We start from the raw sequence: 56238 nt of genomic DNA, 5'->3' as shown, positions 1-56238 counted from the left end.
CCACCTGGGCGCTGATCAGCGTAGGCCAGGCGCCAATGGCCTGAATCAGAGGGGTGCGCAGGAAAAGCAGCGTGAGCGCGAAGGTCGCCGCCGTGGCCTGGCCCGCCCACCCCAGCACGTTGGCCATGAAAAACACCACGCCGATCGCGCCGAGCATCATGATGTTCGACCAGTTATTGGCGCTTAAATGGTAGGTATCCGCGCGAATGATATGGTGGCGGTAGGTCTTGGCGTTCGCCGTGTAGGTATCGTCGAAAAAGCGCTGCGCCCGCGCGCGGTTGAGCGCTAGTTCCTTGCGCCCTTCAATAGCGGTCTGGTAGTCCCGGTATAAAAGATCTTCGCTTTCGCGCACCAGATGAAAGTGGCGGTACACCTTGGACACCAGTAACCAGCCAATCCCCATGGTAGCCGCCATCCAGGCCACCGTTACCAGCACCATCTCCGGCGAAAGCCACGCAAGATACGCAACGCACGCCACGCTCATCACGATGCCCTGCACGAGTTCCGGCAAGCGTACGAAGCCAATGGTGATGTTGCGCACGTCGCTTGAAAGGCTCGCCAAAAGCGTGGCGCTACCGGCCCGCTCGAGGCGCTCGATATCGGTATCCAGCATGCGTTTCAAAAGCCGGGAGCGCAGGTTATAAACGAAGTAGTGACCCAATAGCGTGAGCGCGAGCTGGGTGGCCAGGGTAACCGCCAAAAGCAGCGTCAAAAGTCCCATGAAGGGCAGCAGTACGGAGAAGGTACTCTCGGCGGTGATCAAACGCTGGTTGATGAAGGCGATGACCCCCACCCCTAACCCGGCGCTTAGAAGGCTCAACCCCATGGCGCCAAGAAAGGCCCAGCGGTAGTGCGTAAAGACGACCCGCAACAACTCCATTAGAGACTCCCCCGTGGTGTAAGCCGCGAATTGTGACGCACTCACCCGCCAAGTCAATCAGCAAGTGATTGTCATTTGCGCTTACGATGTCCGTTCAAGTCCTCAGGAAAAGATCAGCAGCGCAGCGCACCCGGCCGCCCCCAGCGCAAAGGGCCAAAAGCGGCTGTGCCGGTCCTCCGGTAGTTCCTCCTTGAGCACGTTCAGCACGATGCCCCCAGCGACGAACGCATACAACACGCCCACGAACGCCTCGGTCACCTCCACGGCGCTGCCGATCAGCCAACCCACCAGCACCGAGGCGGCCAGCACCCAGCGCCCGCCGGCGCGGTAAGTGTGGCGGTGGTGCTGCACCAGAGCGTGGTCGTTGACGAGAAAGTGAAACGACATTGCCAGAAAGAAGAACACTACATCCGGAAACTGGTTGTCGCGATACACCAGCAGGTAGCCGATCAGGGCGTTGTAGAGAGAGAACGAGGCGGCGTGGATCCAAAACACACCGCGGGATTCGTGCAGCGAAGCGCGTTGAGAGCCGCCACGGTGGGAAGAAAAGCGTTTGGCGCCCTGCTCCAGTCCGTAAAAAGCGCAAAGCCCCGCCAAAGCAACGATATAGGCGTTATGCTCCAGCACGAAAAGGGGGCCGTGCTCTTCGATGGTATCGTGGGCGTCGCTTAGCGCCGGGAAGATATGAATGAATACATAGCCCACCGACACCCCGCCTGCAAACGAGAGCCAGGCGCTTCGGGGGATGGCGTTAAGGCGCTGCAAGCGTCCGGCGAATAGATGGACACTGGCAAGCCCTAGCGCAAAGACGATTTGCAGCGCCATACCCTCACTCCCTTGAAGCCGCCCTGGATCAGTCGAACAGGCTCATACGCTTGGTGACGTTGTCGCGCTTGATACGCCAGTGGAGCATCGCACCGCCTACGTGAAGCACCACCAACACCAAAATGGCCCAGCCAAGCAGTTCGTGCCAGCCGAAAAGCGTTTGGGAGAGCGCGGCGTTCTCACTGAAAAACCCGGGCAAGTGCCAGCTAAAAAACTCGACGGGGTAGCCGCCGGTGGCCGTTGCCGCCCAACCGATCAGCGGCATCAGCACCAGCGCGATGTACAAAAGGTGATGTACGCTTTTGCTGACGATGCGCTCGAACGCATTCAGGGGCGGGTCATGGTCTGGCACCACGAAGGCGATGCGCGTGATGATACGCAGGGTCATCAGTAGCAAAATCGTCACGCCCAAGGTTTTATGCCCGGTATACAGAAGGTTGGTGAGGGTCGTTCCCAAAAAATTGGCCGTACGCTCGAAGCCCCAAGTGCCAAGCGTTAGTCCCGTCGCCAATGACACCAGTACCGCCGCTGCCACCAGCCAGTGCAGCACCCGATGAGGGTAAATATAGTGATCCAGCTCGTGCATCGCTTGCTCCTGACGCCTAAATCTTTATGAGGAAAACGCTGCCCTAACCTTATAACGCTTCGCCAATGGCCGCTAGCTGTTCGCGAATTAACTCTCCCAACCGCCGAGCGGGCTCGGTGGGCCGATGAGGCGCGCGGTGCAGGGCAAGCTCGATGGAAGGAAGCCTGGGCAGCCCACTCGACTCGTCCAGCGGGCGAAGCGAAGGTGTGAGCATACTGCGGGTCACCACCACCACCGCAAGGCCTGCGGTCACGATTGGCGCAAGCCCGGCCATCGACTGGCTGGTGTAGGCCACGCGCCAATCGCGCCCCGCCGCCTGCAGGGCCTGCTCGGCTACTTCGCGAAACACATCCGCGCCGGGGGAATAAAGCGCCAAAGGGATCGGGTCGCTCAAAAGTGGCTGCTGGTTCATGCCCACCGCCCATAAAAGCGGCTCACGCCGGATCACCTCGCCGCCCGGCGAGTTACGTTGGCGCGTGACCAGCGCAAGGTCGATGTCGGCATTTTTGACCTGCTCCACCAGGTGCGCGCTGGTTCCACAAATCACCGTCAGCCCCACCGCCGGGTAAAGCTGGTGAAAGTAGGCGAACACCGACGGTAAAAGCGAGGCGTAATCCTCGGGAATGCCCAGGGTCAGATCACCGGTTACCTGGCGGGCTTGCATATCGCTAAAGGCCTCGTCGTTCAACGCCAGCAGGCGCCTGGCGTGGGCTAAAAGCCGCTCCCCTTCCTGGGTAAAGCGTAGCCGCCGGCCCTCCCGCTCATGCAGCGTCAATTCCAGCTGCGTTTCCAGGCGTTGCAGCTGCATGCTGACCGTGGACTGGGTATAGGCCAAGCGTTTGGCCGCCGCGGTGACGCTGCCGGTGTCGGCAATGGCCACCACCGTGCGAAGCAGTGACAAGTCAAAAATGGGTGCACGCATATATCACCACTATTGATAGGTATCATCACTAAAGATCGATATTGTGATGTTTAACCAAGGATTATGCTTATCACCACTGACAGAAGGCAAGGTTTGTTTATATAGAAGGAGCTGCTTCATGCAACGCGTTCACACCCCTGTTCTCCCCTCTCGCGGATACAGTATCGGCGCCGCCCTTATCGCGGTCGCGCTTTGGAGCGTGGCGCCGCTGCTGGCGGAGATGGCGCATACGTCGACACCGCTGCAGTTGACCGCGCTGACACTTTTGGCCGGGGCGCTTGCCACACTGCCGCTGAGCCGCAAGACCGGGGTGAGCACGTTGAGCATGGGGTGGCGCATTAGCGTTTGGGTGGGCGTACCGCTGCTCATTCTAGGCGCGGTGAGCAGCTACTTCATCGGCATGCGGCTGGCCCCGGCAGCGGAAGCCGCGCTGATCACCTACACCTGGCCGGTGCTTTTCGTACTGCTTAGCCAGTACAGCCGCTTTAAAAAGCTGCGCATCGAAGGGGTGATCGGCGCGCTGATCGCGTTCTCCGGCGCCTCGCTCCTGCTGCTACCCCAGGCGATTAGCGGCGGGCTGGGAGGTGAAGTCATCGGCTACGCGATCGCGCTGTTATCGGCGTGCTGCTGGGCGCTCTACTCCTGGTTCGGGCAAACCGCCCCGGTCGCGCTGACCCCGCTTCTACCGCGCCTTTTATTGATTGCCTGCGCTATCGCTACCAGCGCAAGCCTGGTGCTTGAAAACAACCTGACCCTGCCAAGCGGCGAAGCGCTGCTGGCCGGTATCGCACTGGGCCTTGGGCCTTACGGCATCGCCATGGTCGCCTGGGACAAGGCGCTGCGCTGGGGGCATTCGAGCCTGGTCGGCAGCCTGGCCTACGGCGTGCCGATTCTCTCCGGGTTGCTTTTGGTGTTGGCCGGCATGAGCGTACTCGACTGGCGCCTGCCCACCGCCGCCGTATTGGTCGTGGTCGGCTGTCTAAAAGCGGGCCGCTAACCCGGACTCCCTCTCTTACTCGGCGAGCCCGAAACACGCTTTTCTATCAACAAAAAAAACCGCCACGACAACGTGGCGGTTTTTCGTTCTGCCCTTGAAGGGTTTTGTCAAACGCTACGGGCGCTATCCCGGCTTATTGATCCAGATAGCGCGGCTTGGCAATCCCCTCGAGCGCGTCGAGCGGGATTTCCAGTTCGGGCTGGCCCACCGCGTAAGGAGCGATCTCATAGACGTCGAACTTCACCACCCAGTGATCCTCCATGGGCGCGACGTTGCGATGATCACTCAGCGGCCAGTTCGCGGCGAAGGTATCGTCCTGGTCGATGTCGCTCAACCAGCGCCGATGCGCCTCGCCTACCAACTGCTCGAAGGCGGCCTCGCGACCATCGATCAGCATGTCGTCCAGGCCGACCGTGCGCGCCTGGCGCTCATCGATCACCATGAACTCGGTGGCGGGCAGACCATGTGCCTGGCCGTTGAAGTAGGTGTCGCTATTGAGTTCGATGATCAGCACGTCGTTGTAACGACCCACGACATCGGCTTCCAGCAAAACCGCGCTGGCACCGCCATCGGGCATGGGCATACCGTGGCGGTTTGCCTGCTCGAAAAAGTCGTTGGCGTAGCTTGCCCAGCTGGGTGAGGACGCGCTGCCCTCACCCGGTGTATTCGCGCGCTCGCTCGGGGCCAGCGCGATCAAGCGGCTGCGAAGCTCGCGAGTAAGCCCGGGGGACTTGGGGAACTCGAGCGCGGAGACGCGCACCTGGGCGCAGTTATCGCCTTGACACTCGGGCGCGACGAACTGCTTCTCTTGGGCCAGCGTTACGATGGCGTAAGGCTCGACCGGCGCGTTTGGATGACTTTGGCAGCCGGTAAGTACCAGCGCGGCCGTGGCCAGCACGCCCCCTGTAATACGTTGCATAGTAGATCCCTTTTGAGTTCTATCCTTGTAGCGCCGCTTTAACCGTCCAATAACGCCAAGCGGCCCTATAAATGTAAACGCCCTTGCCGCACAAAGCGAACAAGGGCGTTGCGGAGAGCCGATAAAGGCTATCGACGCTTAGGCTCTGTCTGAAAAGTGTCTGCGCTCGACAATACAGCGTTAAAAATGGGCTCAGAATGCTCATTTACTCGGTGTAAACTCCGCTTCTTCGCCAATTTTTGCCTTGTCTTGCCTTCGCTCGCCGGCTTTTCAGACAGACCCTAGGCGTCTGGCTGCATCTCGGTGGGCTCGGCCTCGAAGGAGAGCTCGAACAGACCGCTGTCATAGGAGCTAAACCCACGGGCGTGCACCGTGTAGCGTCCCGGCAAAAGCGATACCTCGAGCAGCGCGTCGGTTCCACCACCGCTGTCGTCATCGGTGTAGGAAACTCCATCGCCGGTGAGCTCCAGGTAGGCGTCGAAATCCGTGGAGTCCATGGCAATCGTCACCGCCGAGCTCTCTTCCAGCTCGATCTGATAGAGCACGTCTTCGCCGCTGTACCAGCCGTTGAGCGTTTCACCAATGCCAAGGTCGCCACCATTTTGAAGCTCGACGCCATCGGGTAGTTCGCTGCTTTCTACAGAAAGCGCGAAAAGCCCGCCACTCCCGCTTTCATAAGGCGTGCGCGCGGTAATCTGATAGGTGCCCGGTGCCAAAAAGTCGCTCAACCGAGCGTCCAAACCGTCGCCGCCGTCGTCGTTTTCACGGTAGTAGCCGCTTTCATCGCTAAGCTCCAAAAACGCGTCGATAGCGTCAGAGGTCATATCGATCTGATAGATACCCGCTTCTTCGATGGTGAGCGTATACGCCAACGGCTGGTCGCTGTACCACCCGTTGAGCGCCTCACCCGGTGCGATCGGGCCATCGTTTCGAAGCTCCCCGGCTTGAAGGTCGCTGACCTCGGCGGTCAGCGTGTACATGCCGCTGCCCGAGCCGTAAGTCTGTGCCCTGACGGTATAGTCGCCGGGCGCTAGAAAGTCAGCGATCTGCGCATCGAGGTTGCCGCCGCTGTCGTCGTCTTCACGCTGGTAGCCGTCCGGGCCTTCGATGGTCAGATACGCGTCGAAATCCTCTGAGCGCATATCGATCTGGTAAAGGCCGGCTTCCTCGATGGTGAGGGTAATGGCCTCCTCCCGGGCCTGCAGCCAACGATCCGACGGCTCACCCACCGTGAGCGTATCGCTATCGCTTAGCTCGACGGTGCGCGGGTAGAGCGTGAACGGGCCGTAGCTGCTGGCGTCCTGTCCACTCACGACCACGATGTAATCGCCGGTTTCTTCAACGCGGTAGCGAAGCGTCTCGGCGCTATCCAGCAGTTGCAGCTGGTCGTCATAAAGCGAGGTCACCCCTAAAAGCGCTCCGCTCAGGCTCAGCTCGACAAGGGTGTCTTCATCGAGCGACAGCGCATAGCGCATCGAGCGGCTACCGTCCTTGCCATTGAGCTCGGCGCTTGATGTGAGCTCGCCGCGAAGGCGCTCATCGAGGGTCAAATAATCAAGCCCGCGAAGCGCCTCGGGTCCCTGCTCGGTCTCGGATGCATCGGGGTCGGGGTCGGATACAAGATCCAGCCCTGGCACGACCTGGGCGATCAAAAAGCCGGTCAGGGCGCCGCCTAAAACACCCACTGCGAGCGTTAACGAAGAACTGTTAGCCATGGGATCCCCTTTTAAGACCACTATTCGAGTGCGAAATATAGTCGCATAGCTTTGCTTACATGGCACCTTACTTATAAAGCGCGCAGCCCGTTTTTTAAGAGTGGGCAACGCCTACTCCCTTGATGAATGGGGCGCTTTAACTGACTGATCTCACTTAAAGAGCGGCCAATTGAACTAAAATCGTAACTTGGGGTACATCTTCGCCGAATATCGCAAAGCTTGCTGAATGTAAACCAGGGCGGTAACATCTCCGGGCCTATCAGGCAACTTTCCAAAAGAATGCCGGATCGACATCAATAGCTGAGGTACTCCAATGGGAGCCCATGCAAGAACCCTAAAGAAAAGCCTATTCGCGGTTTTATTAAGCATCGCTTCAAGTAGCGCCTTGGCCCAGGGCGTCGATCTGCAGGGAGGCGAGGCCTCGTTTTATAGCGACCGTTTCCAAGGGGCGACCACCGCCAGTGGCGACTCCTTCGACCAGCAGGCGCTGACCGCCGCCCACCCAAGCCTCCCCTTTGGCAGCAAGGTACTGGTGACCCGCCCGGATACCGGCCAAGAGGTCGAGGTACTGATCAACGACCGGGGGCCTTTCGTTCAAGGCCGGATCATCGATCTTTCCAAACGTGCCGCCCGCGAACTTGGCATTGTGCGCCGCGGCACGGCCCCGGTCATGCTTACGCTGATCAACTAGCCACTTGCAGAACTCAACGGCTAACGCACCCTCTCTCGTGCGCTACCCCTTGGGTTAACCCGTTATTTTATAAAACCTTCTCGCTACAAAGCGGCCCGCGAACGGGCCGCTTTTTTTATTCATAAGCGATTGGCGAACTAGCGGCGGTACTTATAGTCTTTATGTTACCTGGCTAAACGTCAGCTTTTTAAATCGCCCCATCCAGCAGGAGGCTACGATGCAGTCACGCTACTTTACATTGACCGATTACCCGCAAGGGCTACCCAGCCGCGAGCTTTTCAAGCTGGAAACCGAAGAGCTTCAACCCCTCGGCCCGGGTGAAGTGCGCATCCAAAACCACTGGCTGTCCGTCGACCCCTACATGCGCGGGCGCATGAGTGGCGTGCGCACCTACGTTGCGCCCTTCGAGCTTGGCAAGCCCATGGAAGGGGGCGCTATCGGCGAGGTCATCGAATCCAACGATGAGAAACTGAAAGCCGGCGATAAAGTCAGCCACATGGGCGGCTGGCGCGATGTGGCCCAGGTGCCCGGCGAAGGCGTTACCAAGCTGCCCGACCACGACGTTCCCGACCAGGCCTACCTGGGTGTTCTGGGCATGCCGGGCATGACCGCCTGGACCGGCCTTAACCTGATTGCCGAGTGCAAACCCGGCGACAACGTGCTGGTGAGTGCGGCCAGCGGCGCAGTGGGTTCGCTTGTCGTACAGCTCGCCAAGGCCAAGGGCTGCCACGTAGTGGGCATTGCCGGTGCGGCGCACAAGCTCGCTTGGCTCGAATCGGTGGGTGTCGAGCCGGTCAGCTACAAGGAGCGCACTGCCCAGGAACTCAGTGACGCCATTAAGCTTGCAAGCCCCGAAGGCATCGACGTCTACTTTGAAAACGTCGGCAGCACCTGCCTCGAGGCCGCGCTCGACCAGCTCAACGAAGGCGCGCGGATTGCCGTGTGCGGTATGATCGATAGCTACAACGAGCGCAAACCCGGCCACGGCCCGGGCAACCTGTTTCAGATCGTGGCGCGCAGGGCGAAAATGCAAGGCTTTATCGTGGCCGACCACTGGTCCAACTACGGCTACTTCCTCAACGAGGTGGCGCCGCACGTTGCCGAGGGCAAATTCGACTACCAGGAAACCGTGGAAGAAGGCCTCGAGCGCACACCGGACGCTTTTTTGGCACTTTTCGAAGGCGGCAATACCGGCAAAATGCTGGTCAAGCTGACCGACTAACGCCCTCTTTTTAACCACTTTTTCTTCCCGCCTGCCAAGGCCGCCGCCCTCGAGCGGCGGCCTTTTCTTGTTAAAAGAGTATTAAACTCGTTCGACCAATAGCGAATTGACGCTTAAAATACGCCCTCCTCCAACGCGCGCTAACCCATTGAGCCTATCGATGAGTGATCCTATCGATAATTGACCCTATCGATGGGTTAGCGCACGTCAAGACGGCTAGCTGGCCTTAGTGTCCGCTAGCCCCTAAAGCGTTATCACAAGGGAATTTCATGAACGAAAAAAGACGCGCCCGCAGCCCCTGGCCTGGCCTATTGCTGGGTGTTGTACTGGGCATCGCGGGTATGGCGCTGGCCATTGGCGGCGTAAAGCTGCTCGGCCTGGGCGGTAGCGCCTACTACTTGATCGCCGGTATTAGCGTACTGGCAACCGGCTTACTGCTGGCACTGCGCAAAGGCGCCGCGCTTTGGCTTTTTGCCGCTACTTTGCTGGCCACGCTGGTCTGGGCGCTTTGGGAAGTGGGCCTTGACTGGTGGCAGCTGGTACCCCGCGTGGCGATTCCCTGTTTGATCGCGATCATTATGCTGCTGCCTTGGTGGCGCAAGCCGCTCGATTCTCGCGGCGGTGGCCTGGCGCTGACGCTTGGCGTCGTTGCCTGCATCGGCGTGGCCATTGCCAGCCAGTTCACCGCGCCCGGCGTTGTGGAAGGCAACCTGGCCGAGAACCGCTCGAATGGCGACATCAACCCCGCCCAAGCGGCCGGCGATGACTGGCCTGCTTATGGCGGCACCAATGCCGGCACCCATTATTCCTCGCTCGATCAGATCACGCTCGACAATATTGGCGAGCTCGAAGAGGTATGGCGCATTCAAACCGGCGACGAGCCCGGCCCCAACGCGCCCCCGGAAATCACCAACCAGAACACGCCGCTGAAGGTCAACGACGCGCTGTATATCTGCACCTCGCACAGCCGCGCCGTGGCACTCTCGCCGGAAACCGGCGAAACCCTGTGGCAGTTCGACCCCGAGATCAGCACCATGGGCGCCGAGAACTTCTCCGGCTGGGCACACATGACCTGTCGTGGACTTGCCTATTATGACGCCGCCAACTACGCCGGCGGCGAGTCTGACGAAAGCGCGACCGAGATCAGCGCAGAAGCAGCCGGCTCTTCGGAGCTTTACGCCGATGCCAGCGCCTTCGCCGTCGACGTGGCGCTGATCGAAGAACTGGCGGGCTCTACCGGCAGCGAGTCTTCCATGCTGCTTAGCCAGACCGATGTCATGTGCCCGCGCCGACTCTACTTGCCCACCGCGGATGCCCGCCTGATCGCGCTAAACGCCGACACCGGCGAGCGCTGCGCCGGGTTTGGCGACAACGGCGAGGTCGATCTGACCCGCAATATCGGCGGCTTCGATCCGGGCGGCTACTACTCCACCTCCCCGGCTACCGTGACCGAAAACCTGGTGATTCTGGGCGGCCACGTGACCGACAATAGCTCCACCGACGAGCCTTCCGGTGTGATCCGCGCCTTTGACGTGCGCACCGGCGAGCTGGTCTGGAACTGGGACAGCGGCAATCCGGAAGAGACTCAGCCGATCGCCGAGGACGAGACCTACACACGCAACTCGCCCAACGTCTGGCCGCCGATCAGCGTCGATGAAGAACTAGGACTTGTGTACCTGCCCATGGGCAATGCGACGCCGGACCAGTTCGGCGCCAACCGCACCGAGAACGACGAAACCTACAGCGCCGGTCTCGTGGCGCTGGAGCTCGATACCGGCCAGGTGGCCTGGGTCTATCAGTTCGTTCACCATGACCTTTGGGACATGGACATGCCCGCCCAGCCCGTGCTGATCGACCTGGCCACCGCGGACGGCACCCAGCCCGCGGTGATTCAGCCGACCAAGCAGGGCAGCCTTTACGTGCTCAACCGGGAGACCGGCGAGGCGATCGTGCCGATCGAGGAAATTCCCGTCCCGCAAGGCGCGGTAGAAGGCGACTGGACCGCCGAAACCCAGCCCCGCTCGGCACTGAATCTCTTGCCGCCGCCGCTCACCGAGCGCGACATGTGGGGCGCAACGCCGTTCGATCAGATGATGTGTCGTATCCGCTTCAACTCGCTACGCTACGAAGGCCAGTACACGCCGCCGTCGCTCGAGGGCAGCATCGTCTACCCGGGTAACGTGGGCGTGATGAACTGGGGCGGCGTAGCCATCGACCCGCAGCGTCAGGCACTGTTCACCGGCGCCAAGTATCTGGCCTTCGTCTCCACTTTGGTACCGCGGGACGAAATCGAAGGTCAACAGGGTTCGGCCAGCGAACAGGGCCTTCAGCCTAACGCCGGTGCACCCTACGCCGTCGAGCTCGGCCCGCTGCTGTCGATCTTCAACCTGCCCTGCCAGGCGCCCTCCTGGGGCGACGTTGCCGGTATCGACCTGCAAAGCGCCGAGGTCGTCTGGAAGCATCCCAACGGCACCACCCGGGACAGCATGCCTTTCGGCCTACCCATTGGTCTGCCGGTCGGCGTGCCGGCACTTGGCGGCCCGCTGACCACCGCCGGCGGCGTGACCTTCATGAGCGGCACGCTGGATCAGTACCTGCGCGGCTACAACCTGGAAACCGGTGAGGAGGTCTTCAAGGCCCGCCTGCCCGCCGGCGGTCAGGCCACCCCGATGACCTACACCGGCGCCGACGGCCGCCAGTACGTGGTGGTCAGCGCCGGCGGTCACGGCACCTTCGGCACCAAAATGGGGGATTACGTGATCGGCTACGCGCTGCCCGAGTAACCCCCGCCTGACCGAATGCTGCATCCGGTCGTCCTCCACCAAAACGGGCAGCCCAAGGGCTGCCCGTTTTGGTTGGCTGAACCAGTAGATGGCCAGCTTGGTGCGGTCTCGCGCTACCCTACGCGGGGGCGCTGTGAATACGTCCTTGTACGCTACTTTCGCCATCCCTGGCGAAAGACCCCCGCTACGGGCAGCCCGAGACGCGGGTGAATAGCAAGCGCTCTATACTAAAAACGGGCAGCCCCAAGGCTGCCCGTTTTCACTTTAACGACCGGCCTGGCTGACTAGAACGCAAGCTCCACGCCACCGTAAACGCTGCGCCCGGGGGCCGGCTCATAGTAGCGCCCATAGGTGCCGTTCAGGCGTACGTTGGAAAAATGCTCCCGATCGAAAATGTTTCTGAGCCCGACGAAGGCGTTGAGCCGCGAGCGCTCGTCGAGCTGCCAGCCGTCACCCACCCGCAGGTTCACCAGCCAGTAGCTGTCCGCCTCGACCTCGTTGGCGTTATCCGCTTTTAAGTCGCCGATGTACTCGGTCTCGAGGGTGGCAAACCGCTCGTTCGCGCCCTCCCAGGTCAACTGGCTGATCCAGGTCTGCTCCGGCAGGCCCGGGATACGGTTACCGTCGAAGCGCTCGGAAGGCGTGGCAAACTCATCGAAGGTGTAGCGGGCAAGCGTGAGCGCGCTGTCCACGCGCCACTGGTCAAAAAACTGCCAGCCAAGCGAGAGCTCCATGCCGTCGCGGTCGGTATTACCGGCGTTTTGGTAGAACGTGCGCCCGCCCTCGTCATAAGGCACTAGCTCATCACGCACGCGCACCGAAAACAGCGCCAAGTCGTAATCCAGCGCCAGCGGGGCTACGTAGCCGCGCAGGCCCACTTCGCGATTCCAGGATTTTTGCGGCTCTACGCTTGGGTTGAAGCCGCCGCCGCCGGCGGGGTTAGCGAACTCGGCAAAGGTGGGCGTCTCGAACGCCGTGCCGGTATTGATGTACGCCTGATGCTGCGGGCGGTAGCGGTAGCTAAGCCCGGCGGAGCCGCTCCACTCGTTGAAGGTCTGGTCGCCGCTTTGGTCGCCATCGGCGAGAAAACGATCATCCACCTCGAGCTTGACCCGATCGAAGCGCGCGCCCAGCGAAAGCGTCAGCGCCTCCGAAAGGCCCAGATCGCCCTGGGCGAACACGCCGGTCGAGGTCGCGGTCTGCTTTTCATCATTGACCTGCTCGCCGACCGCACCACTTGAACCGACGTCGTTACGAAAGCGGTCGTCCTTTTGGCGGGCAGCGTCCACGCCGACGATGTAATCCAGCGGCAACGCGCCAAGCCCCACGGAGTGGTGGTACTCGGTGCTTACCCCCATGTAGTCGCGCTCGTAGCCCAGGCGGCTGTCACCCACGTAGGGAAGCTGCTGCTCGAAATCGCGCTGGGCGTAAAAGCCCTTGATGTATAGCTCGCCCGGGCCTGCGCTCAGGTCTTCGTACTGCAAACCGACCATCTGCTGGTCCACGTTCTGGTGGGCGTCCAGCGCATTCGAATTCGGCGCGGCCTGGTCGCGGCCACGGGCCACCTCAGAGGCGTTGAGCGCCCCCGGGTCTTCCGAGCGCGGGTTTTCCAGCAGGTTGACAATGGCAGTCAGCGCGCGGTCGCTGCCCAGTTCCCGGCGCAGCTTGGCGTTGAGCAGGTACTTTTCGGTGGAGCTCTGCTCGCGGTAGCCGTCCACATTCAGCCCGGAAAGACTCACGTGGTGCGACCAGTCGCCGTTTTGGCCACCGTTTTGCAGCGAAAGCTTCTGGTAGCCGTCGCTACCCGCCTCGACGCGCACGCTCGAACCCGGGTTGGTCCGGCCATCGGCGGTGGTGATATCGATCACCCCGCCGGCGGCGTTGCCGTAAAGCACGGATGAGGGCCCGCGAATGACTTCGATACGCTCGGCACTGTCCAGGTCGATGGCATCGAGCTGGGCCTGGCCGTCGGGCAGCGTGTAGGGAATGCCGTCGACTCGTACGGTAATACCCCGCACGCCAAACGGAGCGCGCGCACCAAAGCCGCGAATGGCGATGCGCTGGCCCTGGGCGAAGTTATCGCGGTTTTGCACGAACACCCCGGGCACGCGAACGAGGGACTCGTCCAGGCGTACGCGCTGCTGCCCGCGGCTGATCTCGTCACCCTCCAGCGTTGAAACCGCAGCGGGGGTGGCGTAAAGCTCCCGCGAAAGGCGCGGGGCACTCACTTCAAGCGTAGGGAGCGCGGTGACCTCCGATGCGGGGGCCTGGGCCAGGGAGGGGCTCGTGGCCACGGCGCTTGCAAGCATAACGGAGGAGGACAACAGCTTATTCATGGCATCTCATCGTGGTCGTACGGTAAAAAGGCAAACCCTTACGAAAAGGTAGCGCTTATTGTAAACCGAGACTGCGCTTTGAAAGAAACCGGCAAGATCACATAAAAATTAACGCAAAATATTCGCTGGGCCGAGCAGCGGTCACTACACTTGTGCAGGTAGCCAGGTAACAAGCCGCTATTTTTTTACAAGCACAGGTTGATAAGCACAGGAGGCTTACCATGGCATTGACCGCCACAGACCCCATCAAGATGCTGTTCGCTATACTACTGCCCCCGCTGGGCGTGTTTCTCGAAGTCGGATTCAAAGGTCACTTCTGGCTGAACATTCTGCTCACCCTGTTCGGCTTCATTCCAGGCATCATCCACGCCTTTTACGTGATATTGAAGTACTGACCCGCCCCGTTTAAACGTATCAAACGACAAGGGCGCCTTTCGGCGCCCTTGTCGTTTTCAAGCCTATGAGCTTGTCACGTCCGTTCCGGCGCAGGCACCTCCAAGGCCTGAGGTTCCTCGTGAAGCGTCTGGCCTTCGCTGCGCGCTATCAGCGTCGTACCCGCTAAATCGCCGGTGACGTTCAGCGCGGTCGCGCCCATGCCCACCAGCGCATCGATGGCAGTCAAAAGCCCCACCACCTCGATCGGAAGCCCCACCTGGGTGAACACCGTCGAGATCATGATGATGCCCGCGCCGGGCACCCCGGCGGTGCCGATCGACACCAGCGTACCGATCAGAACGATCTGCACCATGCTGGCGAAGTCGAGCGGCGCACCGATTACGTTGGCGGCAAACACCGCGGAAATCGCGATGCGAATGGCCGCGCCATCCATGTTCATGGTGGCGCCCAGCGGCAAGCTAAAGCCGTAAATGCTTTTCGAAACGCCCAGCCGATGCGCCGCGTTCACGGTCAGCGGCAGCGTGCCGGAACTGCTTTGGGTGGCAAACGCCGTGGCCATGGGGGTTCGCGCCTCGCGGAAAAACGTGCCAAGACGCACACCGAAAAGGCGCATCGCCACGCAGTAAAGGGCGAGCTGCACGGCAAGCGCAATGTAGAGCACCACGACCATATCGCCTAGCGCCAGTAGCGTATCGAGCCCCTGCTGGCTCACGGTGCCCGCCACGATGGCAAAGACGCCAATCGGCACGTAGTGTAAAAATCCTGCCATCACCTTGAGGGTGACCTCGTTCAGCGCCTCGATCACCCCGTAAAGACGCTCACCCATCGCTTGCTGGCTCGATGACTGACGCATTTTCAAAAGCGCGATGCCAAACACCAGCGCGGTAAAAATAATGCCCAGCATGTTCAATTCGGTGAAGGCGCCAAACATGTTGTTGGGCACGATATTCAGCAGGGCATCCACCACCCCGGGGTTATCCGGCACGGAGAAACTCATGTTCTCCTCGGGCGTGGTATTACTGCCGGGGCTGAAAAGCGACGCAACGGTCAAACCCACGATGATCGCCAGCGCCGACGAGGCCAGATAATAGAGCAGCACCTTGCCGCCGATTCGCCCAACGCTACCCTCCTGGGACTGATTGATCCCGACCATCAGGGTGAACAGCACGATCGGTACGATCAGAAAGGTCAGAAGGCGCAGCAGCAGATCGCCCAGCGGTGCCAGCCACCCCGCCAGCGTCTCGCCGCCGAAAAGGCCCACCGCAACCCCTAGCACCAGCGCAATGCTGACGCGCAAAATCAGCGAGGTGCGCATATAGCCGTGTAACAACGCTTTCATAATCCCTGCCTCGGTAAAAAGAGTGTTTGGGTGGGTGTCCAGCCAAATGCCGCCTTATATGGCGTTCGCCTACGCCCAACACAACCCTGCCCACCCCTTTAGCGGCCCACGGCCTGGCAGCGAGTATAGACACTATCGACTAACGCGCCGTTAGCCAATCACCCAGGGCGGTGTCTTGCGCCGCGTAGTACACCAGGCGCAGGTGGCGGTCTTCGTCGATCGTGAGCGAAATATGGTCAACGTCCACCGCCCCAAGTGGCGCTACCTGCAGATGGCGCACGCCCAGGCAGGGCCCCTGGATATCCTGACCTGGCCACAAGGCCCTGAAATCCGCATCCACCTGCTCGAGCGTTTCGACCAGCGCGTTGATCGCCGGGTCGCGAGGAGCACGGGCCATATCACGCTTGAAGCTGGCGAGCATTTGGCGCGCCTGATCCTGCCAGGGGCAGAAAAGTGCGCGTACCGCGACATCGGTAAACAACAGCCAGAGAAGATTACGCGCCGGCCCCTCGTGGCGCGAAAACCCAAACAGCGCATCGGCGGCCGGGTTATAGGCCCGCACGTCCCAGCGCAGGTTGAGCACGTAGGCCGGACGAGTGGGTAAATCCTCCAGCAAGCGATGTACCAAAGGCGGCACCTGACACCAGGTTTTGCCGGGCTCAGAGGGCAGGCGCTGGTGGGCCAGTAAAAAAAGGTGGCGCCGCTCGGTCGCATCGAGCTTGAAAATACGCGCCAGCCGCTCGAGAAAATCGCTCGAGGCGCGGATATCGCGCCCCTGCTCCAGCCAGGTGTACCAGGTCAGCCCCACGCCAGCAAGGGCTGCGACTTCCTCCCGGCGAAGCCCGGGCGTGCGCCGCCGTGGCCCACTTGGCAGGCCCACGTCCTGTGGCGTTATCTGCTCGCGGCGGCTCTTGAGGAACTCGCCAAGTTCCGGGTGACGGCGTTGTAGCGAACGGGTCTCGGCCACGCTGTTGCCTTTAGTAATAGCATAAAGAGTTAAATTGTACCCCTTTAAAGAGCTCGCCAAAATAGCGCCGTTCACGACCACCGCGCTATATGGAGAGCTCAATGACCCCCTCTTATCGACTATCCCTTTACCTGATCGCCCTGGGCGCGTTTGCCCTGGGCATGGCCTCCTACGTGACGGCGGGGCTGATACCACTGATCACTCAGGCGTTTGACGTCTCCGATGCGGCAGCCGCGCAGCTGGTGACCGCCTTTACCCTGGCCTACGGGCTGGGCTCTCCGCTGGTGGTGGCGCTGCTACCCGGGCGCTGGCAGCGCGAAGGGCTCGTTAGCGCACTGGCCGTTTTTACGCTAGCCAATGCACTAAGCGCGCTGGCCGAAAGTTTTACCGCGCTACTGGTATGGCGGGGCGTTGCCGGCGCGGCGGCCGGGGTTTATCTGGCGATGGGGATCGCGGCGGTGGCAGCGCTTGCACCCGACACGCAGCGCGGCAAGGCGATTGCCGTCATCATGGGCGGCATGGCAAGCGGCACGGTGCTGGGCGTGCCGCTAAGTCTTGTACTGGCAAGCCAATTGGGGTGGCAATTCGCGCTCTGGCTCATCACCGCACTCGGCGCCATTGCCTGGGCCGGGCTCTATTTCAAGCTACCCACACTTGCGACCCCGAACGTCGTCTCGCTCGTGCGCAAACTCGCCCTTTTGAAACACCCCACCACCCTGGCCATCCTGGCCGTTTCGCTGATGGCGGCGACGGCGAGCCTTGGCATGTATACCTTTATCGCGCCCTTTTTGGCCGCCCCCACCTTTGGCGAGGTCTCCTCCATCACGCTCTATCTTTGGGTATGGGGCCTGGGGGGCATCGCCGGCAGCTTTCTGGTGGGGCCGCTGGCCGACAAGTACCGCGAGGCCAACGTCACACTGGTGATCATGCTGCTATTAACCATCGCGCTTTTGGCGTTTCCCCTTGCGGCCTCGCAGCACCCCTGGCTTGCCCTGGCCCCCATTGCGTTATGGGGCGCGGTGGGCTGGGCGCTACAGGTACCGCAGAACAATCAGCTCATGACGGTAAGAGAGCCCACCGGTGATGCCAACCTCGCGGTGGCGCTCAACGAATCCGCCTTGTATCTGGGAAGTGCTATCGGGGCGGCGCTTGGCGGGCTGCTACTCTCCCATGCGCTACCGCTTTGGCTACTGGCGGTAAGCGCCGCCGCTTTCGCCGGGGCGGGCGCGCTATTGCAGCTGTTCGTTCGCCGCCGCACGGCTTGAATCGCGCGGTTTGAAAGGGCCGAACAGGCATAAACCGAGCGGCGCGAGGCGAAGATTCACAGCGGGGATTATAAAATATTTGCAGAAAGGCTTTGACGCATCGATCGAATCATGACACTGTGTCGTCAGTTGGTTAGCAAGCAGCATGGTTTCAGAAGCGTACGATCTTTTCGGCAGCCTGATAGTGTATTCCTTGTTTCACCCGCTACTTCCTCTGGGTAATACCAGGAACTTTACGACAGCGCATTTGCGCGAAAGGATTTAAAAATGGCAACTGGCACAGTTAAATGGTTTAACGACACTAAAGGTTTCGGTTTCATCGCTCCTTCTGACGGTGGCGACGACCTTTTTGCACACTTCTCCGAAATTCAAGCCGACGGCTTCAAAACCCTGCAAGAAGGCGCTAGCGTCTCTTTCGACGTTACCCAGGGTAAGAAAGGCCTTCAGGCTTCTAACATCAAGCAGACTTCTTAATCGTTTAGATTAACTGCTTGAGCGGATTTCGATCCGCCCCCTCAAGGCCCGCTTATGCGGGCCTTGCTGCGTTTGGGGTTACCCAAATGCTGTCTAAAAAGCCGTAAGCGCGTACTTTTCAGACAGCATCGATTCTCAGCCTTCCTTTACCCACTTGATCACACGCACATCGACCGTGACGGTAAGCGTCTCTAACGCCTGTGCCCGCGTACGCCCTTCCACGCTTGCGCGGTAGAGATGCGGAGTCATGGTCAGCAAGTCGCCGATCGCGCCTTGATCTTCAAGCGTCACCGAGTAGCGAATCGTCTCGACGCCGCGGGCGCTGAACCCGGCCGGCGTTTCAGGATCGCCTTCGCGCTCGGGCTTGAGACGCGGGTAGATAATATCGCGTAGCTCGCGAAGATGATCCGGCCCCGCTTCCACCTGCAGCCATACCCCCCCGGGTACCAGCACGCGGGAAAACTCCGGGACCACGGGAAAACCGAACATGCACAACAGCCGGTCGATGGTGCCGTCCTGCAGCGGCAGGTTCGCGTTACTCCCCACCAGCCAGCCGCTTTTATCATCGCCCCGGCTCTGTTTGGCCGCTTGAAGCACCGCCCACTTGGAAATATCGAGGCCGACCCGCTCGAGCGCTACCTTGCCGGCCGAGTCCGCCAGCGCACGCAGGTAGTAGCCTTCGCCGCAGCCGGCGTCCAGGCAGCGCAGCGACTCGTTGGGCACGCACTCGAACACCGCCGCGCTCACCGCATCGGCAATTCCCTGATAATACCCCGCACTTAGAAAACGCTGGCGCGCCGCCACCATGGCCTTGCTGTCGCCGGGGTCGGTGGAGCGCTTTTGCTGCACCGGCAGCAGGTTCACGTGGCCCTGTTTGGCGATATCGAAACTGTGCCCCGCCGGGCAGCGCAGAGCGCCCTCATGACGGGTGAGCGGGTGGCCATCGAGCGGGCAGGCCAGCGATTCGAACGGGGTGGTTAACATGAAGGCTCTTGAAGGCAGAACGTCGAGGGCGGCACCATCAGCCAGGCGAGCGCATGACGAGCACGATGCCCAGCAAAATGACGCCGCCCCCCAACAGGAAATGGATACTCAGCGTTTCATCGAGCAGTAGCGTACCAAAAATCACCCCAAAAAGCGGCGCCAGAAACGAGAAGATACCCAACTGCGATGCCCGGTAGCGGCGCAGCAGCGAAAACCACGTGCTGGCAGGCTATCCGCTCACCTCGCGCCTCTCCTACTCCCTGATACGGCCAACGAGTGGCGAGCCCCCACCCGCGGTGGCCCAATTTTGCGAGTGGCTCTTTGCCCAGGCCGCCCTGCTTGAGCCACCGCCACCTTAACCCTGGCCCATCGCGGCCTAGCGGGCGTAGTGCTGAAACAAGCCGTGCTGCCACTGGCGCACCGCCAGCACCGAGGTCGTGCCAAAGCGCTGGGTGATGGGCAGCGCCTGCTCGCGCTCGCACAGCGCGTGAAACTCCTTGGCCAAACGCTGCATGATTTGCTGCCATTCGCTGTTGCCCGCCCGGGAAAGCAGCCCGTTGAGCACCAAAAGCTTTTCGCTTTCGCTGTTAAAGCGCGAGCGAAAGAACTCGTTGGCGATATGCTGCTGAAAAAACTGCTGGATCGGCCCGTTCGGGCGCCAGTGAAAGTGCGGCGCGACCCGGCGTTTGATGCGATTGCCCGGCAGCAGCTCGATCACCCCCAACCGCTCCAGACTCAAAAGATGGCGCGTACACTGCGCTTCGCTTAGCTGGTACTGGCGGTGTATATCGGTAAAGCTATAACCGTTGAGCACGCATACCGCGACCAAAAAGAGCTCCTGATCGTCGGCGATACACTGCTCCTGGGCGTGACTTAGCGCCTGCAAGCGGTGGGTATCCGCCTGCATGGTCTGGACCAGCTCGCTCAATTCGAGCGTCAGGTGCTCACAGATACACTCGAGCCGCGCCAGGGTGATATGGCGCTCGGCGAAAAGCCGTTTGACCGACGCCTCGCTAAGCGAAAGCCACCCGGCAACATCGGCATAGGTTTTCCCCTGGGCGCGCAATTCACGCTTCAAGGCATCGATCAGCGAGGCGGTTTGTGACATGACAGGCTCTCCTTGAGTATCTTATAACGATACTTAAGCGCGCACATAACGCAACCTGGGGTTAAAAGGTTGCGCAATACGCACCCATAAAGGACAGTTCGATGACTTCGAGACGACAAGGCTGATTTTCCAATGCAACGTGTACTGCAAACAAAAAATGCCTGGCCCTACCTGGTCGCGATTTTTCTCAACGCTTTTGTCGACCTCGGTCACAAGATCGTCATCCAGAATACGCTGTTCAAAAGCTTTGAGGGCACCACCCAAATTGCCCTGACCGCGCTGGTGAATGGCTTGATTCTATTGCCGTTCATCCTGCTCTTCACCCCGGCCGGTCACGCGGCGAACGCCTTTCCCAAAGTGCGGGTGCTGCGCCTCTCGGCCTGGGGGGCGGTGGCCGTATCATTAGGGATTACCGCCGCCTACTACGCTGGGCTTTTCTGGCTGGCGTTTGCCATGACGCTCTTACTGGCCATTCAGTCCGCGTTTTACTCGCCGGCCAAGTATGGCCTGATCAAAGGGCTCTTCGGCAAGCAGCGCCTGGCCGAAGCCAACGGCGTGGTCCAGGCGATCACCATCACGGCCATTCTAACCGGTACCGTGGCGTTTACGGCGCTGTTCGAGCGGTGGGCCAGCGCCAGCGCCAGCCCGGGGCAGATGCTCACCAGCGTTGCCCCGCTTGGCTGGCTTTTAGTGGTCAATAGCGTAATACAGGCGCTGCTGCTCTACCGCCTGCCGCTGGACTCACCGGTCAAGCCAGCCAACGAAGACGAGGCCCAGCGCCCCATGGGCGGGCGCTCCCGCTGGCGCAACCTGGAGGCCGTGGCCCGCCAGCCGGTACTTCGACTCTCGATCATTGGCCTCGCCACGTTCTGGTCGGTCGGCCAGGTACTGCTTGCCGCGTTTCCCGCCTACGCCAAGGGCGCGCTGAATATCGACAACACTCTGGTACTGCAAGGCATATTGGCCGCCAGCGGCGTGGGGATCGCGCTGGGCTCGATGCTGGCCAGCCGTTTTTCGCGCAACCGTATCGAAACCGGGCTGATTCCGGTGGGCGCGCTTGGCGTGGCGCTGGGCCTTGGCTGCCTGCCGCTACTGTCTACGCCGCTGAGCCAGGCGCTCAACTTCGTATTTATCGGCACCATGGGCGGGCTTTTTATCGTGCCGCTGAACGCGCTGATTCAGTTTCACGCCGACGAGCGCGAGCTTGGCACCGTGCTGGCCGCCAACAACTGGTTTCAAAACCTGGCCATGCTGGGCTTTTTGATCATCACCGCGCTAATGGCACTGGCCGGATTCGACAGCCGCTACCTGCTGCTACTGATTGCCGCCGTAGCGCTTTTGGGCGGCGCCTATACCGTAGTGAAACTGCCCCAGAGCCTGGTGCGCTTCGTGCTGAGTTTTCTGCTCACTCGCCACTACCGCGTGCGGGTTCAGGGGCTGGAGAACATGCCCTCCCAGGGCGGCGTACTGCTGCTGGGTAACCATATCAGTTGGGTGGACTGGGCGATCGTTCAGATCGCCTCCCCCCGCCCGGTGCGCTTTGTGATGCTTAAAAGCGTTTACGAGCTCTGGTACCTGCGCGGCTTTTTGAAAGCGCTGGGCTGCATTCCGATCGAGCGCGGCGAAAACGCCAGCAAGTCGCTGGAGCGCGTTGCCGAGCAGCTCAATGCCGGCGAGGTCGTCTGTCTTTTCCCGGAAGGCGCCATTAGCCGCACCGGCCAGCTGGGCGAGTTTCGTCGCGGCTATCAGCGCGCCTGCGAAATGGCCAATCCGGACGTCAAAATCGTGCCGTTTTACCTGCGCGGGCTATGGGGCAGCCAATTCTCACGCTCATCAAAAAAGCTGAAAACCTTACGAAGCGCCCCCCTCCACCGCTCGGTGATCGTCGCCTTCGGCGAGGGGCTTTCAAAGGATACCCCCGCAGACGTGCTCAAACGGCGTATTTTCGATCAGGCGACCCGCTCCTGGCAGCACGCCGTGGAGGAGTTCGCTACCCTGCCCGATGCCTGGATTCAAAGCGTCAAGCGCCGCCCGGGCGAACTTGCCCTGACCGACACCTCGCGCCGCACACTGACCGCCGCCCAGGCGCTTGGCGAAAGCGCGATGCTCGCCAGGCGGTTAAAAAAGCGGGCTTTGGCAACACCGTTAGGGCTTTTACTACCCAGCAGCAATGAGGGCGTGCTGACCACCATGGCTGCGCTGATGGCGAATAAAACTGCGGTCCACCTCGACGCCACGGCCGGTCAACAGGCACTCGCCCACCAGCTTGGCCAAGCGGGTATCACCACGGTCGTCACCTCCCGCGCGTTTGCCGGGGAACTTGCCCAGCGCGGGCACCCGATAACGACACTATTGGCCGGCACCGACATCGTCTATTTGGAGGATCTAAAAGCCGGCCGGGGCGAGCGCGCGCTCACCTGGCTTGGCGTACGCCTGCTTCCCACCGGCGCGCTGCGCCGTTTACTCAGCCGCGCACACCGCCCGGACGCCACGGCGGTCATTGTCTTCAAGTTAGAGCGCACCGGCACGTTCAAGGGCATCCAACTGAGCCACCGTAACCTGATGGCCAACGTCGGCCAGATCTCCGATGCACTCAATACCGAGCACAACGATGTCATGATGGCGCCTTTGCCACCGCATCAGGCCTACGGCTTGACCGCGACGCAGTTACTCGCGCTGGTGGAAGGATTGCCGCTGGTGTGCCACCCGGACCCGGAAGACGCCGTCGGCATCGCCAAAGCCGTAGCCAAACACCAGGCGACGATTCTTTGCACCAACGCCGCCTTTTTGCAAAGGCTTACCCAAAGCGACGATGTGCATCCGCTCATGCTGGACAGCCTGCGCCTGGTGGTGGCGGGCGGCGACACCGTTACCCCGGAGCTGCGCGACGCTTTCGAGCGTAAATTTCGCAAGCTGATTCTGGAGGGCTACGGCGTAACGGAAACGGCGCCGGTGGCCACGGCCAACCTGCCTGACACGCTGGATACCAACTACCTGCAGGTACAGCGCGGCGCCAAGGTAGGCAGCGTCGGCATGCCGCTACCCGGCACCAGCATCAAGATCGTCGACGCCGAAAGCCTCGAAGAGAAGGCCACCGGTGAAACCGGCACCATACTCATCAGCGGCCCCCAAGTCATGCAGGGCTACCTGAACGACGAAGCCGGCACCGCCCGGGCGTTTCACGAACAAGGCGGCCACACCTGGCTTGTCACCGGGGACAGCGGCTACCTGGACGAAGACGGTTTCTTGACGCTTGCAGAGTCGAACGACTCTTCGCCTTCAGAATGAGCCACGTGTGTATAAATACTTTTCTTCACCGGTGGGAAGGACATTTCCCCATGGAATGCCCAGCAGCACTGAACTAGATTAATGTATTCTAATTTGGGCGCCGCCCAACGATCATCGGCAACACAAGGAGAGGTTGAATGGCCAACTCTGCTATTAGCGTTTTTGAAAACCGCCGCAGCCAGTACGTTATTGGCAAGGATATTCCGCTCGGCCAAAAGGAGACGGCCGCGCTGATCCAGCAAGCGGTGAAGCTGGCGCCGTCGTCGTTCAACTCGCAAAGCTCGCGGGCGGTGATTCTGTTCAATGAGCAGCACGACCGGTTCTGGGAAATCGTGATGGACACGCTGCGCGAGATGGTGCCGCCGGAGTCCTTTGCATCGACCGAGGAGAAAGTCAACCGTTTTGCCGCGGGCGCCGGTACGGTGCTGTTTTTCGAAGAGCAGGACGTGATCAAAAACCTGCAGGAGAAGTTTCCGCTTTACGCCGACAACTTCCCGGTCTGGTCGGAGCACTCGACCGGTATCGCCCAGTTCGCGGTCTGGACGGCGCTGGCCGAGGCCAACATAGGCGCGAGCCTGCAGCATTACAACCCGATCATCGACGACGCGGTCGCCAAGGAGTGGGACCTGCCCACCACCTGGAAGCTTCGCGCGCAGATGCCGTTTGGCTCTCACGAAGCGCCCTTCGGTGAGAAAGAGTTCATGGATGACAGCGAGCGTTTCCGCGTTTTCTCCTAACAGAGGCTGCAACACATAGCGTGTGTAAGCGCTTACTTTTGAAGACGAGCAGCGTGAATCGAAAAGCCCCCGCAAGCAGTGCTTGCGGGGGCTTTTGCGTTGGCGGCTAGCGAGATTAGCCGTTCTCCCCCTCTTTGGGGCTGGAGGTGGCCATAATGGTTTTCTGCATTTTGGCGCCTTCGCCTTTGGCGATGTCTTCGTGACTGAGCACCATGATATCCCGCGGCCACCACTCGGGATGTTCATCGCGAATGAAGGTCAGCATTTTTTCACGAAGGTTCACCTCCGCATACCAGCCAGCCAACGGCTCGGAGGTCACGAAATAGCACGTCAATGTTAATTGCGGGCCGTTCTGGGCCGTCACCGCGCACAGGAGGCGGTGATGCTCGACGATATTCTCTTCTTGCTCCGCATACGCCATGAATTTCTTGCGCAGGGTGTCGATATTGGCGCTGATATGCAGCGTCAACTCCAAATAGCGGTAAAGCTTGGAGCTTTTCACCGACAGGTTCTCGAACGGCTTGGAAACGAAGTAGGTGACCGGTACGACCAGGCGCCGCTCGTCCCACACCCGTAGGCGAATGTGGGTGTAGAAGATGCCTTCGACGTAGCTCCACTGCCCTTCGAACATGACCAGGTCGCCGATGCGAATGGGCTTGGCCAGCGACAGCTGAAAAGAGGAAAGAATATTGCCCAGGACCGCTTGGCCGGCGATACCCACCAGCACGGCGAGTACACTGGCAGAGGCGAGAATCGATAGCCCCAGGGTTTCGAAGAGCTGGATCTGGCTGATCACATAAAGCGACGTCCCAACCACGGTAAACAAAATGATCGCCCGGCGTATGGCGTAAAGCGAGGTCAGAAAACGGCGCTCGTCCCGGGACTTGGTATCGTCTATTTCGCCCACCAGCTTTTTGGCCATGTTCAAAAGGATCGTATCCACCAAGCGTAGCGCGATGGAGCCAATCCCCCAGGCGATGACCATCACCAGCATCACCCGGAAACTGGTCGTTGCCATGGCCGAAAACGACACTACGTAGTCCAGCAGTACCTGGATAATGAAGGCCATGGCCAACAGAGCGATCGGTAGTTTGATGCGCAGGGCAAAAATGGTGACACTGCCCGACGGCAGTAGCGTTGACGTCAGCTCGACGAGCTTATACAACCCCCACCCGAGTACACCGATCAGTACCAAAAAGAGCGGGATGGCAATCCATTCCCAGAGCATCAACGGGCCCAGAGAAACCTTTAAGCGCTCGGGCAGTTGCCCTTCGAGCCAGGAAGGGCCGTAGGCGTCGTAAAGTATCGAAATAGAGGCAACGCTTTCGGGCATGACCAGCCAGGCGGGCTCCTGGTCCTCGATGTAATAGCGGCCCATGCGGATATCGTAGATCTCGCCGCCGGTCTCCAGGGCGGTGAGCTCGATATCCCGGCGCGGCTCGCCCGCCAGCGGGTTCTCGCCGGTGGTGCTTTCGATCACCGCATCCTGGCGGGCAGGCAGGTTGGAAGCGGTCAGCCAGTCGCCGCGCTTCAATACCTGGGAAAGCTGCATGGCAAGCTCTGCGCCGCGTTCTTGCTGCTCACCGGGGTCGATATTCGAAAGATTGAGAATGTGCGCCGCCGCCGCGTAGTCCTCGTCATCGGTGAGCTTTAAAAAACTTCTGATCGCCTCGCGCGGGGTAACGCGGGATACGTTCTCGGGCAGCTCGCCAAGGCCTGGGTTAAGCTCTTCTGCGCTAAACCAAAGCCCCTCTTCGCTATTCTCCTGTTGGGCCTGTGCCGCGCTCGAGCCAATCAATAAAAAGGCCAACAGCCCCAACACCCAGAGCGGCCAAGAGATACTTCGTTTCATGCAGTTGTCCATTGATAACGTTGGTCGAGCGAGAATGCGGCCACTAATGGCAGCGTTTAAAACGGTGGCGAACGACGGCGGGCCGCCTGCTATCCTTGCATGAGCGCGCGCCGGGTTCGAGGCGGCGCAGAGCTTAACGTACCCGCAGGTTAGCGCGACAACATGAGTTAACCGCTACACTGCATCGTTTAAAGCGGGGTCATACCAACACCAGGCGCCCCATGGCGGCCCCCACTAAAACAGGTCGATACTAAAAAGGACACTATGGGTCTTCAAGAATTCGCCCTTGGCGGGATTTATATTAGCCCACTGCTTGTGTATGCGCTGCTGGGTTTTATCCTGACGCTACTTTTACGGACGCTTTTGCACGTCACGCTCTCCGCCCGCGCGCTCTGGTTCGAAGCGTGGTTCGACGTATCGCTGTTCGTTATTCTCACGGCGCTTATCGCGTTCACATTCACCGTTTTGCTCGAGACTGCCTGATGCGCTCTTCGCTTCGCATACTGCTTACGCTTGTCATGGTGGCGCTGGCCATTGCCGCCGGCACCTGGCTTTGGCGCTACTATCTTTACACGCCCTGGACCCGCGATGGCCGGGTTCACGCCGACGTGATCACCATCTCGCCGGACGTCTCCGGCTGGGTGCGCTCACTCAGCGTGACCGACACCGACTACGTAAACCAGGATGATCCGCTCTTTCAAATCGACCAGGCGCGCTACCAGGCAGCGCTAGACCAGGCCCAGGCCGAAGTCGCCCACCGCCAGGCCACCCTCGAACTCAACCGCGCCGAGGCCAACCGGCGTAACCAGCTGGGCAACAGCCGGGCGATCAGCCAAGAGAATCAGCAGATCGCGCAGATCAACTCCCAGGTCGCGGCGGCGGATTTGGAACAGGCCCAGGCGGCACTGGCCAGCGCCGAGCTGGATCTCGAGCGCGCCAACGTCACCGCGCCCGCTAGCGGCCACGTGCTCAACGTTCAGTTCAGCGCGGGTAACTTCGTCAATCGCGGTACGCCGATCATGGCGCTGATTCGCGAGAACTCTTACTACGTGGTGGGTTACTTCGAAGAGACCAAGATGAGTACGATCCGCGTTGGCGACCCGGCGGTGGTCACGCTGATGCAGGGCGATACCCGTATCCAGGGCCGGGTCGCGGGTATCGGCCGCGGCATCGCCGATTCCAACACCACGCTCAATGCTCAGCTTCTCCCCCAGGTCGCGCCCACGTTCAATTGGGTGCGTCTCGCCCAGCGCATTCCGGTGCGTATTGCCCTGGAGGACATTCCCGACGAAACGCTTTTGAGCGTGGGCATGACCGCTACCGTGCGCATCCGTCAGGACGACGAGTAACCCCATGCCGCCGCTTGTCAAAACCTACCTGATGCCCGAGATGTCGGCGGTCAAGTTCGCCATCAAGGCGACCCTTGCGATGATGCTGGCGCTCTATATCGCCCTGGCTTTGGATCTCGAGCGCCCCTACTGGGCGCTGATTTCCGCCGCCTTCTTACAGGTGCGCCCGATGAGCGGCATGGTGATCGAGAAAGGCATCTGCCAACTGGGCGGCACCTTTATCGGGGTGGTGGCGGGTATCGTGATCATGGCGTTTTTTGCCCAGGCCCGGGTGCCCGCGCTCATTTCGCTGACCCTTTGGATTGCGCTGTGCACCTATGTCGGCTCACTTTGGCGCAACAACTACACCTACGGCTGCCTGATGGCCGCCGTGACCGCCATGCTGATCGTGGTGATCGCCGGCGGCAGTACCCCGGCGGGTATTTTCAACGTGGCGATGGCCAGGCTCACCGAGCTTGGCTTGGGCGCCATTTGCGCGACCCTGGTCAGCTCGCTTCTATGGCCCTCGCGGGTGGGCGGCCATCTGGCGCAGCAAGCAGATACGGTCATCAACAGCGCGTTCTCTCACGCGGCCCTGCGCCTGGAGGCAAGCGACGACCGCGACGCCATGCTCAAAGCGATGCGCGAGAGCCTGGGGGCGCTGACCATGCTCGAAACCGACAGCCAGGCAGCGCGTTTCGAAGGCCCGGAAGGCCCCGGGCGCATTCGCGCCTCCCACGTGCTCACGCGACGTACGCTGCGCTTTTTGGCAAGCCTTTACGCTTTGCATCAGCTACTTTTCGAACACACCCAAAGGCTCGACCCAACGAGCGTGGCCATTGCCCGCGAACTCGCCCAGGGGTTTCGCGACGCCGAGGACGTCAATGGAGTGGCCAACGCCCGCAAGCACCTGCAAGGGCTGCGTGCCCGGATACACGAAAACGACGAAACGCAGGCCCATCCACCAAGCCCGTTGGACCGTCGCCTGCGCCTGGGCCTGCGCGAAGTACTGGGCCATGCGATGATCATGCTGGACGCCCGCGAGGCGATCGCCGCACCCGGCGCCTATACGTTGAAGGCGGGCCCGCTTGCCTGGCACCGCGACCGTGTGGCCGCCGCCATCAATGGGGTGCGCTCCGGGCTTGTGTTCGCCGGGCTCGCCACGTTCTGGATCGTCACGGCCTGGGACAGCGCCATGGTCGCCATGATGCTGGGCACGCTCTTCTCGGCGTTTTTCGCCACCCGTGACAACCCGGTGACGGTCACCGTGATGTTCTATAAGGGCATGCTCGCCGCTATTCCCAGCGCGTTCATTTTTGGCCACGTGCTGCTCGCCCAGGTGCACGACTTCCCGCTGATGGCCGTGGTCTTTGGCACACCGCTGTTTTTGGGGCTGTTGGGGGCGACCAATCCGGCCACCATGGGCTACTGTCTGGCGTTCACCATCTTCAATATCCTGCTCACCATGCCGGGCAACGATATGGATTTTTCCTTCGATAGCTTTGCCAACCGCGCGGTGGCGGCCATCATCGGGCTTACCACGGTGGTCACCGCGTTTCGCCTGCTGCCGGGCCTTGGCACGCGGCTTCGCCGGCGGCGCTTGATCCGCGCGATCTCCCGCGATATTCACGGCCTGCAGCGGCGCTCGATCACCCAAAGCGAAACCCGCTTTAGCGGCCATATGGCCGACCGCCTTTTACAGCTGGCCCAGCACGACGACATGCTCGCCCAGGAGCAGCGCCACCTTTTCATCCTGGGGCTTACCGGGCTCGATATCGGCACGGCCAGCCTGCGCCTGCGCCACCGTTTCGACAATACGCCTCACTTGGCCATTCAACACGCGCACCAAACGCTGCTGCGCGCCCTCGCCCAAGGGTTCGAACAAAGCGCCCGCGGCCACGCGCCGCAAGGCATCCTCGAGGCCGGCCAGCAGCTCGATAAGGCGCTAAAAAACCACGACGAAGAAAGTGGCGCCCACCGCGAGCTTTTAACCGGGCTGGTCGAACGGCTGGCGCTGTCCCTCGACCGCCTGGCCGACACCATGGCGAGCCAGCCCGGCCATCGCCCAAACGCCAGCACAGCGGCGGCCGGTTAGGCCGCTGGCACCGGGCGTTATCAACGAACTTTTCGTCTGGCCGCCTATCGAAACACCGTTGACTAAAAGGGTTAGACAACCCGGCTAGAAGCATAAAAACTGAACAGAACGCGCCCTGGGGTACGACGCCCTAAAGGCTAGCGTCAGGGAGATACCGATGCTGATCAAAATCGCCAAACCCGGTGACCTGCACGAATCCGACGTCACGCCCGAATCCGTCTACCTTAACCGGCGACACTTTTTAGGCGGCGTGGTGGGCCTGGGCGCGGGTCTTGCGTTTTCCGGTAACGTCAAGGCAAGCGAAGACTACGCCGATGTGCCAAGCGGGGAGGCACCGGCCTGGCTCGATGAAAAAATCGCCCAGACCGAGTGGCGCGCCGTCACGCCCCAGGATCCGGACAAGGACGCGCTGGCCCCCTTTGACGACGCCAGCGGCTACAACAACTTTTACGAGTTCGGCACCGGCAAGAGCGACCCGGCCAAGCGCGCGGGGAGCCTTCAAACCGAGCCCTGGAGCGTGGTGGTCGACGGCGAGGTCAACAACGGCGGGCGTTTTACGCTGGAAGATATTGCCAGCCCCTCCCAGTTCGAAGAGCGCATCTACCGGCTGCGCTGCGTCGAGGCATGGTCGATGGTCATTCCCTGGTTGGGCATTCCGCTTGCCGATGTGATCCGCCGGGCCGACCCCACCAGCAAGGCCAAATACGTACGCTTCGAAACCCTGGTCGACCCGGAACAGATGCCCGGGCAGCGCTCCTCCTTTGCGCTGATCGACTGGCCCTACGTGGAAGGGCTACGCCTGGACGAAGCCATGCACCCGCTGGCGATGCTCGCACTGGGCATGTACGGCCGCGAGCTGCCCAACCAGAACGGCGCGCCGCTAAGGTTGGTGGTGCCCTGGAAATACGGCTTCAAGAGCATCAAGTCGATCGTGCGGATTTCGCTGGTCGAAGAGCAGCCGGTCAACTCCTGGCAGTTGCTGGCCCCCAACGAGTACGGCTTCTACGCCAACGTGAACCCTCAGGTCGACCACCCGCGCTGGAGTCAGGCCACCGAACGGCGTCTGCCCAACAGCCTGTTCAGCCCGAACAACATCGAGACGCGCATGTTCAACGGCTACGAAGACGAAGTCGCCAAGCTCTATGCCGGTATGGATTTAAGGACCAACTATTAAGGGCGGGGCGCGATTCATGGCGGGACAAGGCAAATGGCGACTATGGCGCGGGGCGGTGTTTTTAGCCGCGTTGGCGCCGCTCGTTTACTGGGGCTGGCAGGTGTATCAAAACGCGGCCGGCCCGGAACCCGGGCGCTACCTGCTGCTCAATATCGGGATCGGCGGGCTTTGGCTAATGCTTTTGACGCTTAGCCTGACCCCACTTTCCAAACTCACCCGCTGGAAGGGCTTTGCGCTGATTCGCCGCCAGCTGGGCCTTTGGACATTGGCCTACGCCAGCCTGCACCTTTGCTGCTATGCGCTTTTCATACTCGGGCTCAACTGGGCGCTTTTGGGCGCCGAGATCGTCAAACGCCCCTACATCATCGTGGGGATGCTGGCGCTCATTGGGCTTGCGCTGCTGGGGGCTACGTCTAATCGCGCCGCCATGCGCAAACTTGGCAAGCGCTGGAAAACGCTGCACAAACTCGCTTATCCGATTCTGGGTTTGATGCTACTGCACTTTTTCTGGGTGGTGCGCGCCGACATGCAGGAATGGGCCGTGTACGCCGCTATCGGTGCGCTACTGCTGGCCACCCGCCTGCCGCCGATTGCCCGGGCGCTGCCCAGGCTGCGTCAGCGCTTGAAGCGCACGTGAGTGGAATGCGATGTCTTCCTGCCAAAGGGAAATAGCGCTTATTTTTTCCTGAACGCTTCGCTAAACGCTGCGGCTAGAATGCCCGTGGGCATGGCGATAAGCCCGATACCCGCCACCGCCGTGAGCCCGGCGAAGGATTTGCCCAGCGCGGTGACCGGCGTTACGTCACCATAGCCAACCGTGGTCAAGGTCGCGATGCTCCACCAAAGCGCCCGAGGAACGCTCCCAAAAGCCTCTGGCTGCACATCGGCCTCTACCACATAGAGGCAGCACGAAGAAAACAGCAGCAAAATCCCGGCGACGCCTGCACTTAGCCACAGCTCATAGGCACGCGTTTTCAACGCCTCGGCAAGCGACGACCAGGCCTGACTAAAGCGTCCCAAACGTGCCAAGCGTAGCATGCGCACCAGTCGTAGAAGGCGCAGTAAAAACGCGTTGTCATGATGTATGAAGCCGATGAAAAAAGGCAAAATAGCCACAAGATCGAGCAGCGCCCAAAACGAAAAGATATAGCGAAGCCGCCCCCTCACTCCGCGATAGCGCGGATTTTCGCCTACCGCGTAAAGCCGCACCAGATACTCGACGGTGAATAGCGCGACAAACAGCGCCTCCAGCGCGGTAAAAAGCTGCGGCGCCGGGTCGCGCAACGTCGACTCGGTTTCCAAAATGGCCGTCAGCGAGGCGAATAGAATGAGTAGGCAGATCACCCGGTTAACCCCGGAGAGCCCTAACTGCGGGCGCGCCTCCGGTGCCAACTGACGATAAAGCTCGGCTCTTGTCATGCGTCGTCTCTTTAGGCTATCGGGCGTTTTTCAGAATACTACGCCGAACATCCGCTTACACTACCTTCGCCGTTTGAGATGCGGCCATGAAAAAGCCTCTGGGCGAACCAGAGGCTTTTAGGCACATCGTTTAGCCCGTTATTCAGGACTCGACGTGAAACGCCATGGTGGCGTTGACCGCCTGTTTCCAGCCGGCGTAGAGGGCATCGCGTTTTTCCGCCTTCATTTCCGGGGTAAAGCGGCGCTCGATGGCCCACTGCTCGGAGATCTCTTCGCGAGACGCCCAGAACCCAACGGCCAAACCGGCCAGGTAAGCAGCGCCGAGCGCAGTGGTTTCGTTCACCTCGCAGCGTAGTACGTCCACGCCCAGCATGTCGGCCTGGAACTGGGCGAGGAAGTCGTTACCGATCGCCCCGCCGTCGGCGCGCAGTTCGCTCAGGTCGAGCCCGGCGTCGGCCTGCATGGCTTTCAGCACGTCGGTGCTCTGATAGGCCAGCGACTCGACCGCCGCACGGATGAAGTGCTCTTTTTGGGTACCCCGTGAGAGCCCGAACATGGCGCCGCGCACGTTGGAGTTCCAGTACGGTGCGCCCAGGCCGGTAAACGCAGGCACCATATAAACGCCGTCGTTATCCTTGGCGCGGGTGGCGTAGGCTTCCGAATCCGATGCCTTGCCCAGCATGCGCATACCATCGCGCAGCCACTGAATGACCGAGCCCGCCACGAACACACTGCCTTCCAGGGCGTACTCCAGGGTGCCATCCACTTCCCAGGCGACCGTGGTCAGAAGGCCGTTCTTGGAGGGCGTGGCGGTGGTGCCGGTGTTCATCAGGGTAAAGCAACCGGTGCCGTAGGTGTTCTTGGCCATACCCGGCTCGAAACAGGCCTGGCCGAACAGCGCCGCGTTCTGGTCGCCGGCGATACCGGCAATGGGGATCTCCTGGCCTACCAGGTACTTCGGTTGAATCTGACCGTACACTTCGCTGGAGGATTTTACTTCCGGCATCATCGAGGCCGGCACGCCGAAGAGCTCCAGAAGCTCCGGGTCCCACTGGCGATCGCGAATATTGAACAGCATGGTGCGCGAGGCGTTGCTGACATCGGTGACGTGCACCTTGCCGCCGGTCAAATTCCACACAAGCCAGGAGTCGATCGTGCCGAATAGCAGATCGCCCTTCTCGGCTTTCTCCTTGACGCCCGTTACGTTCTCGAAAATCCACTTGAGCTTGGTGGCTGAGAAATAGGCGTCGATCACCAGGCCCGTTTTCTCACGAATCATGTCGGCGTGGCCGGCCTCGCGGAGCTCGTCACAGATTTCGGCGGAGTGGCGCGACTGCCAAACGATAGCGTTGTGCACCGGCTGGCCGGTATTTTTGTCCCACACCACCGTGGTTTCGCGCTGGTTGGTGATACCGATGGACGCGATTTCGGTCACGTCCACGCCGCTTTGGTTGATCACCTCGGTCAGCGTGGTGAGCACGCTGGTCATGATCTCCCGCGGGCAGTGCTCGACCCAGCCGGGTTTGGTAAAGATCTGCTCGAACTCGTGCTGGGCCATGCTGGCAACGTGGCCTTCATGATCAAATAGCATTGCCCGTGAGCTGGTGGTGCCTTGATCGATCGCGAGAACGTATTTTTTCTGGCTCATGAAATGCCTCTCAAGCGTTGGCGTTTAGTTAAGAAAGTAACGGTAAAGTGTAAACGAATTAGTAAACGTGAGCGGCCAGCCCGGCAAGCGAGGCGCCGATCAATGGCCCCAGGACCGGGACCCAGGCGTAGGCCCAATTGCTGCCCTGCTTGTGTTTGATGGGAAGCAGCGCGTGGGCAATGCGCGGACCCAGATCCCGCGCCGGGTTGATCGCGTAGCCGGTGGGGCCCCCAAGCGAGGCGCCGATCGAGACCACCAGCAGCGCCACGGCAAGCGGCCCAAGCCCGGACGGGGTGTTACCGAACATGATAATGACAAAGATCAGCACGAAGGTACCGATAATCTCGGTGACCAGGTTCCACCCCAACGCGGGAATCGCGGGGCCCGTGGAGAACGTCGCCAAAATAGCCGGGGCCTGTTCGGTGGCATCATAATGCTTTTTGTAGGCCAAATAGCACACGAGCGCTCCCAAAAAGGCGCCGATCACTTCCGAGATCAGGTAGGCCAACGTCGTCATCGCGGTCACGGGAATGCCTGGCGCGTACTCGCTGGCCGGGCTCATCAATAAACCGATGGTTACCGCCGGGTTGATATGCGCCCCGGTATCGAAGGCCACGTACACCGCACAAAACACCGCCAGCCCCCAGCCGAAAAAGATGACGATGCTATCGCTTCCGTTGCCATTGGTGCCCTTGAGCAGCACATTGGCCACGACCCCGCAGCCCAGAAGCGTCAGGATGGCCGTGCCGGCGATTTCGTGTAGAAAAATGGTTGCAAACATCGTTATCCAACTTTTGGGTTTATTACTTCTTTTGGGTTTATTGCTTCACCCGCCCTGCCCGCGCGGTGCAACTGGAAGCCGCGGTATTTTCAATTCCGAAAATACCATGTTCTTTTTGGCATCCTATCGGGGGCATTGGAAAAAACAATACAAAAATCCGAAAACGCCGGCTAATTTGGTTTATAAATTTGATTATAAACGATTTTCTTTTATGTTAGACATTAGTTCATTACGTTGTTTTACGGACAGAAAAAGAAGGCTAGGCGTTTTCATGAAAACGCATTTTTGTCAATTATCGAAAAAATAGACGTAGTCCCATGCTTTTACCAGGGCGCGGCTGGCTCGGTAAAAGAGCGTGACGACAAGGAAAGCTTTCTAAGCTCGCTAAACGTCTCCTATACTCAGCCTGGCGGCTCATAGAGTGGCAAACCACGAGCCCGTCTGGAACGCGGTCTTCCCAAGCGGCAACCGCATCGGGTCATTCATCAAGGAGGAGCGCACCATGCAGGCATCTGCACACCCTACTTACCGTAGCGGGATCCACCCGCTTCACGCCGTACTGCTGGCCGGTATGCTACCGCTTTTTTTGGGGGCGGCGCTCACCGACTACGCCTACTCGTCGAGCTACCATATTCAGTGGGCAACCTTTGCCTCCTGGCTGATCGCAGGGGGACTGATCTTCAACGGCTTCGCGATTCTCGCCGCTTTAATCGGCTTGTTCCGCGCCGACCACCGCACGACGCGCTCCTTTCTTTACCTGGCGCTTTTGGTCGTGACCTGGGCGCTGGGCCTGGTTAACGCGCTCGTCCACGCCAGGGATGCCTGGGCGATGATGCCCACCGGGCTCGTGCTATCGGTGGTGATCACTCTGCTGAGCCTGGTAGCGATTTTTTTGGGCTTTACCCGTACGCGCGCTGTTGGAGTAGCTTCATGAATGTCTTTCGTCTCAAATATTTAACCCCGCTTTCCGCGCTTTTAGTGGCCACCGGCGTCAACGCCGCCGACGTCGAACAGCCCTATGGCCCCAACCCGACCCTGCCCGAGCCCGAGCGCGGCTTGCTGCCGGACATGACCGTGCCCGAGCCCGCCGAATGGGGCGATGCAAAGCCCACCGTGCCCGAGGGCTATACGATTACCGCCATCGGCACCGATCTGATGGTGCCGCGCCAAACCATCGTGCTGCCTAACGGGGATATCCTGGTGGCGGAAGGCAGCGGCGGTAACGCCCCGCAGCTCAAGCCCAAGGACGTCATCGCCGGCTACATCAAGGACCAGGGCAACACCTCGGTCGAAAGCGGCGACCGCCTGACGATTTTGCGCCCCAACGGCGACGGCACCTACGAGCAGTCCATCTTTGCCGAAGACCTCAACGCGCCTTACGGGCTCGCGTTGATCGACGATGGCCTGTTCGTGGCCAACCAGGATGCGCTGGTACGTTTCGATTACGAAGAGGGCCAGCTCGAGGCCGAGGGCGCCCCGGAAGTGATTGCCCAACTCCCCGCCGAGATCAACCATCACTGGACCAAGGCGATGGTCGCAAGCGCCGACGGCGAGTATCTCTACGTGGGCATCGGCTCGAACAGCAACATCACCGAGCGCGGAATGGACGCCGAGGTGAACCGGGCCGAGGTGTGGGAAATCGACGCCGAGACCGGGGCGCACCGCCCCTACGCCACGGGCCTGCGAAACCCCACCGACTTCGCCATTCAACCGGAGACCGACCAGCTCTGGGCAGTGGTCAACGAGCGTGACGAGCTGGGCCCGGACCTGGTGCCGGACTACCTCACCTCGGTACAGGAAGGCGGCTTTTACGGCTGGCCCTATAGCTACTGGGGCCAGCACGTCGACCCGCGCGTACAGCCGCAAAAGCCGGATTTGGTCGACACCGCGATCGCCCCGGACTACAGCCTGAGCTCCCACGTCGCGCCCCTGGGGGTCGCCTTCTCGATCCCCGAGGTAGGCGATGACTACGCCGACGGCGTGTTCGTTGGTGAACACGGTAGCTGGAACCGCGCCGATCCGGTCGGTTACAAGGTGGTGTTCATCCCGTTCGAGAACGGCAGCCCCGCCGGTGACCCGGTCGATTTCGCCAGCGGCTTTTTGACCGAAGACGGCAACGCTCTTGGTCGCCCGGTCGGCGTTACCGTGGCACCGGATGGCGCGGTCATCGTCGCCGATGACCTGACCAACGTGGTGTGGCGGATTACCCCGGACAACCCGCCGGTGACCGCCTCTGAGCAAAGCGCTGACGAGCCGCCGGCTTCTGAGGAAGATGAAGACACCTCGGAGCAAACGCTACAAAACGCCCCGGAAGCAGACACAGAAGCACCCGACGAGCAAGATCCCGACGCGGACACGTCCGAGTCATAAGCCCCTTGCTCGGCGAGCCACCCTCGCCGGGCATTCCTGCCTTTCCCCCTCTGTTTTCCCCTTCTGCTTTTCCTCTTCCTTTCCAGATATCGAGCTTCAACGCCTTGAGCCGGTCTTCGTCGATCGCGATACCAAGCCCGGGTGATAACCCGGTGGTCGTTAGCCAAAGCGCGGTAAGAGAGGTGACGGCCCACCTGAAAGCCAAAGGGCTGATCGAGACCGAGTCCGCGGCGCTTGCCGCCCGCCACCAACGAGTGGGCGATATCGCGCGTATAGACAAGAAAGCTCAGGCGCTTCGCGCGCTTTTTCGCAAAGGCAAGCAAGGCCCCCAGGAGCACGATGCCATCGTTTCGGCCATTCAGGGGCGGGAGGAGGCAGGCGCCCGGTACGCCATGCAGCGTCATATAAAGGCGTAACTGGCGCGTATTATGGTGTAAGGCGTGCCCATATTGACTACGCTCTTATTCCCGGACGTTGAATGATACGTTCGTGCATGGGCTTAATCCTGCAGCCCAAACGTTCATCCGAGCGCCTAAGCCAAGGGTAACGAGCCGCAAGGAAAGCAGCGATGCGCGTGCTTGCAATGCAGACTCAAGGAGAAACCTGCCATGATCGAAACAATCGAAGATCTCGAGGCCATTAAACGGGTCTGCCAGAAGAAGGTGAAACGCAGTTCGACCCTTTCCGCCGGGGCCGCCGTGATCCCCGTTCCGGGGTTGGATATCGGCTCCGACGTGGCGATCCTGCTGCGCCTGATTCCCCAAATCAACGAGCAGTTCGGCCTGACCCCCGAGCAGATCGACGAACTCGATACCGAATCCAAGGTAATGATGATGACCGCGATTTCGAATACGGGCAGCCAGATGGCCGGCAAGTACATCACCCGTAAGCTGGTCATCAACCTGCTGCAGAAAATGGGCTTCAAGGTGGCCACCAAGGGCGCCTCGAAGTTCGTCCCGTTCATCGGCAGCGCCGTGGCGGGCAGTATCAGCTATACCGCCATGAAGTATATGGGCAACAAACATATCGAGGACTGCTACCGCATCGCCCACGAGACGCTGGACCAGCGCCGCCTAAGCGAGCGCGAACCCATCGACATCACCCCGGCCCCGGTCGAGTCACGCAACGACGATTGAGGCCACCTCGATCACGGGGCAAGTTTAGTTTAGAACCCCAGCGCTCGCCGGCGAAGCGGACGCAGCGCGAAAAACGCAAGCACCAGCAGCGCCGCCCACTCGAGCGCCGGGGGCAAAAGCGCCTGAACCTGCCCCGCTTGGCTAACCGGGTCGAACCCGGTCGACGCCAGCAAAATATCCACGGCCCAACCAATCAGCACCGTGACCACCAAAATGGCCGCCAGGTAAACTACCAGCGCTTGGCTACCCAGCTCTCGGCGGAAAACGCCCAGCGTTGCCAGGCTGGTAATCGGGCCGGCCAGCAAGAAGACCAGCGCCATGCCCGGCGTGATGCCTGCCATTAAAAGCCCGGCCGCGATAGGCGTGGCCGCCGCCGCGCATACGTAAAGCGGAATACCGATAATCGCCATCAAACCCAGCGCCAAGGGCCCGCCGGAAAACCGGGCGAGCGCCTCGGGCGAGACCCAGGTCATGAGCACGCCGGCCAGCAGAAGCCCTGCAAATATCCAGACACTGAAGTCATCCAGCAAATCGCTGAACGCGTAGCGAAGCCCGGCCCGTAAGCCACCGGGCGGGTTGGCTTCTTTAGACGCCGAGCCACACCCACCCGAGGCGCAGCAGCTCGAAACCGGCGCGGCGGGCGCGGCCCGCTCACCGGTCAGGCTGACCAAAATGCCCGTCACGATCGCGGTGACTAGTGCCCCCAGCACGCGCAAAAGCGCCATTAAAGGCCCCAGTAGCGCGCTGGTGAGAAAAATCGAGTCCACGCCGACGCCGGGGGTGCTGATCAAAAACGACGTAGTGGGCCCGCGCCCGGCCCCACCGCGGTGAAGTGCCATCGCCGTGGGAATGGCGCCGCAGGAGCAAAGCGGTAGCGGCATGCCGATGATCGAAGCACGCAGAATGCTGCCAAGGCCCGAACCGCCCAGCCAGCGCATCAGCAAGCGCTCGGAAAGCCAGGCTTTGACCAGCCCCGCCACGAACAGCCCCAGCAAAAGCCAAGGCGCCGCGCTTAGTGCAACGCTTAGCAAACTCGTCATCATCTCCATCGTCGTCTCCCGCTGGTGGACCGAGTAGATATGCACCAGGATAAACCCTGTAACCATTACAGGGTCAAGCCAATGAAACCGTCCTACCGTATCGGAGAAATCGCCAAACAGACCGGCTGCTCGCCGGAGAGTATCCGCCATTACGAAAAGCGTGGACTCATCACGCCCCCTGCCCGGGGTGAGCAGGGCTATCGGCTTTACAGCCAGGCCTCGCTCGAGCGTATCAACTTTATTCGCCACGGCCGCCACCTGGGCCTCGACCTTTCTACCATTCAAGAACTGTTAGCACTTTCTGACCAGCCCAACAACGACTGCGCCGCGGTGGATGCCATCGCCAGCCGCCACCTGGCGCATCTGGAAGAGCGCATCAAAGCGCTCGAATCCCTGGCAGGCGAGCTTCGCCAGGTGATTGGTCAGTGCCGTGGTGGCGACACCGCCCACTGCCAGATCATTCAAACGCTTTATCAGCAGTGATTAGAGGACGGGAGCTAAAAGCACTTCATAAAAATTAAACATAAATAATTCTCATGTAGATTTACATAAGATAACCGTTTTTATATGATCCAGCGTAGCCATAGATATAACGCCTGTTTATAAGGCATATAACGCTCGCTCAAGGGATCCTATGAAAACCGCACCTTTTGCCGTCCACACGGCGGTTTCGGCGCTAACCTGCGTAAGCCTGCTAGGCGCCGGTAGCGCCATGGCGCAAACCGATAACGACGTTCAGGCACTCGAAACCGTGACGGTGATTGGCACCAACCTTTACGACAACGTCGGCTACACGCGCCGAAGCACCACCGCCGGCACGGGCCTGACGCTTAGCCAAAAAGAGCTGCCCCAGGCGATCAGCATCGTGACCGAACAGCGCATTCGTGACCAAGACCTCGATTCCATCGAAGACGTGCTGGCCAATACCACCGGTATCGCCGCGCGCCCTATCGACAGCGAACGCGTCGGTTTTTACTCCCGCGGTTTTCGGATCAACAGCTACCAGTATGACGGGATCCCGACCCTCAACCGGGACAGCCGCTGGTATTTCGGCGAGGGCCGGCTCAATACGGCGATTTACGATCGCGTCGAAGTCATTCGTGGCGCCAACGGGCTGGTGACCGGCTCGGGCAACCCGGGGGCATCGGTCAACTTCGTACGCAAACGCGCCGATAGCCGTGAATTCGAAGGCTCGGTTTCCGGCACGCTGGGTAGTTGGGACAAGCGCGGTAGCACCGTGGATTTAACCACGCCCCTGAGCGCCTCGGGCGACGTGCGCGCCCGTTTTATCGGCGGCTATGAAGAGGGCGGCGCGCACCTGGACCGCCAGGACAAGCGCCGCACCTTCGGTTACGGGGTGGTCGACGCTGACATAACCGACAACACGACACTTTCGCTGGGCTTCGATTATCAGGACAGCCACACCTCTTCGCCCACCTGGGGCGGGTTGCCGCTTTGGTACAGCGATGGCACCCCCACCGACTACTCGCGTTCGTTCAGCGTAGCGCCGGGCTGGTCCTACTACGATTTCGAGTCGGAAAAAGTCTTCGCCGAGCTAAGCCACCGCTTCGCTAACGATTGGCAGGTGCGCGTGGTGGGCACCCATGAAGAGACCGACATGGACGGCAAACTGGCCTACCCCTACGTGGAAGGCACCCTGCCCGACCGGCTGGATGGCAGCGGCGTGTCCTTCTATACCGGCTGGAACCGCGGCCAGCGCGAAGTCGACTCCGTCGATGCCCAAGCAAGCGGGCCCTTCACGCTGCTGGGCCGCGAGCACGAGCTGGTCGTCGGCGCTAACTACAGCGAGCAAACCAACGACTACGAGAACACCTTCATCGACGGCTTCGAGGTCGATGATTTCAACCGCTACAACGGGGCGGCGCCCAATGAAGGCTGGGCACCCTTCGAGGCGTCCGAAGCGGCCAGCACGCGGCAAAAAGCCGTTTACACCGCCGCGCGCTTTTCACTGGCCGACCCGCTCACCCTGATTGCCGGGGCGCGCTACACCGAATGGAACGGCATGACCCAAACCGCGCGCAGCAATGACAGCCAAAGCACCTACGAAGTCACCCCCTACGGCGGCCTGGTGTATGACGTCGATGACACCTACTCCGCGTTTGCAAGCTACACCGAAATCTTCGAGCCCCAGGATTTCCGCGACCCCGCCAGCACCTACCTGGACCCGGTAGTGGGCAGAAGTTACGAAACCGGTCTCAAGGCCGCCTGGTTCAACGGTTTGCTGAACGGCTCGGCCTCGATATTTCGCATCGAGCAGGACAACGTCGCCGCGGCCCTGCCCATGGCGCCGGGCCAAACCGAAACCTTCTACACCAGTGTGGACGGCGTGGTCAGCGAAGGCTTCGAAGTAGAGCTTAGCGGCGCGGTGACCGAGGACCTGGACATGACCCTGGGCTACTCCCACTTCACCGCCAAGGACGACGAAGACGTCCTCAACATCGACCAGCCGCGTTCGCTGTTCAACCTTTTCGCAAGCTACAGCGTACCCCAACACCGGGAGCTGACCCTGGGCGGGGGCGTGAACTGGCAAAGCAGCCTGGTCGCCAACGGCCTGACCACCCCGGCGGGTCTGCCCAGCGAGTTCGAGCAGGGAAGCTACACCCTGACCAACCTGTTCGGACGCTACCAGTTCACCTCGGACCTTAGCCTGCAGGTCAACCTGAAAAACCTCTTCGACGAGAAGTACTACAGCCACGTGGGCGGCTACGGCGTGTACGGCGAGCCGCGCAGCCTCTCCTCCACGCTGCGCTACGACTTCTAGGCAAGCCACGTTACCCCGCGGCTGCAGGGCATTAAATGCAAAACGCCCTTCTCGACCGGCTCGAGAAGGGCGTTTATGGATCAATCACGAAGGGCGCTGCGTTACTCCGGCTGGTAGGCCATTTCGATGATCGTCTCGCCGGACTGCTCGTAAATGGACACGTGCTCATGATATGGCACGAGGTTGGCCCAGCGCTCGAACTCCATCGGGCTCAAGTCCTCCGGCAATCCCTTCCCGAAGGTAACGCCTTCCGCGTCGTAGTCCAGCCGCGTAAAGCCGTCGAGCTCCTCTTCATAAAAGTCGGTGACCTCTGCAACGGAATCCTCGGACGCCATCATGATCGTCGGCAGCGCATCTTCACCCAGGGTCCCGCCATCCATGCTGGGGATAACGCTCGGGTCGGTGAAATGGACCTGGACCTCTGCATCCGGGTAAAGCGGTAAAGTGGCGCCATCAATCGTGGTGGTCGCCCCAGGCTGCATGAGCGCGATCTCGACCATCTGCTGCTGCATTTCGGCCATATCGTCAGGGTCGGATGGGTCCAGGGTCTGCGCGAAAGCAGGCACCGAGACAGCGACGCCCAGCATAACCAATGGCAGGCACTTTTTTAGCGGTTTAACGTTTTGCAGCACGGCTCAACACTCCTTATCGATAGTAAAACGGCCACTTCTCAAGAGGCCGTCAGGCTCATTGCAGAGCCTGCATCATGCCCTTCGAGATGTTCGCCAAACGAAAAACCTCGAAGAATCTGGTCTTTGGATGGCTGCCACCACAGGAGGTTCAAATTAAATTTAAGATGCTTCGACCAACCACTTACTCGCTCATCTTGAGCTCTTTCACCACCGCATCCAGGTGGCTTTGGTTGATCTCGGCGGGGGAGTTGGCGCCGATCAGCGTCATGGTCACGCGCATGTCCGCGGCGATCAGTTCCAGAAGATGCGAAACGCCGGCCTCGCCTCGTGCGGCCAGCGCGTAGGCGTAGGCGCGACCCAGCAGCACCCCCTTGGCGCCGAGGGCCAGCATGCGCACCACGTCTAGCCCGGAGCGCACGCCGGAGTCCGCCAGCACGGTCAGCTCGTCGCCGACCTCTTCGACAATGTGCGGCAGCGCCTGGGCGGTGGAAATCGCGCCGTCGAGCTGGCGGCCGCCGTGGTTGGAGACCACGATGCCATCAGCGCCCATACGCTGGGCCTCGCGGGCGTCGTCTTTATCCAAAAGGCCCTTGATGATCAGCTTGCCCTTCCAGCTTTCGCGAATCCAGGCCAGTTCGTCCCAGCTGATCGAGGGGTCGAAGTTCTTGGCCAAAAAGCCCATGTAGTCTTCCATGCCCATCTTGCGCCCGGTGTAGGCTTCGATGTTGCCAAACGACAGCGGCTTGCCTTTAAGCCCCACGTCATACGCCCACTGCGGGTGGGTAATCGCCTGGGCGTACTGCCGCAGTTTGGCGTTGGGCCCGGACATACCCGAGCGGCGGTCGCGGTAGCGTGAGCCGGGCAGCGGCATGTCCACCGTGAACACCAGGGTTTTCATCCCCGCCTCCCAGGAGCGCTCCAAGGCGTTTTTCATGAAGCCGCGGTCTTTCAAGACGTAAAGCTGCGACCACTGCTCGCCGTGGGCCTCCCGGGCGACCTCTTCGATCGAACAGACCGACACCGTCGAGAGCGTGTAGGGAATGCCCGCCTTCTCGGCGGCGCGCGCCGCCTGTACTTCGCCGCGCCGGGCGTACAGGCCGGTGGCGCCCACCGGGGCGAGTGCGACCGGCATCTTCCAAGTGCTTCCCAGAATATCGGTATCGAGGGTGGGCGTGCCGCCACCTTTCAGCACGCGCTGGCGCAGCGGAATACCCTGCAGCGCCTCGACGTTGCCGCGCAGCGTGCTCTCGGTGACCGAGCCGCCATCGAGGTAGTCGAAAAGAAAGCGGGGGATGCGCTGCTGGGCGGCTTGCCGGTAATCCGACGGGCTTGAAATGATCATGGAATCGCCTTAATTCTCGATACGGGAAACGGGGAAGCGTCCGTACATCCAACGCCTTACGCTACCGGTTAGCGTACCAAGTAAACCCGCTGGGCGAGCGCTCCCCTGCCCCCAACTTTAGTCTATGCCAGGCGCACCCGGGCGGCGTTCGCCTTGGCCACTTACCGGATGGAAGTGATCGGCAGTAGGCAGCGGCGTTGCCATTAGCGCGGCCACCCACTCGATGAACACGCGCAGCTTGGCGCTGACGTGGCGATTGGGTCGAAAGGCAACGAACATCGGCATGGGTTCTAAATGCCAGTCATCGAACAGGCGCACCAGCTCGCCACGAATGATGTGTTCGTAAGCCATGTAATCGGGCAGCCACACCACGCCTAGCCCGGCAAGCCCCGCCGCCAGTGCGGCGTTGCCATCGTCGACGGTTACCCTATAGCGCCCCTGAATATCGACGCGCTCTGCGCCGCGTTTGAGCGTGGGGGCGAAGGGCGCAAGGCCGCGCCACTTAAAGCCAATGAGATAGTGCGGTGAGGCCGAAAGCCTTGCGGGGTGTGAAGGCACACCGGTGTTTTCCAGGTAGCCCGGGGCTGCGTAAGCGCCCAGGTTCAGCTCACCCACCCGGCGGGCCACCAGCGAAAGATCGGCAAGCTCTGCGCCGCGTATGACGCAGTCCACGCTTTCATCGACCAGGTCCACCCGGCGGTCGCTTACGCCGATGTCGAGCTGAATATCCGGGTACTGCGCCCAAAAGTGCGGTAGCGCGGGAATCAAAATCAGGCGGGCAAACGGGCTTGGCACATCGATTCTGAGCCGACCGCGGGGCGCTACGGCCGCATTGGAGAGACTGGTTTCCGCATCATCCATATCCGCCAGCAACTTAACAACGCGCGCGTAGTAGGCCGCGCCGTCTGCGGTGGTATTCACCTTGCGCGTGGTGCGGTTTAAAAGCTTGACCCGCAGCCTTGCCTCCAGCTGTTGCACCAGCTGGGTCACACTGGTCTTGCTGATACCCAGCGTTTGCGCCGCCTGAGTGAAGCTGCCGGTCTCGACGACCCGAGCGAAAGCCTGCATGGCGGTGAAACGGTCCATGGCGTTCAGACCCTCGTGATTGTTTGGAAAGAGCAAACAGTGTTGAACAGGATATCGCGTTTATCCAGTACCTGGGCAGGCTTAAAATAGCGCTATCAAGCGCACCGCTTGCCTATGAAGCTTCAATGGAGAGACCTCGATGGCACAACGCGATGTAGTGTTCCCCCAAAACCGGCAGGCCCTTTACGAACTCAACGGCTATAGCGCGGCCGTACGCGCCAATGGCTTTCTGTTCGTATCGGGCCAAGTCGGTAGCCGCGAAGACGGCTCGCCGGAGCCGGATTTTGCCGCTCAGGTGGAGCTCGCCTTCGATAACCTCAAGGGGGTGCTGGAAGCTGCCGGCGCGAGCTTTGACGATATCGTCGACGTGACCAGCTTTCATACCGATCCTGAAGCCCAGTTCGCTACCGTCATGGCCGCCAAGGCCCGGGCGTTTCCCGACAAGCCCTACCCGAACTGGACAGCGGTCGGCGTCAACTGGCTGGCGGGTTTCGATTTCGAAATCAAGGTCATTGCCACCCTGCCCACGTAACCCACAACCCGTCCTTGGCGATCGACTGCTAGAGTAAGGTGAGTGCTCAACGCCGAAAAGAGGACAGGATGATGCTTCCCAACCCCGAGACCCTTTATCTGGAGCGCGACGAGACGGCCGGCTTTCCCAACTCGCCGTTGCCGGTGCTGATTTACCGCCAGGTGCTGCAAGCCGATGACCCCGAGCAGCGCGCCCGGGACTGCGAGGCGCTGTTCGAACAAAACGGCTGGCCGCCGGCCTGGCGCTACCATCTGTACGATTTTCAGCACTTCCACACCAACGCCCACGAGGCGTTGGGCGTTTTTCGCGGCCACGCCCGGGCGCAACTGGGTGGGCCCAACGGGCCCGAGGTGACGCTCGAAGCCGGTGACGTGCTGGTGCTGCCCGCCGGTACCGGCCATGCCTGCCTGGAGGATAGCGACGGCTTTTGCATGGTCGGCGCCTACCCACCGAACCAGGCGCCGGACCTGGAACGGGGCGACCCGGCCAGGTTGGACGCGGCCCAAAAGCGCATCGCCGCCGTGGCCTTGCCCGCCGGTGACCCCATCGGCGGAACGCTGTCTACCCTTTGGAAGCCCACACGATAAGCCCGCTTTTGTCGAGGCGGGTGTTGGCAAAAAACTCATCTCCTCTAGACGACTGGTCTAATGAAGAGTAGTCTAACGCCATGACCATGACACCTATTACCGGAGATGTCCGGCAACGCATTCTTACCACCGGCCAGAGCATCATTGGCGGCAAGGGGTTTGCGGCGGTGGGCCTCAATGAAATTCTCAAAGCCGCCAGCGTACCCAAGGGTTCCTTTTACCACTACTTCTCCTCCAAGGAGGCGTTTGGCGAAGCGCTACTGGAAGAGTACTTCGTAGGCTACCTCGCGCAGCTCGAAGAGCGCTTGGCCCAGCCCGGTGCGTCCAACGCCCAGCGGCTTTTGAGCTACTGGCATCACTGGCGCGATACCCAACGCTTCGATGCGCCGAACAGCAAATGCCTGGCGGTCAAACTGGCCGCGGAAGTGAGTGATCTTTCCGAGAACATGCGCCACGTGCTCGAGCGCGGCACCGACGCTGTGATCGACCGTTTGGCACTGGCTATCGACGCGGCCACGGCGGATAGTTCACTTGGCTTGCCCGAAAGCGTTCAGGGCGATGCCCAGGCACTGGCCGCCACGCTTTACCACCTGTGGCTGGGTGCCAGCCTGCGCGCCAAGATCACGCGGGACGACGTACCGCTGGAGGCCGCCCTCAATGCCACCTACGCTTTATTAAATCAACGGCCTTATTCAACCGGCTAAACCAGCCCCAACCTTTAAAGGATTCAATGATGAATATTCTTTTGGTAGTGACTTCGCACGACCAGCTTGGCGATACCGGCAACAAAACCGGCTTCTGGCTGGAAGAGCTGGCGGCGCCCTATTACACCTTTCTGGACGCCGGCGCGACGCTGACGCTGGCCTCCCCGGCCGGCGGCCAGCCGCCGCTCGACCCCAACAGCAACGTGCCGGATGCCCAAACCGACGCCACCCACCGCTTCGAGGCCGACGACGAAGCGCAAAAGGCGCTGGCCAACACGCACAAACTGGCCGATGTCGACCTTTCCCAGTTCGACGGCGTGTTCTACCCCGGCGGCCACGGCCCGCTTTGGGACCTGGCTGAAAGCGCGGACTCGATCAAGCTGATCGAAGACGCCATGGCTGCCCACAAGCCGGTGGCCACCGTATGCCACGCGCCGGGGGTACTGCGCCACGTTAAAGACAGCGACGGCAAGCCGCTCGTGGCGGGCCGTAAGGTGACCGGTTTCAGCAACAGTGAAGAAGACGCCGTGGGCCTGACCAACGTCGTGCCGTTTTTGGTCGAAGACATGCTCAAGCAGCACGGCGGTGAGTACAGCAAGGGCGAGGACTGGGGCGTCTACGTGGTAGAAGACGGCCTGCTGATCACCGGCCAAAACCCGGGCTCTTCTGAAGCCACCGCTCAAGCGCTTTTGAAAAAGCTTTCCTAAGCGCCGGCTCACAACAGGAGAATCGAATGTCCGCTTATGTCGTACTGATCCGTGAACGCACCCACGACGCCGATGAACTGGCCCGCTATGCGGAGAAAGCCCAGGCCGCCCGCGAAGGCCACGACCCGGAGCCGCTGGCGTTTTACGGTGACTTCGAGGTAATGGAAGGCAGCGACATGGAAGGCGCGGTGATTCTGCGCTTCCCGGATATGGACGCCGCCCGCGCCTGGTACCAAAGCCCCGCCTACCAGGCGGCGCGCAAGCACCGTTTTCAGGGCGCGGACTACCGGGTGCTGCTCGTCGATGGGCTCGAAGAGGCGTAAAAAACCAAGCAAAAGGCCGTTCGCGCATCCGCGAACGGCCTTTTTACTTTCCGGCTTGTGAAGGTATTTACATGGCCGCTTAACGCTCACCCAAGGTGATCATGCCTTTCAAATACGGTGCTACCTGGCCCTTGATCACCACGCGTTCGCCTTGAACGGTGCAGCCAAGCTCGCCTTTTCTCGCGCCGCCCTGGCGGGCGGTTAGTAAGGGCTTACCCAGCCGTTCGGCCCAGTAAGGCGCAAGCGCGGTGTGCGCCGAGCCCGTGACCGGGTCTTCTTCCACGCCGACGTTGGGGCCAAACCAGCGGGAGATGAAGTCCACCTCCTCCCCTTGACCGGTGACCGCCAGACCCCGCCCGGGCAGCTTTTTCAGCAGTTGCATGTCCGGCTCGAGGGTTTCGATCGCCGCCGCGTCCCGCGCCACCGCCACGATATCATCGGCGATCAAAAGCGCTTCGAGTTCGATACCGCCAAGGGCAGCGACCACCTCATCATGACCATTGAAAGGCGCAAGCGTTTTGGCCGGAAAATCCATGGCAAGCGCCTGGCCTTCCCGGCGAACGATCAGCACGCCGCTGCGCGTCTCAAAATGAAGCACGTCGCGCGTATCGCCCAACTCGTTGAAAATCACCCAGGCAGCGGCCAGGGTCGCATGGCCGCACAAATCCACCTCGACGGAGGGGGTAAACCAGCGCAGATGGTAGCCCGCTTCCAGCGGTACAAAAAAGGCGGTTTCGGACAGGTTGTTCTCCGCGGCGATCGCTTGAAGCTCGCCGTCGTCGAGCCACGTATCCAGCGGGCATACCGCCGCCGGGTTGCCTTCGAAGGGTTTTGTGGCGAAGGCATCTACCTGATAAAGCGCAATCTGCATTCTTTCTCCGTTAGCGTGTGTCAGTGCGTGGGTAGGGCAAAAACTCGACCCGGTTACGGCCGTTGTCTTTCGCCCGATAAAGCGCCTTGTCGGCCATATTCAAAAGCCCCTCCCCGGTATTGGTACGCTGAATCGGGCAATTGTCGGGGTCAATGCTGGCGATCCCGAGGCTGACCGTCACCCACCCCGAAGACGTACCCGCGTTGGGGATATCGAGCGCACGTACCGCCTTGCACAGTTTTTCGCCCAAATGGCGAGCATGCTTTTCGTTGATGTTCGGCAGGATAAACACGAACTCTTCACCGCCAAAGCGGGCGACTAAATCGGACGAGCGCGACACGGCACCCTCCAATACGCGGGCAATGCGCCGCAAGCAGTCATCCCCGGCGTTATGGCCGTAGTGGTCGTTGAACTGCTTGAAATGGTCCACATCGCACATGATGATGGTGAGCGCGTTAGGTTTTCGCGTCAGCCTTCGCCACTCCCGTTTGAGCGTTTCGTGCATTACTCGCCGATTGGCAAGCCCGGTCAGTGGATCGGTACTGCTAAGCGTTAGCAGCGCCTGATTGGTCAGCGTTAGCTCGTCTTCGGCTTGCTCGATCTGATGTCGAAAAAGATAAAGCAGTACGCCCAACATCACCAATACGCACGTCACGCTGACCCCATACATGATGTCGGTCCAAGGCGCGGGTATCGGCGTAAACGAGCGGCTTGCGAACACGAAATGCGCGATCACGTAAAGTGCGCCGCAGCCCCCCATCATCACGCCGTAGGTTTGCCAGGTAAAGTGAGGAAACAAAAATATCAGCACGCCCGCCAGCGCGAAATAATAGAGAGGCACCCCGGAGTCGGCCCCTAAAAAGGACGTTTTGAGCAGCAGATATACGGCCAGAACGGCGACCAACGTGTTTCTGGCGGCGTTATACCGTCGCCGGTGGTTAAGGAACATGATGACAAGGCAGATTACGACGAATAACGTGCTAATGAGCAAAATGGGACGATAAAAGGCGACATCGTAAAGCATGTAGAAGAGTTGGTACGGCAAAGTGGCCACGATGCAGAACAAACAGAGCTGGTTGCAAAGCTCTATCTGCCGGCGCAGCCGAGTCGAATTGCCCGCCACTCCCGGCGACCAACACTTCATTACTACATCCAGCATGGGCTTAAGCTCCGTTGCGGCGTTAAACGACCCTTCACGGTTTTTTGGTTGCGTTCGGCGCTTGCGCGGCTCGGTAAAACGCTTTCAAAAAACGGGGGGGATAAATACTTAAAATGAGAGGCAACGGTAACGGGGAAGCGACGACCGTCCGACACCGGCAATCGCTCCCCCAATCAGACTTTATCGGCCTGGCACGGGGGTTCTTGATACCAAGCCGAGCAAATGAACGATAATGAGGAGTACGTCGATAGGAAGGACGTCGATAGAAAGGACGCCGATAAAAATTACGTCGTGCTGCGTCTTTCACTCGGTGGCCTGGGCCGCTCGGGCGAGCGCTCGGCCGCCGAGCATGCCAAAAACGCGACCTGATCGCGGCCCTGGGCCTTGGCCTGGTAAAGCGCCTGGTCCGCGCATTTGAGCAGTTGTTTGTCGTTTTTTGAGCGGGCCTCGAGATACGCCGGGGCGACGCTAGAGACGCCTACGCTGATGGTCACCCGGCCAGCGTGCGTGTCGGCGTTTAAAATATTCAGGTCTCGAACCGCTTCGACGATCTTGTTGCCCAGATAACGAGCACCTTGCTCATCGGTAAAGGGCAGCACGCAGGCGAACTCTTCACCCCCATAGCGCGCCACCAGGTCCGTCGGCCGGGCGAACGTAAGCTCGAGTGTCGCGGCGATCCGCTCCAGGCACTCGTCTCCCTCTCCGTGGCCGTAACGATCGTTGAAGCTTTTGAAGTGATCGACATCGCACATGATCAGCGATAGCTCCCCCGCCTGAAACGCCAGCCTCGACCACTCCCGTTCGAGCGTTCGATCGAGCAGCCGCCGGTTCGCCAACCCGGTCAAAGGGTCGGTATTACTCTGCGCCTCGAGATGCTCGTTTTTGTGCGTCAGCTCATCTTCGGCACTGTCGATCTGCTGAAGCAGCAGATACAAAAGCCCAGCCTGCAAAGACAGCACACCCGCGACGCTAGCGGCGTACATGACATCGACCCAGGGCGATGGCACCGGCGTGAGCGCCACCGCCGGTGGAAACATGAAGTGAGCGGCAATGTAGAGCGCGCCGACCAGGGTCATCAGCACCAGGTAAGTACCTACCCGTAGCTGCTCGAACAGAAACACCAGAATCGACGCTAAACAAAAGTAAAAAAGGTGCACGCCGGCTTCAGCGCTAATGAAAAGCGTCACGACGAACAGCTGGATACACACATTCACGACCAGCAACTTTCTAGCGCTTCTATAGTATCGGCAATGATTAAGCGGTAACACCGACAGGTAGCCCACCATGAACAGCAGATTAGCCGCAAAAATGCCGCGATAGAAGTCGAGATCGTAGCCAATATAGAACAGTTGATAGGGGATGGTGGCCAACGTGCCGAACAGGCCAAGCTGGTTACAAAGCTCTATTTGCCGGCGAACCCTGACGGGGTTTCCTTCCACGCCCAATGACCCCATCTTTTTTATCGCAATTAGCATTGGCCAGCCCTTATTGCAGCGTTTGAAGACAATAACCCGCCCGACGGGCCACGTCCACCGAATGCCTTAGCCGCAATCAGCGCCCTCGAAAACCCGCGATCCAATGCCCCTGGAGCGTGTCGCCGTCGCCTTCTCTGCCCACCGATACGTCGATTACAAAAGAGCGGACGACGGCTTTGCCGATCAAGAAAACACTCTGGCCCCCAACAAGGGGCCAATGGCCATTACCGGCTTGAATTACCGCTCGGCCTCCAGAAAATCAAAATGCAGCGCCTGAGCAGAGCGCTCCGGGAACCCGGTCCAGTAGGTGTGCTCCGGGGTCGGCTCGCCCTCTTCCATGCGCCATTCGCCGTCGTTGGAGGACGGTACGAGGTCCAGATACGCCGACATGGCCTCTTCGTCTTTCAGGTACTGGCCAAGCCAGGCCGTCACGAAATGCGCCGACACGTTGTTCATCCGCACGCTATCCCAAACGAAATCGGTGTAGTGCATGGCCAGGTTGAAGCCCACCGCCTCGCTCTCTACCCAGGCCTCTTTTGGTGCGGGCATCGGCGCGCCGACATTGTGGTTGGCGCCTTCGAAGATCAAAAGGCCCCGCTCGACGCCTTCTGCGTTTTGCCAAGCCGGTAAAACGCCCTCTTCATAACCGACGGTGTCATCGTTCGAGCCGCCCACGAAGAGCGTGGGCACATTCAGCCCTTTCATCGTTTCTTCATCGAAGAAGCCCGAGGAGTACCCGGCCGGGGCAAACACGACGGCGGTCTTGATGCGCGGGTCGAAACGCTCCTGAAAAGCCGTGGTATCGAAGCGGTACTGATCGAGGGTGCCGGCGGGTGCGTGCCACATGCCGTCGTCCGCCTCGACCGCCTGCGCCGTAAGCCCGACCCCGGCGGACACCAGCGTGCCGTAAGCCCCCATGGAGTAGCCGACCAGCGCGGTATGGTCGTCATCGACCAGGCCGTTCAGAAAGCTCTCCGGCGCTTGGCCGAGCCGGGCGACCTCATCGAGCACGAACGTCTGATCATTTGAGCGGTTCACCAGCGCCGACGCGAAGGAGCTCAAGGTGCTGTAGGTGGTGTCCGTATGGTCGATCGAGACGACCACATACCCCTTGGAGGCGAGGTTCTCGGCAAGGGGGGACAGCAAAAAGCGGTTGCCCGGATAGCCGTGGGATACGATCACCAGCGGGTACGGCGCATCCGTTTGAGCCGGCGGCGCGTCCCGCATCCCCTGGCCCTGGAGCTCGACCCGCGTCTTGCCATCGCGCAGGTACGCCTCGAGCGTGGTGCTCCCCTCGGCGTCATCGCTTGCCGGGTACCACACTTCGACCGGCAGCGGACGGTCGTAGCGCGGCATCTCATCCGTTGATGTCGCGTCCTCGGCCACGTTGGCGATATCGATCTGATCCTCGTGGGTCAGCGTCAGCTCGCGCACGCCCACCGGGTATTCACCGTAGGCCGCCAATTCCGGGGCATCCGGGCGCACCGTATCGATGCGGTTTTCTGCCATCGCCGGTGCCGCCATGACCGTCAGCAGTATAGAGCCTGCTACCCACCTGCCATTCGCCTTCATACACGCCTCCTCAACGCTGGTTTGGTTAATCGAGTGGCCCGAGCCACAAAGCCTCGAGCCCACTCAACCCTACCACCGCGGGTAAACGATTACCCTGCTACCGAAGTTGAAGGTGGCGCAGCTCCATGCCCGTCTCATGCATCGACTGGCTTTCTGAAGCTTGATGGAGCGGGTCAGGAGCAGGGCCATGAAGTCACCCGAGATCGACACAAAGATAAGAGAGAATGACCTCGACCGCGTGGGTGCGACGCTGAGAAAGCCACTGCACGTCAGCCAGGTCCTGCTCGAAGATGATCGATAGCGTGTCGCGCTGATTGATGTGAATGATCGACAGCGAAAGAATCGAGATGTAGAGCTGGGTGGGGTCGACGGCGCTACGAAACACCCCGGCCGCCTCGCCGCGTTCGAGAGTATCGCGGATCATGCCCACCAGCGGCGTGGTTTGCTGCACCACCGTGGCGGATTTTCGCAGCATGCGCCCACCCAGCAGGTTCTCGTTGCGCACCAGGCTTGTGAACTCCGGGTGCTCGGCCATGTGGTCAAACGTGAACTCGACCAGCGCCTGCATACCCGCCACCGGCTCCAGGCCGCCCAGGTTGAGCGCTTTCTCCTTGGCCCGCAGCTCCTCGTAGACGCGCTCCAGCACCGCCAGGTAAAGACCTTCCTTGTCGCCGAAGTAGTGGTACGCCATTCGCACGTTGCACGCCGCGGCGCGCACGATGCGCTGCATCCGGGCGCCGTCGAAACCACATTCGCAAAACTCCTGCGTGGCCGCCTGCATCAGGCGCTCGCGGGTCTCACCCGCGTTACGACGGGGTTTCTCGGGGCGGGCGGGCGGTGCCTCGCCCAGCGCCTCGCGGTCGTTCATGGGGACATCCTTGTTCTCTGTTGTTGTCTATTGCTGTCTCGAACCGTCTCGAACTATCTATAACGACAGGCCTAGCGCGATGCCGTCGCTGCGCGGGTCGTGGGCGGCGTAAAGGCCTTTGGCGGGGTCGATGACCACCGCCCCGGGGTGGCCGGCCAGCGCGCTCTGGGCGGGCAGCGGGCTCACCTGATGGCCGCGCCGGGTCAGCTCGGAAAAGACCGCCTCTCCCGCGTCCTCTTCCAGTTTCAACGTATCACGCCCGTCGGAGAAAGTGCGCCCTAATAGAAAGCGCGGTTTTTTCAGCGCGGTGAGCGGGTCCAGGCCGTAGTCGATCAGGCGGGTCAGCACCGCCGCTAGGGTTTGGGGCTGGCCGTCCGCCCCTTGGGTGCCGTACAGCAAGCGCGGCTTGCCACCGACGCGGTACATGCCCGGGTTCAGAGTATGAAAGGGGCGCTTGCCCGGCGCCAGCGCGTTGGGGTGCGTTGGGTCCGCGCTGAACGCCGCCCCCCGGTTGTGCCAAAGAATGCCCGTATCGCCCACGCTGACGCCGCTGCCCCAGTCGTAGTAGATCGTCTGCAGCATCGAGACGGCGTTACCGAAACGATCCGAAGCCGCCAGGTACACCGTATCGCCGTGCTGATATTCGTGCGGCCACGCCAATGCTTTATCCGTCTCAATATGGGCGGCCTGCGCTTCGAGGTGCGCTGACGAAAGCAGCTCATCGACGGGTACTGAGGCAAAGTCCGGGTCGGCCAGGTGAGCGTTGCGATCCAGAAAGGCGCGCTTCACCGCCTCGACCAGCAGGTGGTAGTAGTCCGCACTGCCCTCTTCGATGCCGGTAAAGTCGAAGCGCTCGAGAATACCCATGATCTCCAGCGTCGTCATACCCTGGGTGGGCGGGCGATGCGCCAGCAGCTCGCCACCCCGGTAAGGCATCGAAAGCGGCGCCTCGACCCGCGCCCGGGTGGCCGCCAGGTCCTTTGCCGTCAGTGGCGAACCCGCCGCCGCAAGCCCGGCAGCTATCTTCGCCCCCAACGCGCCTTCGTAGAAATCCCGGTAGCCGTTCGTGGCCATCGAGCGCAGCGACGCGGCCAGTTCCGGCTGGCGAAGAATATCGCCCTGCTCGGGCATTTTGCCCTTCGCCATGAACAGCGCCTGTACACCGGGCATCGTCGCCATCTCGTCACGGCGGAAATCGAGCCAGAAGCGCTGCGAAGGCGTGACCTCGAAGCCCGCCTCGGCCAGCCCAATGGCGGGTTCCAGCAAAGCCTGCCAGCTCATTTGGCCGCCACAGTGTTGGCGCGATATCGCCTGGGCCTGCCCCCAGGTATCCACCGTGGCCGCCGTGGTGAGCATCGAGCCTGGCCCCCGGGCGGGCAGCGCGCCAGCGTGTTCAAGCTTGGCCTTGGGCGCTTGGCCGATGCCAGAGAGCGTGCGCACCCCGCCCTGGGCGTCGGCGATGATCATGAAGGCATCGCCGCCCAGGCCGGTAAAGTGCGGGTAGGTGACCGCCAGGCAGGCGCCCATGGTAATCGCCGCCTCGACGGCGTTGCCGCCCTGGCGCAGTACCTCGCGCCCGGCTCTAGTTGCCAGGGTGTGCGGGCTGGTCACCACGCCTTCCTGGGAGTGCGCCAGGGCCGAGGCCGTCTTCGTGGAAGTTGCCACTGTCATTATCCTTGTTCCAGGCGTTTAGCCGCCGTACACCATATTGGGGAGCCACATGCTAACCGCCGGAATGTAGGTCAGCAGCAGCAAGGCAACGAGCGCGATACCGATGAAGGGCAGCGCCCCGCGCACCGTCTGCATGTAATCCACACCTTCCAACGTGCCCGCCACGAACAGATTGAGCCCGAAGGGCGGCGTGAACATGCCGATCGCCCCGTTCACGGTGAGCACCGCCCCCAGATGAACCGGGTCGATACCAATGCGCATGCCCACCGTGTAGAACAGCGGCGCGAGAATCACCATGATCGAGGAGGCATCCAAAAACATACCGGCGATCAACACCGTTACGTTGATCAGCAAGAAGATGTGGTAGGGGTTCTCGGAGAGCGACAGGATGGTATTGGCAAGCGTGGTCGCCAGGCCGTTACTGGTCAGAAACCAGGCCAGCACCGAGGCAGCCGAGAGAATGATCATTACCTGGGCGGTAGTGGTCGCCGCGTCGATCATGCTCTGGAACAGTTCCTTGAGGCTTTTCTCGCGGTAGATTAGCGCCGAGACCAGCAATGCGTAGACCACCGACACGGCGGCGGCCTCGGTGGGCGTAAAGATACCCAGGTAAATGCCGCCCAGCACCACGACGGGCACGCCCAGGCCCC

At 60.9% G+C, this 56238-nt stretch carries 52 protein-coding genes (2 of these 52 cut by a window edge); 25 read left to right on the top strand and 27 right to left on the bottom strand.

All coding sequences use genetic code 11. From position 1 onward, the window contains the following. The 4 genes from ACWHRL_RS03805 to ACWHRL_RS03790 form a co-directional block, all read right to left on the bottom strand. On the bottom strand, positions 1-880 hold the 5' portion of the coding sequence (locus ACWHRL_RS03805) for a multidrug ABC transporter permease/ATP-binding protein (protein WP_447895294.1). The gene continues 785 nt to the left of window position 1, outside the view; only the first 880 of its 1665 coding nucleotides appear in the window; it begins with the start codon at positions 878-880; its stop codon lies off the left edge, out of view. Positions 881-982: 102 nt separating this feature from the next. After that, a complete protein-coding gene (locus tag ACWHRL_RS03800) occupies positions 983-1705 on the bottom strand; it encodes a hypothetical protein (RefSeq protein WP_447895293.1) in 723 nt (240 codons plus the stop codon). A 28-nt stretch (positions 1706-1733) separates the two neighbouring features. Further along, entirely contained in the window at positions 1734-2291 is a 558-nt protein-coding gene (locus ACWHRL_RS03795) for a cytochrome b (RefSeq protein WP_447895292.1), read from the bottom strand. A gap of 49 nt (positions 2292-2340) precedes the next feature. Continuing rightward, positions 2341-3213: a LysR substrate-binding domain-containing protein gene (locus ACWHRL_RS03790; RefSeq protein ID WP_447895291.1), complete on the bottom strand. Its 873-nt coding sequence runs from the start codon at positions 3211-3213 to the stop codon at positions 2341-2343. Positions 3214-3331: 118 nt separating this feature from the next. Here ACWHRL_RS03790 and ACWHRL_RS03785 point away from each other — a divergent pair, with 118 nt between their 5' ends. Then, positions 3332-4210, top strand: coding sequence for a DMT family transporter (locus ACWHRL_RS03785; protein WP_447895290.1), 879 nt, complete (start codon positions 3332-3334; stop codon positions 4208-4210). A 133-nt stretch (positions 4211-4343) separates the two neighbouring features. Here ACWHRL_RS03785 and ACWHRL_RS03780 read toward each other — a convergent pair whose 3' ends face one another. Both ACWHRL_RS03780 and ACWHRL_RS03775 read right to left on the bottom strand, forming a co-directional pair. After that, a complete protein-coding gene (locus ACWHRL_RS03780; RefSeq protein WP_447895289.1) occupies positions 4344-5129 on the bottom strand; it encodes an RsiV family protein in 786 nt (261 codons plus the stop codon). Positions 5130-5410: 281 nt separating this feature from the next. Then, positions 5411-6844, bottom strand: coding sequence for a hypothetical protein (locus ACWHRL_RS03775; protein ID WP_447895288.1), 1434 nt, complete (start codon positions 6842-6844; stop codon positions 5411-5413). A 313-nt stretch (positions 6845-7157) separates the two neighbouring features. On the opposite strand from ACWHRL_RS03775, the gene ACWHRL_RS03770 reads away from it, so the two are divergent. The 3 genes from ACWHRL_RS03770 (at position 7158) to ACWHRL_RS03760 (ending at position 11540) form a co-directional block, all read left to right on the top strand. Beyond that, positions 7158-7535 (top strand): septal ring lytic transglycosylase RlpA family protein, encoded by a 378-nt coding sequence (locus ACWHRL_RS03770; RefSeq protein ID WP_447527945.1) that lies wholly within the window; start codon positions 7158-7160, stop codon positions 7533-7535. A 217-nt stretch (positions 7536-7752) separates the two neighbouring features. Beyond that, the gene (locus ACWHRL_RS03765; protein ID WP_447527944.1) at positions 7753-8757 is read left to right on the top strand and encodes an NADP-dependent oxidoreductase; all 1005 of its coding nucleotides are present in this window, start codon (positions 7753-7755) and stop codon (positions 8755-8757) included. A gap of 269 nt (positions 8758-9026) precedes the next feature. Then, on the top strand, positions 9027-11540 hold the full coding sequence (locus ACWHRL_RS03760) for a glucose/quinate/shikimate family membrane-bound PQQ-dependent dehydrogenase (RefSeq protein ID WP_447895287.1): 2514 nt from the start codon (positions 9027-9029) through the stop codon (positions 11538-11540). A 284-nt stretch (positions 11541-11824) separates the two neighbouring features. On the opposite strand, the gene ACWHRL_RS03755 is transcribed toward ACWHRL_RS03760, so the two are convergent. Next, positions 11825-13876, bottom strand: a complete 2052-nt coding sequence (locus ACWHRL_RS03755) for a TonB-dependent receptor family protein (protein ID WP_447527942.1) — start codon at positions 13874-13876, stop codon at positions 11825-11827. A gap of 221 nt (positions 13877-14097) precedes the next feature. On the opposite strand from ACWHRL_RS03755, the gene ACWHRL_RS03750 reads away from it, so the two are divergent. Beyond that, positions 14098-14271, top strand: a complete 174-nt coding sequence (locus ACWHRL_RS03750) for a YqaE/Pmp3 family membrane protein (protein ID WP_447527941.1) — start codon at positions 14098-14100, stop codon at positions 14269-14271. Between the two features lie 74 nt (positions 14272-14345). On the opposite strand, the gene ACWHRL_RS03745 is transcribed toward ACWHRL_RS03750, so the two are convergent. Both ACWHRL_RS03745 and ACWHRL_RS03740 read right to left on the bottom strand, forming a co-directional pair. After that, the gene (locus ACWHRL_RS03745; protein ID WP_447527940.1) at positions 14346-15611 is read right to left on the bottom strand and encodes a dicarboxylate/amino acid:cation symporter; all 1266 of its coding nucleotides are present in this window, start codon (positions 15609-15611) and stop codon (positions 14346-14348) included. Between the two features lie 139 nt (positions 15612-15750). Further along, complete coding sequence (locus ACWHRL_RS03740) at positions 15751-16578, bottom strand: helix-turn-helix transcriptional regulator (RefSeq protein ID WP_447895286.1); 828 nt, start codon at positions 16576-16578, stop codon at positions 15751-15753. A gap of 101 nt (positions 16579-16679) precedes the next feature. Between ACWHRL_RS03740 and ACWHRL_RS03735 the strand changes: the two genes are divergently transcribed. Both ACWHRL_RS03735 and ACWHRL_RS03730 read left to right on the top strand, forming a co-directional pair. Beyond that, complete coding sequence (locus ACWHRL_RS03735) at positions 16680-17843, top strand: MFS transporter (RefSeq protein ID WP_447895285.1); 1164 nt, start codon at positions 16680-16682, stop codon at positions 17841-17843. 267 nt (positions 17844-18110) lie between these two features. Further along, the gene (locus tag ACWHRL_RS03730) at positions 18111-18317 is read left to right on the top strand and encodes a cold-shock protein (RefSeq protein WP_447527937.1); all 207 of its coding nucleotides are present in this window, start codon (positions 18111-18113) and stop codon (positions 18315-18317) included. A gap of 135 nt (positions 18318-18452) precedes the next feature. On the opposite strand, the gene ACWHRL_RS03725 is transcribed toward ACWHRL_RS03730, so the two are convergent. The 3 genes from ACWHRL_RS03725 to ACWHRL_RS03715 all read right to left on the bottom strand — a co-directional run bounded on the left by ACWHRL_RS03725 (position 18453) and on the right by ACWHRL_RS03715 (position 20409). Then, positions 18453-19301 (bottom strand): putative RNA methyltransferase, encoded by an 849-nt coding sequence (locus tag ACWHRL_RS03725; RefSeq protein ID WP_447895283.1) that lies wholly within the window; start codon positions 19299-19301, stop codon positions 18453-18455. Positions 19302-19338: 37 nt separating this feature from the next. Next, entirely contained in the window at positions 19339-19509 is a 171-nt protein-coding gene (locus ACWHRL_RS03720; RefSeq protein ID WP_447530496.1) for an EamA family transporter, read from the bottom strand. 168 nt (positions 19510-19677) lie between these two features. Continuing rightward, a complete protein-coding gene (locus ACWHRL_RS03715) occupies positions 19678-20409 on the bottom strand; it encodes an XRE family transcriptional regulator (protein WP_447527935.1) in 732 nt (243 codons plus the stop codon). Positions 20410-20541: 132 nt separating this feature from the next. On the opposite strand from ACWHRL_RS03715, the gene ACWHRL_RS03710 reads away from it, so the two are divergent. Both ACWHRL_RS03710 and ACWHRL_RS03705 read left to right on the top strand, forming a co-directional pair. After that, positions 20542-23697, top strand: coding sequence for an MFS transporter (locus ACWHRL_RS03710; RefSeq protein WP_447895282.1), 3156 nt, complete (start codon positions 20542-20544; stop codon positions 23695-23697). A 137-nt stretch (positions 23698-23834) separates the two neighbouring features. After that, entirely contained in the window at positions 23835-24434 is a 600-nt protein-coding gene (locus ACWHRL_RS03705) for a nitroreductase family protein (RefSeq protein ID WP_447527933.1), read from the top strand. Between the two features lie 115 nt (positions 24435-24549). Here the strand turns inward: ACWHRL_RS03705 and ACWHRL_RS03700 are convergent, their stop codons facing one another. Continuing rightward, positions 24550-26286 carry a mechanosensitive ion channel family protein gene (locus ACWHRL_RS03700; RefSeq protein ID WP_447895281.1) on the bottom strand — a complete coding sequence of 579 codons (1737 nt, stop codon included), beginning with the start codon at positions 26284-26286 and terminating at the stop codon, positions 24550-24552. 264 nt (positions 26287-26550) lie between these two features. On the opposite strand from ACWHRL_RS03700, the gene ACWHRL_RS03695 reads away from it, so the two are divergent. From ACWHRL_RS03695 to msrQ, 5 genes are all read left to right on the top strand, one after another. Continuing rightward, on the top strand, positions 26551-26769 hold the full coding sequence (locus ACWHRL_RS03695; RefSeq protein WP_447895280.1) for a DUF1656 domain-containing protein: 219 nt from the start codon (positions 26551-26553) through the stop codon (positions 26767-26769). Continuing rightward, entirely contained in the window at positions 26769-27635 is an 867-nt protein-coding gene (locus tag ACWHRL_RS03690) for an efflux RND transporter periplasmic adaptor subunit (RefSeq protein WP_447895279.1), read from the top strand. The genes ACWHRL_RS03695 and ACWHRL_RS03690 overlap by 1 nt, the downstream gene beginning before the upstream one ends. Positions 27636-27639: 4 nt before the next feature. Beyond that, positions 27640-29709: an FUSC family protein gene (locus tag ACWHRL_RS03685; RefSeq protein WP_447895278.1), complete on the top strand. Its 2070-nt coding sequence runs from the start codon at positions 27640-27642 to the stop codon at positions 29707-29709. Between the two features lie 157 nt (positions 29710-29866). Continuing rightward, complete coding sequence (gene msrP, locus ACWHRL_RS03680) at positions 29867-30883, top strand: protein-methionine-sulfoxide reductase catalytic subunit MsrP (RefSeq protein WP_447895276.1); 1017 nt, start codon at positions 29867-29869, stop codon at positions 30881-30883. Between the two features lie 16 nt (positions 30884-30899). Next, the gene (gene msrQ / locus ACWHRL_RS03675; protein WP_447895275.1) at positions 30900-31520 is read left to right on the top strand and encodes a protein-methionine-sulfoxide reductase heme-binding subunit MsrQ; all 621 of its coding nucleotides are present in this window, start codon (positions 30900-30902) and stop codon (positions 31518-31520) included. A gap of 38 nt (positions 31521-31558) precedes the next feature. Here the strand turns inward: msrQ and ACWHRL_RS03670 are convergent, their stop codons facing one another. The 3 genes from ACWHRL_RS03670 to ACWHRL_RS03660 form a co-directional block, all read right to left on the bottom strand. Continuing rightward, a complete protein-coding gene (locus ACWHRL_RS03670) occupies positions 31559-32302 on the bottom strand; it encodes an ion transporter (protein ID WP_447895274.1) in 744 nt (247 codons plus the stop codon). Between the two features lie 142 nt (positions 32303-32444). After that, positions 32445-33950: a glycerol kinase GlpK gene (glpK, locus tag ACWHRL_RS03665; protein ID WP_447527925.1), complete on the bottom strand. Its 1506-nt coding sequence runs from the start codon at positions 33948-33950 to the stop codon at positions 32445-32447. A 58-nt stretch (positions 33951-34008) separates the two neighbouring features. Then, the gene (locus ACWHRL_RS03660) at positions 34009-34731 is read right to left on the bottom strand and encodes an MIP/aquaporin family protein (protein ID WP_447527924.1); all 723 of its coding nucleotides are present in this window, start codon (positions 34729-34731) and stop codon (positions 34009-34011) included. Between the two features lie 502 nt (positions 34732-35233). On the opposite strand from ACWHRL_RS03660, the gene ACWHRL_RS03655 reads away from it, so the two are divergent. The 4 genes from ACWHRL_RS03655 (at position 35234) to ACWHRL_RS03640 (ending at position 38237) form a co-directional block, all read left to right on the top strand. Next, a complete protein-coding gene (locus tag ACWHRL_RS03655; RefSeq protein WP_447527923.1) occupies positions 35234-35665 on the top strand; it encodes a DUF2231 domain-containing protein in 432 nt (143 codons plus the stop codon). Then, positions 35662-37101 (top strand): PQQ-dependent sugar dehydrogenase, encoded by a 1440-nt coding sequence (locus tag ACWHRL_RS03650; RefSeq protein WP_447895273.1) that lies wholly within the window; start codon positions 35662-35664, stop codon positions 37099-37101. The genes ACWHRL_RS03655 and ACWHRL_RS03650 overlap by 4 nt, the downstream gene beginning before the upstream one ends. A 104-nt stretch (positions 37102-37205) precedes the next feature. Continuing rightward, on the top strand, positions 37206-37517 hold the full coding sequence (locus ACWHRL_RS03645) for a hypothetical protein (RefSeq protein ID WP_447895272.1): 312 nt from the start codon (positions 37206-37208) through the stop codon (positions 37515-37517). A gap of 192 nt (positions 37518-37709) precedes the next feature. Continuing rightward, a complete protein-coding gene (locus ACWHRL_RS03640) occupies positions 37710-38237 on the top strand; it encodes a hypothetical protein (protein ID WP_447895271.1) in 528 nt (175 codons plus the stop codon). 29 nt (positions 38238-38266) lie between these two features. On the opposite strand, the gene ACWHRL_RS03635 is transcribed toward ACWHRL_RS03640, so the two are convergent. Then, positions 38267-39286, bottom strand: a complete 1020-nt coding sequence (locus ACWHRL_RS03635; RefSeq protein WP_447895270.1) for an SO_0444 family Cu/Zn efflux transporter — start codon at positions 39284-39286, stop codon at positions 38267-38269. Positions 39287-39358: 72 nt separating this feature from the next. Between ACWHRL_RS03635 and ACWHRL_RS03630 the strand changes: the two genes are divergently transcribed. Both ACWHRL_RS03630 and fhuE read left to right on the top strand, forming a co-directional pair. Next, entirely contained in the window at positions 39359-39760 is a 402-nt protein-coding gene (locus ACWHRL_RS03630; RefSeq protein ID WP_447895269.1) for a MerR family transcriptional regulator, read from the top strand. 151 nt (positions 39761-39911) lie between these two features. Further along, positions 39912-42059 carry a ferric-rhodotorulic acid/ferric-coprogen receptor FhuE gene (gene fhuE, locus ACWHRL_RS03625; protein ID WP_447895268.1) on the top strand — a complete coding sequence of 716 codons (2148 nt, stop codon included), beginning with the start codon at positions 39912-39914 and terminating at the stop codon, positions 42057-42059. Positions 42060-42160: 101 nt separating this feature from the next. Here fhuE and ACWHRL_RS03620 read toward each other — a convergent pair whose 3' ends face one another. The 3 genes from ACWHRL_RS03620 to ACWHRL_RS03610 form a co-directional block, all read right to left on the bottom strand. Continuing rightward, the gene (locus ACWHRL_RS03620) at positions 42161-42691 is read right to left on the bottom strand and encodes a hypothetical protein (RefSeq protein ID WP_447895267.1); all 531 of its coding nucleotides are present in this window, start codon (positions 42689-42691) and stop codon (positions 42161-42163) included. Between the two features lie 181 nt (positions 42692-42872). After that, a complete protein-coding gene (gene lldD / locus ACWHRL_RS03615; RefSeq protein WP_447895266.1) occupies positions 42873-44033 on the bottom strand; it encodes an FMN-dependent L-lactate dehydrogenase LldD in 1161 nt (386 codons plus the stop codon). A 117-nt stretch (positions 44034-44150) separates the two neighbouring features. Beyond that, complete coding sequence (locus ACWHRL_RS03610; RefSeq protein WP_447895265.1) at positions 44151-45119, bottom strand: LysR family transcriptional regulator; 969 nt, start codon at positions 45117-45119, stop codon at positions 44151-44153. A gap of 139 nt (positions 45120-45258) precedes the next feature. Between ACWHRL_RS03610 and ACWHRL_RS03605 the strand changes: the two genes are divergently transcribed. From ACWHRL_RS03605 to ACWHRL_RS03585, 5 genes are all read left to right on the top strand, one after another. Further along, on the top strand, positions 45259-45651 hold the full coding sequence (locus tag ACWHRL_RS03605) for a RidA family protein (RefSeq protein WP_447895264.1): 393 nt from the start codon (positions 45259-45261) through the stop codon (positions 45649-45651). A 68-nt stretch (positions 45652-45719) separates the two neighbouring features. Beyond that, on the top strand, positions 45720-46238 hold the full coding sequence (locus ACWHRL_RS03600) for a cupin domain-containing protein (protein ID WP_447895263.1): 519 nt from the start codon (positions 45720-45722) through the stop codon (positions 46236-46238). 80 nt (positions 46239-46318) lie between these two features. Beyond that, positions 46319-46942 carry a TetR/AcrR family transcriptional regulator gene (locus tag ACWHRL_RS03595; RefSeq protein WP_447527914.1) on the top strand — a complete coding sequence of 208 codons (624 nt, stop codon included), beginning with the start codon at positions 46319-46321 and terminating at the stop codon, positions 46940-46942. A gap of 29 nt (positions 46943-46971) precedes the next feature. After that, positions 46972-47649, top strand: a complete 678-nt coding sequence (locus tag ACWHRL_RS03590; RefSeq protein WP_447895262.1) for a type 1 glutamine amidotransferase domain-containing protein — start codon at positions 46972-46974, stop codon at positions 47647-47649. Positions 47650-47675: 26 nt separating this feature from the next. After that, a complete protein-coding gene (locus tag ACWHRL_RS03585; RefSeq protein ID WP_447895261.1) occupies positions 47676-47972 on the top strand; it encodes a DUF1330 domain-containing protein in 297 nt (98 codons plus the stop codon). A 79-nt stretch (positions 47973-48051) separates the two neighbouring features. Here the strand turns inward: ACWHRL_RS03585 and ACWHRL_RS03580 are convergent, their stop codons facing one another. From ACWHRL_RS03580 to ACWHRL_RS03550, 7 genes are all read right to left on the bottom strand, one after another. After that, a complete protein-coding gene (locus ACWHRL_RS03580; RefSeq protein WP_447895259.1) occupies positions 48052-48843 on the bottom strand; it encodes a PhzF family phenazine biosynthesis protein in 792 nt (263 codons plus the stop codon). Between the two features lie 10 nt (positions 48844-48853). Next, complete coding sequence (locus tag ACWHRL_RS03575) at positions 48854-50002, bottom strand: GGDEF domain-containing protein (RefSeq protein ID WP_447895258.1); 1149 nt, start codon at positions 50000-50002, stop codon at positions 48854-48856. A 284-nt stretch (positions 50003-50286) separates the two neighbouring features. Continuing rightward, positions 50287-51477, bottom strand: coding sequence for a GGDEF domain-containing protein (locus ACWHRL_RS03570; protein WP_447895257.1), 1191 nt, complete (start codon positions 51475-51477; stop codon positions 50287-50289). A gap of 237 nt (positions 51478-51714) precedes the next feature. Continuing rightward, positions 51715-53049, bottom strand: a complete 1335-nt coding sequence (locus ACWHRL_RS03565) for an alpha/beta hydrolase family protein (protein WP_447895256.1) — start codon at positions 53047-53049, stop codon at positions 51715-51717. Positions 53050-53242: 193 nt separating this feature from the next. Further along, entirely contained in the window at positions 53243-53917 is a 675-nt protein-coding gene (locus tag ACWHRL_RS03560) for a TetR family transcriptional regulator (protein WP_447527907.1), read from the bottom strand. A 57-nt stretch (positions 53918-53974) separates the two neighbouring features. Beyond that, positions 53975-55582 (bottom strand): gamma-glutamyltransferase, encoded by a 1608-nt coding sequence (gene ggt, locus ACWHRL_RS03555; RefSeq protein WP_447895255.1) that lies wholly within the window; start codon positions 55580-55582, stop codon positions 53975-53977. A gap of 24 nt (positions 55583-55606) precedes the next feature. Next, positions 55607-56238 carry the 3' portion of a TRAP transporter large permease gene (locus tag ACWHRL_RS03550; RefSeq protein WP_447895254.1) on the bottom strand. The gene runs 649 nt beyond the window's last position, so only the last 632 of its 1281 coding nucleotides appear in the window; its start codon lies beyond the right edge, outside the window — the gene reads right to left on this strand; its stop codon occupies positions 55607-55609.

The organism is Vreelandella sp. GE22 (assembly GCF_968212445.1).
The sequence above is the reverse complement of the archived record's forward strand: the minus strand, read 5'-3'. Positions and strand labels throughout refer to the sequence as shown.

What these genes read in the sequence shown, in the direction of transcription:
- ACWHRL_RS03780 (WP_447895289.1), bottom strand. Translation starts at nt 5,129, where the DNA reads ATGCAACGTATTACAGGGGGCGTGCTGGCCACGGCCGCGCTGGTACTT.
- ACWHRL_RS03800 (WP_447895293.1), bottom strand. Translation starts at nt 1,705, where the DNA reads ATGGCGCTGCAAATCGTCTTTGCGCTAGGGCTTGCCAGTGTCCATCTA.
- ACWHRL_RS03685 (WP_447895278.1), top strand. Translation starts at nt 27,640, where the DNA reads ATGCCGCCGCTTGTCAAAACCTACCTGATGCCCGAGATGTCGGCGGTC.
- ACWHRL_RS03690 (WP_447895279.1), top strand. Translation starts at nt 26,769, where the DNA reads ATGCGCTCTTCGCTTCGCATACTGCTTACGCTTGTCATGGTGGCGCTG.
- ACWHRL_RS03765 (WP_447527944.1), top strand. Translation starts at nt 7,753, where the DNA reads ATGCAGTCACGCTACTTTACATTGACCGATTACCCGCAAGGGCTACCC.
- ACWHRL_RS03575 (WP_447895258.1), bottom strand. Translation starts at nt 50,002, where the DNA reads ATGCTGGATGTAGTAATGAAGTGTTGGTCGCCGGGAGTGGCGGGCAAT.
- ACWHRL_RS03775 (WP_447895288.1), bottom strand. Translation starts at nt 6,844, where the DNA reads ATGGCTAACAGTTCTTCGTTAACGCTCGCAGTGGGTGTTTTAGGCGGC.
- ACWHRL_RS03570 (WP_447895257.1), bottom strand. Translation starts at nt 51,477, where the DNA reads ATGCTAATTGCGATAAAAAAGATGGGGTCATTGGGCGTGGAAGGAAAC.
- ACWHRL_RS03725 (WP_447895283.1), bottom strand. Translation starts at nt 19,301, where the DNA reads ATGTTAACCACCCCGTTCGAATCGCTGGCCTGCCCGCTCGATGGCCAC.
- ACWHRL_RS03610 (WP_447895265.1), bottom strand. Translation starts at nt 45,119, where the DNA reads ATGGACCGTTTCACCGCCATGCAGGCTTTCGCTCGGGTCGTCGAGACC.
- ACWHRL_RS03660 (WP_447527924.1), bottom strand. Translation starts at nt 34,731, where the DNA reads ATGTTTGCAACCATTTTTCTACACGAAATCGCCGGCACGGCCATCCTG.
- ACWHRL_RS03670 (WP_447895274.1), bottom strand. Translation starts at nt 32,302, where the DNA reads ATGACAAGAGCCGAGCTTTATCGTCAGTTGGCACCGGAGGCGCGCCCG.
- ACWHRL_RS03585 (WP_447895261.1), top strand. Translation starts at nt 47,676, where the DNA reads ATGTCCGCTTATGTCGTACTGATCCGTGAACGCACCCACGACGCCGAT.
- ACWHRL_RS03595 (WP_447527914.1), top strand. Translation starts at nt 46,319, where the DNA reads ATGACCATGACACCTATTACCGGAGATGTCCGGCAACGCATTCTTACC.
- ACWHRL_RS03635 (WP_447895270.1), bottom strand. Translation starts at nt 39,286, where the DNA reads ATGGAGATGATGACGAGTTTGCTAAGCGTTGCACTAAGCGCGGCGCCT.
- ACWHRL_RS03710 (WP_447895282.1), top strand. Translation starts at nt 20,542, where the DNA reads ATGCAACGTGTACTGCAAACAAAAAATGCCTGGCCCTACCTGGTCGCG.
- ACWHRL_RS03695 (WP_447895280.1), top strand. Translation starts at nt 26,551, where the DNA reads ATGGGTCTTCAAGAATTCGCCCTTGGCGGGATTTATATTAGCCCACTG.
- ACWHRL_RS03655 (WP_447527923.1), top strand. Translation starts at nt 35,234, where the DNA reads ATGCAGGCATCTGCACACCCTACTTACCGTAGCGGGATCCACCCGCTT.
- ACWHRL_RS03730 (WP_447527937.1), top strand. Translation starts at nt 18,111, where the DNA reads ATGGCAACTGGCACAGTTAAATGGTTTAACGACACTAAAGGTTTCGGT.
- lldD (WP_447895266.1), bottom strand. Translation starts at nt 44,033, where the DNA reads ATGATCATTTCAAGCCCGTCGGATTACCGGCAAGCCGCCCAGCAGCGC.
- ACWHRL_RS03630 (WP_447895269.1), top strand. Translation starts at nt 39,359, where the DNA reads ATGAAACCGTCCTACCGTATCGGAGAAATCGCCAAACAGACCGGCTGC.
- ACWHRL_RS03745 (WP_447527940.1), bottom strand. Translation starts at nt 15,611, where the DNA reads ATGAAAGCGTTGTTACACGGCTATATGCGCACCTCGCTGATTTTGCGC.
- ACWHRL_RS03715 (WP_447527935.1), bottom strand. Translation starts at nt 20,409, where the DNA reads ATGTCACAAACCGCCTCGCTGATCGATGCCTTGAAGCGTGAATTGCGC.
- ACWHRL_RS03770 (WP_447527945.1), top strand. Translation starts at nt 7,158, where the DNA reads ATGGGAGCCCATGCAAGAACCCTAAAGAAAAGCCTATTCGCGGTTTTA.
- ACWHRL_RS03600 (WP_447895263.1), top strand. Translation starts at nt 45,720, where the DNA reads ATGATGCTTCCCAACCCCGAGACCCTTTATCTGGAGCGCGACGAGACG.
- ACWHRL_RS03605 (WP_447895264.1), top strand. Translation starts at nt 45,259, where the DNA reads ATGGCACAACGCGATGTAGTGTTCCCCCAAAACCGGCAGGCCCTTTAC.
- ACWHRL_RS03580 (WP_447895259.1), bottom strand. Translation starts at nt 48,843, where the DNA reads ATGCAGATTGCGCTTTATCAGGTAGATGCCTTCGCCACAAAACCCTTC.
- ACWHRL_RS03790 (WP_447895291.1), bottom strand. Translation starts at nt 3,213, where the DNA reads ATGCGTGCACCCATTTTTGACTTGTCACTGCTTCGCACGGTGGTGGCC.
- ACWHRL_RS03755 (WP_447527942.1), bottom strand. Translation starts at nt 13,876, where the DNA reads ATGAATAAGCTGTTGTCCTCCTCCGTTATGCTTGCAAGCGCCGTGGCC.
- msrQ (WP_447895275.1), top strand. Translation starts at nt 30,900, where the DNA reads ATGGCGGGACAAGGCAAATGGCGACTATGGCGCGGGGCGGTGTTTTTA.
- ACWHRL_RS03700 (WP_447895281.1), bottom strand. Translation starts at nt 26,286, where the DNA reads ATGAAACGAAGTATCTCTTGGCCGCTCTGGGTGTTGGGGCTGTTGGCC.
- ACWHRL_RS03590 (WP_447895262.1), top strand. Translation starts at nt 46,972, where the DNA reads ATGAATATTCTTTTGGTAGTGACTTCGCACGACCAGCTTGGCGATACC.
- ACWHRL_RS03750 (WP_447527941.1), top strand. Translation starts at nt 14,098, where the DNA reads ATGGCATTGACCGCCACAGACCCCATCAAGATGCTGTTCGCTATACTA.
- fhuE (WP_447895268.1), top strand. Translation starts at nt 39,912, where the DNA reads ATGAAAACCGCACCTTTTGCCGTCCACACGGCGGTTTCGGCGCTAACC.
- ACWHRL_RS03735 (WP_447895285.1), top strand. Translation starts at nt 16,680, where the DNA reads ATGACCCCCTCTTATCGACTATCCCTTTACCTGATCGCCCTGGGCGCG.
- ACWHRL_RS03705 (WP_447527933.1), top strand. Translation starts at nt 23,835, where the DNA reads ATGGCCAACTCTGCTATTAGCGTTTTTGAAAACCGCCGCAGCCAGTAC.
- ACWHRL_RS03560 (WP_447527907.1), bottom strand. Translation starts at nt 53,917, where the DNA reads ATGAACGACCGCGAGGCGCTGGGCGAGGCACCGCCCGCCCGCCCCGAG.
- glpK (WP_447527925.1), bottom strand. Translation starts at nt 33,950, where the DNA reads ATGAGCCAGAAAAAATACGTTCTCGCGATCGATCAAGGCACCACCAGC.
- ACWHRL_RS03650 (WP_447895273.1), top strand. Translation starts at nt 35,662, where the DNA reads ATGAATGTCTTTCGTCTCAAATATTTAACCCCGCTTTCCGCGCTTTTA.
- ACWHRL_RS03760 (WP_447895287.1), top strand. Translation starts at nt 9,027, where the DNA reads ATGAACGAAAAAAGACGCGCCCGCAGCCCCTGGCCTGGCCTATTGCTG.
- msrP (WP_447895276.1), top strand. Translation starts at nt 29,867, where the DNA reads ATGCTGATCAAAATCGCCAAACCCGGTGACCTGCACGAATCCGACGTC.
- ACWHRL_RS03640 (WP_447895271.1), top strand. Translation starts at nt 37,710, where the DNA reads ATGATCGAAACAATCGAAGATCTCGAGGCCATTAAACGGGTCTGCCAG.
- ACWHRL_RS03785 (WP_447895290.1), top strand. Translation starts at nt 3,332, where the DNA reads ATGCAACGCGTTCACACCCCTGTTCTCCCCTCTCGCGGATACAGTATC.
- ACWHRL_RS03795 (WP_447895292.1), bottom strand. Translation starts at nt 2,291, where the DNA reads ATGCACGAGCTGGATCACTATATTTACCCTCATCGGGTGCTGCACTGG.
- ACWHRL_RS03565 (WP_447895256.1), bottom strand. Translation starts at nt 53,049, where the DNA reads ATGAAGGCGAATGGCAGGTGGGTAGCAGGCTCTATACTGCTGACGGTC.